The 40862-nt window shown below is 73.2% G+C and carries 28 protein-coding genes and 2 pseudogenes; 11 read left to right on the plus strand and 19 right to left on the minus strand.

All coding sequences use genetic code 11. The annotated features are described in order from the left end of the window. On the plus strand, positions 1-917 hold a 917-nt coding region (locus tag VR45_RS08995; protein WP_045939146.1), incomplete at its 5' end, for an N-acetylmuramoyl-L-alanine amidase. A gap of 124 nt (positions 918-1041) precedes the next feature. On the opposite strand, the gene VR45_RS09000 is transcribed toward VR45_RS08995, so the two are convergent. The 4 genes from VR45_RS09000 to VR45_RS09015 all read right to left on the minus strand — a co-directional run bounded on the left by VR45_RS09000 (position 1042) and on the right by VR45_RS09015 (position 6283). After that, a complete protein-coding gene (locus VR45_RS09000) occupies positions 1042-2073 on the minus strand; it encodes a hypothetical protein (RefSeq protein WP_107084141.1) in 1032 nt (343 codons plus the stop codon). A gap of 175 nt (positions 2074-2248) precedes the next feature. Then, complete coding sequence (locus VR45_RS09005; protein ID WP_045939147.1) at positions 2249-3919, minus strand: AMP-binding protein; 1671 nt, start codon at positions 3917-3919, stop codon at positions 2249-2251. Between the two features lie 113 nt (positions 3920-4032). Beyond that, positions 4033-4623 carry an isochorismatase family protein gene (locus VR45_RS09010; protein ID WP_045939148.1) on the minus strand — a complete coding sequence of 197 codons (591 nt, stop codon included), beginning with the start codon at positions 4621-4623 and terminating at the stop codon, positions 4033-4035. A 169-nt stretch (positions 4624-4792) separates the two neighbouring features. Next, positions 4793-6283: an MFS transporter gene (locus VR45_RS09015; RefSeq protein WP_045939149.1), complete on the minus strand. Its 1491-nt coding sequence runs from the start codon at positions 6281-6283 to the stop codon at positions 4793-4795. Positions 6284-6528: 245 nt separating this feature from the next. Between VR45_RS09015 and VR45_RS09020 the strand changes: the two genes are divergently transcribed. Both VR45_RS09020 and VR45_RS09025 read left to right on the plus strand, forming a co-directional pair. Beyond that, positions 6529-6984: a MarR family transcriptional regulator gene (locus VR45_RS09020; protein WP_045939150.1), complete on the plus strand. Its 456-nt coding sequence runs from the start codon at positions 6529-6531 to the stop codon at positions 6982-6984. A gap of 64 nt (positions 6985-7048) precedes the next feature. After that, on the plus strand, positions 7049-8119 hold the full coding sequence (locus VR45_RS09025; protein ID WP_045939151.1) for a TIGR03617 family F420-dependent LLM class oxidoreductase: 1071 nt from the start codon (positions 7049-7051) through the stop codon (positions 8117-8119). Positions 8120-8254: 135 nt separating this feature from the next. Here the strand turns inward: VR45_RS09025 and VR45_RS09030 are convergent, their stop codons facing one another. Further along, complete coding sequence (locus VR45_RS09030; RefSeq protein ID WP_045939164.1) at positions 8255-8959, minus strand: ScbR family autoregulator-binding transcription factor; 705 nt, start codon at positions 8957-8959, stop codon at positions 8255-8257. A 312-nt stretch (positions 8960-9271) separates the two neighbouring features. Then, positions 9272-9636 (minus strand): annotated as a pseudogene (locus tag VR45_RS09035) (RidA family protein). A gap of 164 nt (positions 9637-9800) precedes the next feature. On the opposite strand from VR45_RS09035, the gene VR45_RS43790 reads away from it, so the two are divergent. After that, positions 9801-10412, plus strand: a complete 612-nt coding sequence (locus tag VR45_RS43790) for an NlpC/P60 family protein (RefSeq protein WP_159394153.1) — start codon at positions 9801-9803, stop codon at positions 10410-10412. A gap of 81 nt (positions 10413-10493) precedes the next feature. On the opposite strand, the gene VR45_RS09045 is transcribed toward VR45_RS43790, so the two are convergent. After that, positions 10494-10991: a MarR family winged helix-turn-helix transcriptional regulator gene (locus tag VR45_RS09045; RefSeq protein WP_078896345.1), complete on the minus strand. Its 498-nt coding sequence runs from the start codon at positions 10989-10991 to the stop codon at positions 10494-10496. A 91-nt stretch (positions 10992-11082) separates the two neighbouring features. Here VR45_RS09045 and VR45_RS09050 point away from each other — a divergent pair, with 91 nt between their 5' ends. Further along, positions 11083-11493 carry a VOC family protein gene (locus VR45_RS09050; protein ID WP_045939152.1) on the plus strand — a complete coding sequence of 137 codons (411 nt, stop codon included), beginning with the start codon at positions 11083-11085 and terminating at the stop codon, positions 11491-11493. A 35-nt stretch (positions 11494-11528) separates the two neighbouring features. Here the strand turns inward: VR45_RS09050 and VR45_RS46765 are convergent, their stop codons facing one another. Together VR45_RS46765 and VR45_RS49995 are read right to left on the minus strand one after the other, a co-directional pair. Continuing rightward, entirely contained in the window at positions 11529-11888 is a 360-nt protein-coding gene (locus tag VR45_RS46765; protein WP_045939153.1) for a hypothetical protein, read from the minus strand. A 112-nt stretch (positions 11889-12000) separates the two neighbouring features. Continuing rightward, a complete protein-coding gene (locus VR45_RS49995; RefSeq protein WP_045939154.1) occupies positions 12001-19281 on the minus strand; it encodes an RHS repeat-associated core domain-containing protein in 7281 nt (2426 codons plus the stop codon). 373 nt (positions 19282-19654) lie between these two features. Here VR45_RS49995 and VR45_RS09065 point away from each other — a divergent pair, with 373 nt between their 5' ends. Then, positions 19655-23950 carry a LamG domain-containing protein gene (locus VR45_RS09065; protein WP_045939155.1) on the plus strand — a complete coding sequence of 1432 codons (4296 nt, stop codon included), beginning with the start codon at positions 19655-19657 and terminating at the stop codon, positions 23948-23950. 525 nt (positions 23951-24475) lie between these two features. On the opposite strand, the gene thrS is transcribed toward VR45_RS09065, so the two are convergent. Further along, entirely contained in the window at positions 24476-25774 is a 1299-nt protein-coding gene (gene thrS, locus VR45_RS09070) for a threonine--tRNA ligase (RefSeq protein WP_078896346.1), read from the minus strand. A 226-nt stretch (positions 25775-26000) separates the two neighbouring features. After that, complete coding sequence (locus VR45_RS09075) at positions 26001-26735, minus strand: leucine-rich repeat domain-containing protein (protein ID WP_045939156.1); 735 nt, start codon at positions 26733-26735, stop codon at positions 26001-26003. A gap of 162 nt (positions 26736-26897) precedes the next feature. On the opposite strand from VR45_RS09075, the gene VR45_RS09080 reads away from it, so the two are divergent. Further along, positions 26898-28562: a peptide-N4-asparagine amidase gene (locus VR45_RS09080; RefSeq protein WP_052708950.1), complete on the plus strand. Its 1665-nt coding sequence runs from the start codon at positions 26898-26900 to the stop codon at positions 28560-28562. Between the two features lie 106 nt (positions 28563-28668). Here VR45_RS09080 and VR45_RS09085 read toward each other — a convergent pair whose 3' ends face one another. From VR45_RS09085 to VR45_RS09100, 5 genes are all read right to left on the minus strand, one after another. Further along, complete coding sequence (locus VR45_RS09085) at positions 28669-30459, minus strand: hypothetical protein (protein WP_045939157.1); 1791 nt, start codon at positions 30457-30459, stop codon at positions 28669-28671. Between the two features lie 22 nt (positions 30460-30481). Continuing rightward, positions 30482-31546 carry a MoxR family ATPase gene (locus VR45_RS09090; RefSeq protein ID WP_045939158.1) on the minus strand — a complete coding sequence of 355 codons (1065 nt, stop codon included), beginning with the start codon at positions 31544-31546 and terminating at the stop codon, positions 30482-30484. Positions 31547-31739: 193 nt separating this feature from the next. Continuing rightward, positions 31740-33059 (minus strand): diaminopimelate decarboxylase, encoded by a 1320-nt coding sequence (gene lysA / locus VR45_RS09095; RefSeq protein ID WP_045939169.1) that lies wholly within the window; start codon positions 33057-33059, stop codon positions 31740-31742. 195 nt (positions 33060-33254) lie between these two features. After that, positions 33255-33461 (minus strand): hypothetical protein, encoded by a 207-nt coding sequence (locus VR45_RS42155; protein WP_052708951.1) that lies wholly within the window; start codon positions 33459-33461, stop codon positions 33255-33257. A gap of 143 nt (positions 33462-33604) precedes the next feature. Beyond that, the gene (locus tag VR45_RS09100; protein WP_045939159.1) at positions 33605-34525 is read right to left on the minus strand and encodes an SMP-30/gluconolactonase/LRE family protein; all 921 of its coding nucleotides are present in this window, start codon (positions 34523-34525) and stop codon (positions 33605-33607) included. Positions 34526-34616: 91 nt separating this feature from the next. On the opposite strand from VR45_RS09100, the gene VR45_RS09105 reads away from it, so the two are divergent. Then, positions 34617-35057 carry an Lrp/AsnC family transcriptional regulator gene (locus VR45_RS09105; RefSeq protein ID WP_045939170.1) on the plus strand — a complete coding sequence of 147 codons (441 nt, stop codon included), beginning with the start codon at positions 34617-34619 and terminating at the stop codon, positions 35055-35057. A gap of 105 nt (positions 35058-35162) precedes the next feature. On the opposite strand, the gene lpdA is transcribed toward VR45_RS09105, so the two are convergent. The 3 genes and pseudogenes from lpdA to VR45_RS50505 all read right to left on the minus strand — a co-directional run. Continuing rightward, positions 35163-36575, minus strand: coding sequence for a dihydrolipoyl dehydrogenase (lpdA, locus tag VR45_RS09110; RefSeq protein WP_045939160.1), 1413 nt, complete (start codon positions 36573-36575; stop codon positions 35163-35165). Positions 36576-36794: 219 nt separating this feature from the next. After that, positions 36795-37592: a M28 family peptidase gene (locus VR45_RS50500; protein ID WP_353612672.1), complete on the minus strand. Its 798-nt coding sequence runs from the start codon at positions 37590-37592 to the stop codon at positions 36795-36797. Continuing rightward, a pseudogene (locus tag VR45_RS50505) lies at positions 37523-37840 on the minus strand (PA domain-containing protein); the annotation flags it as partial. The gene VR45_RS50500 and the pseudogene VR45_RS50505, both read right to left, overlap by 70 nt. 725 nt (positions 37841-38565) lie before the next feature. Between VR45_RS50505 and VR45_RS09120 the strand changes: the two are divergent. The 3 genes from VR45_RS09120 to VR45_RS09130 all read left to right on the plus strand — a co-directional run bounded on the left by VR45_RS09120 (position 38566) and on the right by VR45_RS09130 (position 40856). Beyond that, a complete protein-coding gene (locus VR45_RS09120; protein WP_045939161.1) occupies positions 38566-38745 on the plus strand; it encodes an antitoxin in 180 nt (59 codons plus the stop codon). A 262-nt stretch (positions 38746-39007) separates the two neighbouring features. Further along, entirely contained in the window at positions 39008-39493 is a 486-nt protein-coding gene (locus VR45_RS09125) for a TrkA C-terminal domain-containing protein (RefSeq protein ID WP_045939162.1), read from the plus strand. Between the two features lie 7 nt (positions 39494-39500). Beyond that, positions 39501-40856 (plus strand): cation:proton antiporter, encoded by a 1356-nt coding sequence (locus tag VR45_RS09130; RefSeq protein WP_078896349.1) that lies wholly within the window; start codon positions 39501-39503, stop codon positions 40854-40856. Positions 40857-40862 lie beyond the last annotated feature (6 nt).

The raw sequence follows: 40862 nt of genomic DNA on the forward strand, positions 1-40862 counted from the left end.
TCCCGATCCAGTACGTCGGCGTCAGCTGGGACGGCCCCCGCCGCGGCGGCGCCATCCGGCTCCACCACGAGGAGACCGGCCCGGGCGCCTGGCAGCCGATCGTCACCGGTTGCGCGGGCGGCCCCGATGTCGCGGGCACCGCCGCGAAGGCCGCCCCGGTCTCGGCCGCGCTGGTCCCGGCCGGCGGGGCGGTCGGCTACGACCTGCGCCTGCCCGACGGCGCCACCAACCTGCGCTCCACCGCGCTGGACACCACCGCGGGCCCGGCCCGCACCACCACGCTCTCCCCGACCACGCCGGTCACCTTCTGCGGCGTCGAGTACCTGAGCCGCGCCGCCTGGGGCGCCGACGAGTCCAAGCGGTTCAAGAACGGCGTGGAGAACTCCCCCGCCAAGTACTACCCGCTGCAGACCCTGACGGTGCACCACACCGACACCGCGAACGCGGACCCGGACCCGGCCGCCACCGTGCGGGCGATCTACGAGTACCACGCGATCACCAACGACTGGGGCGACATCGGCTACCACTTCCTCATCGACGAGGCCGGCCGGATCTACGAGGGCCGCTGGTCCGGTGACGACGGCATCCCCGGGCACGACGCCAACGGCAACGCGGTGACCGCCTTCCACACCGCCGGCTTCAACTCGGGCAACCTCGGTGTCGCCCTGCTCGGCACCCTGGTCAACCAGGAGCCCACCGCCAAGGCCCGCCGCTCGCTCGCCCTGGTGCTCGCGCTGGCCGCCCGCACCCACGGGCTCGACCCGCAGGCGCACGTCACCTTCGTCAACCCGGTCAACGGGGTGACCAAGCCGGTCGACCTGATCAGCGGTCACCGCGACTGGCTGGCCACCGACTGCCCCGGCGGCATCATGTACGGCACCCTCCCCGCCCTGCGGGCCGAGGTCGCCGCGCTCTGAGTCCCGCTCCGGCGGGCGCAGCGCTCCGCCGGGCGCGACCGGTCACCGCCGTTCCGGGGCCTCGGGCACTCCCGACGCCCCGGAACGGGCCGGCCCGCGGGGACGGACCCGTGTCCGCCGCACCTCAGGGCGCCCCGAGCGACCGCCAGCCGGACCAGTCGCCCGGATCGGTCTCCCAGGTGTGCTGGACGCTGCCGTCGGCGAACCGCGCGAACACGTCCAGTCCTGCGTCGGCGTTCCGGGCCACGGCCGGGTCCCCGACCAGGGTGCCGCCGAGTGAGGCCCAGTGCGTCCAGCCCTGGCCGATCGGCCGCTGCGCGGTGTACTGGAGGGTCCCGTCGGTGCCCCGGGCGAAGAGTTCCAGCCGGCCGTCCCTGTTCCGGGCGGGCGCCGGAACGCCGGCCACCGAGCCGCCGAGCGACTCCCACTTGCCCGTCCAGCCGTTGCTGGCGGCGGTCTGCCAGACGTGCCAGACCGTGTTGTCGCTGAAGCGCACGAACAACTCCAGCCGCCCGTCGGCGTTCTGGACCACCGACGGGTCGTCGGCCACGCTGCCGCCGCCGAGCAGCCTGCCGACCTTCCAGCCGTTGATGAGCGGGCGCTGCCAGGCGTGCTCTATCTCGCCGCCACCGCCGTTGGTGAACACCTCCAGATGACCGTCGGCGTTCGGGGCCGGCGCGGGATCGCCCACCTCGTCGATCTCGATCGTCCCCCAGGAGGACCAGCCTCCCTCGGGCTCGGTCTGCCAGATGTGCTGGACCTCGTTCCCCGTGCTGTGGACGAAGACCTCCAGCCGTCCGTCGTCGTTCTGGGCGACCGAGGGGCTGCCCACCGTCCGACCGCCGAGCGACTCCCACCGCGACCAGCCGTGGTCGCCGCCGGGACCCTGGCGGATGTACCGGAGGTCGGCGTCGTCCCCGTTGTGGACGAAAACGTGGAGGCTGCCGCGGGCGCTCGGCGCCACCACCGGAACTCCCGTCAGTGTGCCGCCGAGCGACTCCCACCGCGACCAGTCCCGATCCCCGTCGGGGGTCACCTGCCAGATGTGGTGGAGGGCGCCGTCCGCCCCGCGGGCGAACACCTCCAACCGGCCGTCCGCGTTCGACCCGATCCACGAGTACGCGGTGGCGAAACCCGTTCCGACTGTCGTAACCATGAGACTCCCCTTCCCGGTGCGGCGACGCCGGCCACCGGAGGTCGAGCGGAGATCCGCGGGAAGCGCGTCGAGCGCAGTTCACCGACCTACAGGTTCGTCTACGATCCTATCCTCACCCGGCGCGCCCGTACAGCGACCCCGGGCAACCCTCCACCGGCCGGCCCGGCCGCCGCGCTCAGGCGTGCTCGACGTCCGCCGCGTCGGCCAGGCCCAGCAGTTCGACGGCCCGCTCCCGCATCTCCACCTTGCGGACCTTCCCGGTGACCGTCATCGGGAACTCCTCCACCAGGTGCACGTAGCGCGGCACCTTGTAGTGCGCGATCCGGCCCGCGCAGTACTCGCGCAGCGTCTCCGCGGTCAGCTCGGGCGCACCGGGCCGCGGCCGGATCCAGGCCATCAGCTCCTCGCCGTACTTGACGTCGGGGACGCCGACGACCTGGACGTCCAGGATGTCCGGGTGGGTGTGCAGGAACTCCTCGACCTCGCGCGGGTAGATGTTCTCGCCGCCCCTGATCACCATGTCCTTGAGCCGGCCGGTGATGTTGAGGTACCCCTCCTCGTCCATCACCGCGAGGTCGCCGGTGTGCATCCAGCCCTCGGCGTCGACCGCCTCCGCGGTGCGGTCCGGCTGGTCCCAGTAGCCGAGCATCACCGCGTAGCCCCGGGTGCGGAGTTCGCCGGGGGTACCGCGCGGCACGGTCAGGCCGGTCTCCGGATCGGCCACCGCGACCTCCAGGTGCGGGCCGACCCGGCCGACGGTGGACACCCGCCGCTCCAGCGGGTCCTCGGCCCGGGTCTGGGTGGAGACCGGGGAGGTCTCGGTCATGCCGTAGCAGATGGCGACGTCCCGCATGCCCATCCGGTCGACGACCTGCTTCATCACCTCGATCGGACACGGCGAGCCGGCCATGATCCCGGTGCGCAGACTGGACAGGTCGTGCTCGGCGAAACCCGGGTCGTTCAGCTCGGCGATGAACATGGTCGGCACGCCGTAGAGCGAGGTGCAGCGTTCGGCCGCCACCGCGCGCAGGGTGGCCACCGCGTCGAAGGCCGGGGCCGGGATCACCACGCAGGCCCCGTGCGCGAGCGCGGCCAGGTTCCCCATCACCATCCCGAAACAGTGGTAGAAGGGGACGGGCACGCAGATCCGGTCCGCTCCCGTGTAGCCGCACAACTCCCCGACGAAGTAGCCGTTGTTGAGGATGTTGTGGTGCGAGAGGGTGGCGCCCTTGGGGAAGCCGGTGGTGCCCGAGGTGTACTGGATGTTGATCGGATCGTGGGCGCCGAGTCCGGCGCCGACCGCCGCCAGTCGCTCCCGGTCGCCGCGCTCCCCCGCCGCCGCCAGCTCCCGCCATTCCGGCGAGCCGATCAGCAGCACGTCCCGCAGACCGGGACAGCGCGGGCCCGCCTCGGCGAGCATGGCCGCGTAGTCGGAGGTCCGGAAGCTCGGCGCGGCCACCACCGTGCGGATGCCCGCCTGCCGCAGCACGTACTCGACCTCGTGCGCGCGGTAGCCCGGGTTGACGGTCACCAGGATCGCGCCGATCCGGGCGGTGGCGTACTGGGTGAACACCCACTCGGGGCAGTTCGGCGCCCAGATGCCGACCCGGTCGCCGACCCCGACGCCGAGGCCCAGCAGGCCGAGCGCGATCCGGTCCACCTCCGCCGCCAGCTCCCGGTAGGTCCAGCGGCGCCCGCTCGGCAGGTCCACCAGCGCCTCCCGGTCGGGGAAAGCGGCCACCGCGCGGTCGAGTGCGACACCGATGGTGTGCTCCAGCAGCGGCACCGAGGTACTGCCGGCGCTGATGCTGGGGGCGGGGGCAGGCACGGGAGGGGGCGGGGTCATGGCAACGGCTCCAGGACTCGTCCGGGCACAGGGCGACCGAGTCTACGCAGACCACCACCCCCCGTCACCCGGTTCCGTCGGCCCCGTTGCGGCGGTGCGGCGACCGGCCAGGCTCAGGCCAGGACCACCGGGGTACCCGTCAGATCGACCCCGGCGGCGCGGAGTTCGCCCAGCGCCGTGGCGGTGGTGTCGGCGGCGACCCCCGCCGTGTAGTCGAGCAGGACGCGGACCGCGAAGCCCGCCTTCGCGCCGTCGAGCGCGGTGGCCCTGACGCAGTGGTCGGTGGCGATGCCGACGACGTCGACACCCTCCACGCCGCGGGCGCGCAGCCAGTCGGCCAGCGGGGTGCCGTCCGCGGCGAAGCCCTCGAAGCCGCTCTTCGACGCGGACCGGGCGCCCTTGAAGAACACCTCGTCGACCGCTCCTTCGGCCACGGCGGGGGCGAAATCGGGATGGAACTCGCCGCCCTCGCTGCCGACCACGCAGTGCACCGGGAAGGAGTCCCGGAAGTCCGGGTGGTCGGAGAAGTGCGGGCCCGGGTCGATGTGGTGGTCCCGGGTGGCGACCACGCAGCTGTACTCGCCGTCCGCGGTGCGGACCAGGTCGGCGATGGCGCCGGCCCGCCCGGCGCCGCCCTTCACCGGGACACTGCCGCCCTCACAGAAGTCCTTCTGCACATCGACCACGATCAGAGCCCGACCCATGGTGAAATCCCTTCCTCGGGGGGTGACTTGTCCCTCGGTATGGTCGCCCGCCCGAATCGGGGAGGACGGCGCACGCGCCGGGCACTCACCCGATCGGGTCCGCAGCGATCGGGTCCGCAGCTGATCGGGCCCGCACCTGATCGGGCAAGGCTCGCGGCCGCCCGGTCGGTCAGGCCGGGGTGCCGTCCTGGACCGGGGCGCTCCCGACGGTCCCGGCAGTCCCGGCGGACTCCTGGGCCGCGGCGGGCTCCTGGACGGCGCGGACCGGCGGCGCCGGGACGGTGGCGGCCACCGCCGCGGCGGCCAGCGCCACCCCGCAGCCGATCAGCAGGCCCACCCGGAAGCCGGTCTCGGAGGGCAGCACGTGCCCGCCCACGGTGGTGGTCAGCTGGGCGAGCACGACGCCCACCACGGCCGCGGAGACCGAGGTGCCGAGCGAGCGCATCAGGCTGTTGAAGCTGTTCGCCGAGGCCGTCTCGGAGAGCGGCACCGCACTCATGATCAGCGCCGGCATCGCGCCGTACGCGAGGCCCACACCGGCGTTGCAGATCAGCGTGACCACCAGCACGCCCCAGGTGGACCCGATCAGCAGCATCGACAGCCCGTACCCGGCCGAGATCGCCAGCGCACCGGCGACCAGCGTGAACTTGGGGCCGCGCGCCGCCGAGAGCCGGCCGCCGAGCGGCGAGACGACCATCATCATCAGGCCGGACGGCGCCATCCACAGCCCCATCGCGAGCATCGACTGGCCCAGCCCGTACCCGGTGGCCTCCGGCAGCTGGAGCAGCTGCGGGACGATCAGCGCCTGCGCGTACATGCCGAAGCCCACCAGGACGGACGCCGCGTTGGTCAGCAGCACCCTCGGCCGGGCCGTCACCCGCAGGTCGACCAGCGGCTCGGCGAGGCGCAGCTCCCAGGCGCCCCAGGCGAGCAGCAGGACCACCGCGGCCGCGAACAGACCGAGCGTCGTCCCGTCGGTCCAGCCCCAGTCACCGCCCTTGGAGACCGGCAGCAGCAGGCAGACCAGGCCGGCGCCGAGGCCGAGCGCCCCGACCGCGTCGAAGTGTCCACCGGCCGGGCGGGTGGTGGGCGCGGGCACCAGGAGGCGGATCATCGCCGCGACCGCCACGGTGAGGACGGCCGCGCCCCAGAACAGCGCCCGCCAGCTGGCGTACTGGGCGACGGCCGCCGAGATCGGCAGGCCGAGGCCGCCGCCGATGCCCATCGAGGCGCTCACCAGGGCGATCGCGGAACCGAGCCGCTCGGGCGGCAGTACGTCGCGCAGCAGGCTGATGCCGAGCGGCACCACGCCCATGCCCATGCCCTGGAGGCCGCGTCCGGCGATCATCGGCAGCACCGAGGAGGTCAGCGCGCAGATCACCGAGCCGAGCAGCAGCGGGACGCAGCACGCCAGCAGCATCCGCCGCTTGCCGAACAGGTCGCCGAGACGGCCGCTGATCGGCACGAACACGGCGGCGGAGAGCAGGGTGGCGGTGATCACCCAGGAGGCGTTCGAGGGGGAGGTGTCCAGGATCCTCGGCAGCTCGCCGATCAGCGGGGTGACCAGGGTCTGCATGATCGCGGCCACCGTACCGGTGAGGGCGAGGGTGGCGACGACTCCCCGGGTCCGGTCGGGGGCGGTGGTCTGTGGGGCGGCCATGAGCGGGGGCTCCTCGGTTCCGGTCGGCGGGCAGGGCGGGGCAGGTGCGGCGTGGTGCGGTGCGGCTTCGTGTGCTGCGGCATGGTCGTGCGGTGCGGCGCGGTCGTGCGCCGCGATGCACGTTCATATGCAGAGTACACATGATGTGTATCGTGCACATCACCGCGGCTGGGCGGCCGCCTGCCATACTGTGCGCAAACACCGCAGGTCAGCGCCCCGGAACCAGGGACGGGAAGGACGGCATCATGAGCGGGCCCACGGACGAGGTGGCGTTCGAGTACATGGTGCTCAGCCGGCACCACTACCTGAGCCCGGCCGGCGCCCGACCGGAGGGCAGCCGGCTCGATCGCAGCGCCTACATCCTGCTCAGCCGGATCCGGATGCAGGGCCCGATGTCGATCGGCGAACTCAGCGACGCCTTCGGACTGGACGCCTCCACCCTCAACCGGCAGACCGCCGCGATGACCCGGGCCGGGCTGGTCGAGCGGATCCCCGACCCGGACGGCGGGATGGCCCGCAAGTTCCGCACCACCGAGGAGGGCGAACGCCGCCTCGACGAGGACCGCGCCGCGCACGCCCACGCCCTCGACCTGGTGATGGCCGACTGGCCCGCCGAGGACGTCCGGACCTTCGCCGAGTTCCTGCGGCGCTTCAACACCGGCATCGAGCGCCTCGACGGCCGGCCCTGGCCCCGCGCCTGACCCACCGTCGCCCGGCACCCCGGCCCCGACGATGCCCGCCCGCCCCACCAGGAGCCCCGACCGCATGGACCGTCCGCAGGCCCCCGCCCTCCTCCTCGACGCCCTCGCCCCCGCGCACCCGGCCGGCATCCTCGACGCCGCCGAGCGGGCCGAACGACGGGGCGCGGACCGGCTGGTGGTCTCCGAGACCGCCTACGACCCCTTCCTGCAACTGGCCCGTGCCGCCGACCGCACCAGCTCCATCGAACTGGCCACCGGCGTGGCGGTCGCCCTCGCCCGCACCCCGATGACGCTCGCCTACCAGGCCTGGGGGCTGCACGCGGCCTCCGGCGGCCGGGCCGTGATCGGACTCGGCTCACAGGTCAAGCCGCACATCGAGAAGCGCTTCGGGATGCCCTGGGACCGGCCCGCCGCCCGGATGCGCGAGTACGTGCACGCGGTACGGGCGATCTGGCACAGCTGGCAGACCGGCGACCGCCTGCGCTTCCGGGGCGACTTCTACACCCACACGGTGATGACCCCGGTCTTCGCCCCCGACCCGATCCCGGCCGGGGTGCCGAGGATCCTGCTGGCGGGAGTCGGCCCGCTGATGGTGCGCACCGCCGGGGCGGTCGCCGACGGCTTCCTCAGCCACCCGTTCACCTCGGTCGACTACCTGACCCGGCAGGTGCTGCCGGCGCTGGCCGAGGAGCGCGGCGCGGCCGAGGCGGCGGGCGCAGCCTGGACCGGGCGGCCGTTCGAGATCGTCGGGAGCGTGCTCACCGCGACCGGACGCACCGAGGAGGAACTGCGGACCCACCGCGCGTCCGTCCGGGAGCGGCTCGCCTTCTACGCCTCCACACCCGCCTACCGCCCGGTGCTGGCCCAGCACGGGTGGGAGGACCTGCACGAGGAACTGCACCGGCTGTCGCTGCGCGGGCGGTGGCCGGAGATGGCGGCGCTGATCGACGACCGGGTCTTCGACACCTTCGCCGTCGCGGGCAGCGTCGAGGAGGCCGCCCGGGAGATCCACCGCCGCTACGCGGGCCTGGCGACCAGGGTCTCGGTCAGCCTGCCCGAGGACGCCGACCCGGACCTCGGCCTGGACGTCCTGGACGCGCTGCGCGCCCTGGACGGCCGCCCGGCACCGCACTGACGGAGCCGGGCGGCTACCCTCCGCAGTCGACCCGGAAGGGCGGTCCGGCCGGAAAACCGGACGCGCCGTATGGTTCGACCGCGCCACCCGCCCTACGGGTGAAGGGTCGTGACAGTGCCTCAGCCCGCGTCGACCTCAGCCCGCGTCGACCTCGGCGCCTTCCGGGCCGGCGTCGTCCGCCGCCTCGCGCGCCGCAGCCTCCCGCGCCGCCGTCATCTCGGCGTAGACCCGCGCACCCCGGTCCGGGGCCAGGTCCAGACAGGCCAGCACACCGGGGACGGCCACGCTCGGCATCAGGTGCCGGTACAGCGTCGAGACCCGGACGGCCAGGTCGGCGCGGCCGGTGAAGCGCTGCGACTGGAGCTGCACGCCGACCCAGGAGGCCGTCATCAGCCCGGCCGTGTCGGCCGGCACCACGTGCGGCAGCAGTTCGCCGCGCTCGCCCGCGTCGACCAGCAGCCGCTCCAGCCTGGAGATCCAGCCGGGCGCGGCGTCGATGCCCATCTGCTTGTCCGCACCCTGGTCCACCGAGAGCCGGACAGCCGCGCTGACCAGCGGATCGATGGGCACCAGATGCGTGACCACCATCCCGGTGTCCACGAACTCCTGGAGCTTGCAGGAGCGCTCCGGCACCGCCTCGGCCTCGAACTGCCCCTCGATCACCCCTTGCGCGAGCTCCCGCTTCGAGGCGAAGTGGAAGTAGACGGCGCCGCGCGTCACCCCGGCCCGGGCCACGACCTCCCCGATGGTCGCCCGCTCGTAACCGAACTCGTCGAACACCGAGGCCGCGGCCTCCAGAATCAGCCGCCGCGTCCGCAGCGCCCGTTCCTGTCGCGCCACCCCGACCACCCCCACCACACCCGCACCGAAACAAAACCAAACAGCCCGTATCTTACCCGGGGCGCGGGACCGCCCCGACGGCCGTACCGGCGAGGGCGCCCGCACACGGGCTGTCAGAGAATACCGACCGTGCGGTCCGCTCCGAACGCACACCCCGGCGCCGGCTCGCCCCCGCCCCGGTGCGGGGGCGTACTTCCGGGCGCGCCTCCCGGGCGTTCTCCGGGTGTGCTCCGGGTGAACTCCCGGGCGGCGACCGGCCGCAGAGGCCCGACCCCGCCCGGCCCGGCTTCACCCCTCCCGACCCCGCTCCGCTCACCCCGCCTCCGCCCGGTCGAGCACCGCGACCGCCTCGACCTCCACCAACTGGTCGTGGTACCCGAGCACGGAGACCCCCAGCAGAGTGCTCGGCACATCGTGCGCACCGAGGTACTCGCGGTAGACGTCCCAGACGGCCACCAGGTCGCTCTGCCGGGAGGAGGCCACGTACACCGTGGTGCGCACCAGGTCCGTGAGCGCGGCGCGTAGTCGCCCACGGCCACCGTGCGCCCCTCGGTGTCCAGCGGGCAGGCGCCGGCCAGCCAGAGCGAGCGGACCGGCACGTCGACGGCCGCCGCGTAGGCGTAGTCGACGGCCTGGGTGAGCCGGTGGTTGCGGATCAGCCTGACGGCGCTGCTCATGGGTGCCTCCCGGACGGTCGTTCGGTGTTGTCGGCACCATCGTTCGAAGCCGGGGACGGGACCGTCAATCGATTTACCGCGACACCCCGCTCGCCCCGGGCCCCGCCGGTCGGGAATTCACCTCTGCGGGTGATGGCGGCACGGGAGCCCGAACCGGGATCCTGGTGGTTCGCCGACGACCGAGGGGGCTGCCGTGCCGTTTCCGCACACCACCGGGGGCTGGGGCCGCCGCCGACTGCTGGGGGTCGCCCTGGGGGCCGGTCTGGCCCCGCTGGGGGCCGCCTCCGCCTCCGCCGCCGCCCGCCCCCGCGAGGAGGACCCGGGGCTCCCGCTCGGCCTCCGGGTCGCCACCGTGGCGACAGCGCAGATCGGCGTGCCGTACGCCTGGGGCGGCGGCGACCGGCTGGGGCGAGGAGAACGGCTACCTGAACGGGCAGTGCCTGGGCGAGAGCACGATCGGCTTCGACTGCAGCGGCCTGTCGCTGCACTGCTGGTACCGGGCCAGCGGCGGAGCGGTGGAGCTCGGCCACTACACGGTCGCCCAGTTCCACCGCTCCGCCCCGGTCGACCGGTCCGGACTGCTCCCCGGCGACCTGCTGTTCTTCTCCCGCCCGGACGCGCCGCTGCACCATGTGGGCCTCTGGGCCGGTGACGGCGCGATGATCCACGCGGAACGCACCGGCACCCTGGTGGCCCGGGTCGAGAACGTCCTCGACCTGCCGCGCTGGGCCGGCGAGTTCGCCGGCGCCCGCCGCCCCCTGCCGCTCGACCGCTGACCCGCCCGACCTGCTGACCCGCCGACCCGCCCGACCTGCCGACCGCCCGGCCTGCTGACCCGCCGACCGAGGCCGAGCGGGTCACGGGGTGCCCGGCAGCTCCGCGTGGATCCGAGCGAGCAGCTCGTGCAGGACGCGCCGTTCCGCCCCGCTCAGCGGGGCCAGCACCTCGTCCTGCACGGCCAGTGCCTCGGCGCGCAGTTCGGCGAGCAGCGCCCGGCCGGCCTCGGTGACGGTGACCGAGAGCCGACGGCGGTCCGCGGCGTCCCGGGTCCGTTCGACGTACCCGGCGAGGGCCAGTTGGTCGGCGACCTTGGCCATGTCACTGGCGTCGACCCCCAGCCGCCGCACGAGGTCCCGCTGCGCGTGGGGGCCGAAGTCGGCCAGCGCGGCGAGCACCGCCATGTCCCACAGCCGCAGCCCGCGCCGGGCGAGGCGTTCGGCGAGCCGCGAGCGGGCCGCCTTCCCGGTCCGGGACAGCAGGTAGGTGCTGAGGTCCAGCAGTGTCGGCGGGGTCGCCCGGACGGGTGACGGACCGTCGGCGGCGGGAGCGGTGGAGCCGGGTTCCTCTGAGGCCATGGGAGAAGTCTAGGGTGCGGCCCTATAGTGGGAACAGACCCACGATTTCAGAGCCGTAACGACCCCGCACCCGAGGCGAGGAACCCCGACCATGGACGCCCTGTACCACCGCCTGCTCGTCGCCGACTTCCCCGCCTGCTACGGCTTCTACCGGGCCGTACTGACCCCGCTGACGGGCGCCGCCCTGGTCAAGGGGAATCCCGACGGCCCCTACGCCACCTGGGACCTCGACGGTCAGGCCGTACTGTCGCTGTTCGACCGGAGCCTGCTGGCCGCCGCCGTCGGCACCGCCGCACTGCCCGCCGAACCGGCCGCCACCGCCCAGGACGGCACCATGCTGGTGTTCCGGGTCGAGGACGTCGGGCCGGCGTTCGACCTCTGTCTGCGGCACGGCGCCGACCCCGTCGTCGGCCCCACCGACCGCCCCGAGTGGGGGCCGGGGCTGCGCACCGCCCATCTGCGCGACCCGGAGGGCCGGTTGATCGAGCTTCAGTCGTACTGAGCCGCTCCGGCCACCGGTCCGGGCCGGGCGGGGGCTCAGCCGCGCGGGCGGCGCAGCATCTGCTGCGGCAGGCTGCCGGCGGTCCAGTAGCCGTCGAGGATGCGCAGCAGGCCCTCCGGGTCCCGCATCACCTCGGCGATCCGGTCGCCGTGGGCGTCGGCGAGGGGGTCGCGGTCGACCGTGCGGCGGTCGGCGGCGGTGAAGGAGGAGGCGTAGGCGTGGCAGGCGGGGCACCAGAGGTAGTTGATCATCGACGGGCCGCTCCGGCCGAACTCCTCGTGGTGGTAGGAGCGCAGGCCCGCGTGGTCGCAGACCGGGCAGATGCGCTCGGTCACCGGCAGGTCGAGCTGGTCGCGGAGTGCCTCGCGGTGGTTCTCGTCGTACGGCCGGGCCATCGGGCGGTAGTCCTCTCGGTAGTGCGGGTCCTGCGAGTGACAAGGTCGTGCGAGTGACACAGGTCGTGCGGGCGGCCCTACCGGTGAGCCGTGGGAACGGCTCGGTCTTGGGTCAGTCCTGTCCCGATATCCTCCGCCACATCATGATGCCGAAGTCTTCGGCGTCCTTCTCGGTCCCCGTGTCACCGTAGTTGCGCATCCGGTTCTGGTGGTGGGTCTCGTGGAAGAACGTGATCACGGCCTCCCGCATGTTCCGAAGGCCCTTGTTGGACATCTCGATGATCGGCAGTCCGTTGCGGCCGGTCTTGGGCTTCGCCGGGTACGGATAGCTCGTCCGGTACGTGTGCGGGCTGTTGCCGTAGTTGAGCTCGCCGGTGTTGCCGTCGATGATCCGTTCCTTGTGGACGACGTCGTACTTGTCCCACTCGGAGCGGTAGCCGGCCCGGGACAGGTACTGCTTCAGCCGACCAAGGCTCACGACCGGGCCGTCCGCGTACTCGTTGGGCTTCTTGTCGGGCTTGCTGCGGTAGGCGTTGCCGTCCTTGGTGCCCCCGTTGCCGGCGTCCGGGGTGGCCGCGGGCTCGTCGGCGCTCTTCGCACCGCTCTTGCCGCTGCCGCCCGGCTCCGTCCCGCCCTTGCCGGTGCCGGACTTCGGGGTGGACGGGGCGTCCCCGCCCTTGGGTGTGGTCGGCTCCGGATCGGCCTTGGTGGTGGTCGGCAGGTCGCCGGAGAGCAGCTTCTTCACGGCGCTGACCACGTCGTCACCGGACTCGACGGCGACCTTGACGGCCTTGACCGCCTTGACGCCGGCGCTGATCATCTTGACGGCCCCGTAGCCGTCGATCAGCAGTGAGCCGACCACGCCGGTCCACTGCCCGGCCACGTACGAGGTGGAGCTGGTGTCGACGCCGAACACGTTGGCGAGCGGGTGGTCGTCGACGTAGCCGGTGTGGCCCAGCCGGAACGGGGAGTCGTTGGAGTACCCCGTCATGTCGTTGAACACGTCGTTGTCGCCGTTGGCGATGTCGGCGAACGAGTTCCAGCCGTCGGAGAGCCAGTTGACGCTCCACTGCCACGGGTCACCGACGATGGAGTCGCCGACGCCGGTGAAGAAGCTGCCGACGTCGCCCCAGCTCCACCAGAGACCGTTGGGGTCGCTGCCGGAGGTGGGGTTGCCGGCCCCGTAGCCGTAGCCGCCCATCTGGTTGGGGTCGCCGGCCTCGAAGACCGGGTCCACCTGGAGGAAGCGGCCCTGCACCGGGTCGTACTGCCGGGCGCCGAGCAGGTCGAGGCCCGAGGTGGTGTCGGTCGGTCTGCCCAGGTAGCCCCGGTTGTCCGCCCAGCCGCCCGGCGCGGTGCCGCGCGGGTTGCCGTACGGGTCGAAGGCGCGCCGGGTGACGGCCAGGGTGGTGCCGTCCACCTGGAGTTGGGCGGTGCCCTGCGGGGTGGTGGGCTGGTAGCTGATCGTCCCCTTGCTGGAGCGGACCGTCACGGTGCCGTCGGGCGCACGGTAGTACCGCAGGCCGGTCACGGTCCTGGTGGCGGTGTCCAGGGTGAGCTGCTGGGTGCCGGAGAACAGGTAGAGCGTGGTGCCGGCCGGTCCGCGCTGGAGCAGCAGGCCGCCGTCCGCGTCGTACAGGTAGCCGGTCTGCTTGCCGTCGGTGGTGACCGTCGCGGTCCGGCCCTCGGCGTCGTAGCCGAAGGACTGGGTGGACGGACGGGCACCGGTGGTGGTCCGGGTCTCCACGTTCCCGGAGGCGTCGTAGCCGGGGGTCAGCACACTGGTCCCGGCGGTGGGGTTGCGGGTGGTGACGCTGGTGACCGCGGTCGGCTTCCTGGTCGGAGTGTTGCCGCCGCCGGGGTAGGCCAGGGTCTGCGTGGTGTCCTTCGCCGCGTTGCCGGTGACGTCGTGGCTCACCTGCTGGGTGCGGTCACCGAGCCGGTTGAACTGCCAGTCCAGCCAGTACGGGTCCGGGCCGCCGACGGTCGACGGCGTGGGGCGCGCGGTGTTGCACTGACCGACCTGGCCCGCCGTGGCGGCGGTCAGCCCCTTGGTGTCGGTCCAGGCGGTGACCAGCCGGTGCTGGGCGTCGTAGCCGAAGCACTGGGTGTCGACGGTCCGGTCGGTGCCGCCGCTGGAGCGGACATCGGAGACCGCGGTGACGTTGCCCGCCTGGTCGTAGCGGTAGGAGGTGTCGGAGATCGGGTTGGCGGTGTTGCTCTGCAGCGTGACCCGGTTGGTGGCCGGACGGCCCGTCGCCTGGTCGTAGGTCTGCGCGGTGCGCAGCTGCTTGGCCGGCGTGCCGAGGGTGGTCTGCAGCACCTGGCCGAGCGGGCTGTACTGGACCGTGGCGACGTACGGCCGGCTGGGCGAGCCCATGCTGACCAGGCCGCCCTCCAGGTTGTAGCCGTAGCCGACGGTCTCCGCCGGGAGCCCGCCGGCGGCGCCGTACTCGGACGAGGCCAGCAGGCCGACGGTGCTGGTGTACGAGGCCTTGGCGGTGTAGGTGCCCGCCAGCGCGCCCTCGCTCGACGGGATCACCGTGGTGGTCCCGGTCGGCTGGCCGACCGCGTTGTAGCCGTCGAACTTCTGCACGTAGGCACTGCCGGCCTTGCCGCCGACATAGCGGACGGACGCGACCGGCCGGCCCTTGCCCAGGCTGTCGTACGTCCACTCGGCCAGCAGCTTGGTCGGGTCGCCGGCAGTGTCGCCCGCGTACTCGGCGGTCCGGCGGCCCAGCCCGTCGTAGCTGAACGAGAGGCTCTGCTTGCGGGCGTCGGTGGTGCGGACCACCTGGCCGAGGTCGTCGTACCCGGTGCTGGAGTCCCCGGTGGACGGGTCGCTCTGGCCGGTCGTCCGACCCTGGAGGTCGTACGTGTAGGACCAGGTGTTGCCCACGGTGTCCTTGACCGTGGCGATCTGGCCGCGCGGCGTGTAGGTGTAGCGGGTGGTCAGGTCGGCGGCCGGGGTGGTGTTCGCCGTTCCGGTGGACCAGAGCTGGACGTTGGCGGCGTCGTAGACCGCGACGTTGTCGTCCGCCTGCACCTTGAGGTAGCCGCCCGCGTGTCCGGCCGTCCCGCTGGACCACAGGGTGGTCTTCCCGGTGGCGTCCAGGACCACGAGGTTGCCGTCCGCCTGCATCAGCGCGTAGGCGCCCGGGTGCCCGCCGGTGTTGGCGGACCAGAGGGTGCGGTTGTCCACCAGCGCGGTCAGCACGAGGTTGCCGTCGGCCTCCATGGCGAGCCGGACGCCCGCGGAGAGCACCGAGGTGCCCGAGGAGAGCCGGCTGCCGCCGTCGAGCTTGCGGTCCGGCGTGGTGTCGCGGACGGTGGTGGCGGTGGTCCGGCCGAGCGCGTCGGTGTAGGTGCTCTTCGCCTTGCCGCCCTGGGCCGGCGTGGTGTCGACCCGGTCGACGCCCCGGTAGGTCGAGGTGGACTTCCACAGCGTGCTGGCGAAGGACACCAGCGTGGTGGTCACCGGACGGCCCTGGCCGTCGAAGGCGGTGCGGGTCACCGACGGGCCGGTCCGGTTGGCCTCCGCCCACATGGTGGCGGACGGGGCGTTGGCGGCATCGGCGTAGGTGCCGATGCTGGAGACCGTCCAGCCGTGCGAGTCGTAGTAGGTGGAGGTGATCAGCCGGCCGGCCGAGTTGTCCGCCGGGGTGGACTGGGTCTGCCGGGGCTGCAGGGTGCCGTCGTAGATGGTGACGGAGGTGCTGTACGAGCCGTCCTCACGCAGGCCCTTGGTGGTCACCGAGGACGGCGTGGGGTTGTCGCCCGCGCCGTGCACGTCGTAGGCATACGTCCGGTCGGGGGTCTGGGTGGCCTTGTCGCGGCCGGGGGACCAGACCTTCTCGCGGCGGCCGAGCGCGTCGTACGTCGCGTCGGTGACCAGGTTGTTCACGTCCACCGCGTGGGTCACCGACCCGCGGCCCGGGGAGACCGTGCTGCTGGCCGCCCACTTCAGCGGGTTGCTGGTGCCGAGCTTGGTCGGCAGGACGCCCGACGGCGGGTCGTAGCTGCTGGTGGTGGTCCGGCCCGCCGCGTCCGTGCTGGCGGTGACCCGGCCGTACCGGTCGAAGGTCATCGCGCCGAGCACCTGGAACTGCGGCTTGCCGGCGGCGTCGTAGGAGGTGGCCGCCTCGGTCGCGGTGACGTTGCCGAGGGTGCGGCCGTTCTGGCCGAGCACGCCGAGCGTGCCGGGCCGCTCGACCGAGCCGTCGCCGTCGTAGTAGACCCGCTTGTGCGACAGCGTGGTGGTGCTGCCGGGCGCCGTGCTGCACGGGCCCGCGAGGCTGATCGTCTCCTTGGGATAGACCAGCATCATCGGGTTGTCCGACGGGGCGTCGGCGTACGTGGTGACGGTGCAGGTCCGCTGCTCGGGTGCCGAGAGGTCGCCCTCCTCGTCGGCCTTCCAGATCCGGCCGTAGCCGTCGAATGTGGTGCCGGTCCTGGTGGTCCGCCACTTGCCGTCCGACAGCAGCCCCATCGTCCGGGACGAGGTGGAGGTGATCCGGCGGGCGGTCGTGTCGGGCAGCGTGGAGAGCTTGTCCGGCGCCGGGTCCTCGGAGGTCCAGGCCTTGCGGGAGGCGCTGGCCGTGACGGTGGTGCCGGGCGGGGAGGTCAGCGTACGGGTGACGACGCTGCCGCCGGCCTGGCTGTGGCCCAGGGTCTGGTACGGGGTACCGGCCATCCAGGCGCTGTCGGTGATCTCCTCGTCCAGGACGTTCTTCACCTTGACGGTGCGCTTGGACCCGTCGGCCTTGTAGTCGCCGTCCATGCCCTGGAGGTAGGAGACGGTGCTCTGGGTGATCGGGTCCGGGGCCGCGCCCGTGGTGGTGGTGACGGTCCGGAAGCCGCGGAAGTCGTTCCACGTCCGGTGTTTGTCGTCGGTCAGCTCGGAGTCGTCCCGGTGCCAGGCGGCGCCGTCCGAGTAGGTGTAGCCGGTGACCTTGGCGGGCGAACCGGCCTTGGTCCGGTCACTGGAGGTGACCTGGGAGACCAGGGTCTTGTGGAACCAGTCCTCGATCGGCTCGACACCGCCCGGGGTGTTCCAGAACACCGGGTAGCAGGCCATGGTGTTGGCGTCGGCCGAGGCCGGCATGGTCTTCTTCTCGCGCGAGCACTCCGGTGCCCGGTAGGTGACCGCGACCGACTCACCGGTCTCGGTCTGCACGCTGGACATCCGCGGGTGGTACAGCGGCGGGGCGGCCGGGGTAAGGCCGTCGACCCGGTTGTCCATCTCGATGCCGACGAACTTGACCGGGTCGAGGCTGATCGGGCCGTCGCCGCCGGCGGAGGTGTCCTTGCCGGTGTGCACGATCTCCGAGAGCCACATCACCGACTGCAGCGAGCCGGTGGCCTTCGGGTCCTGGGTCTTGCCGGTGACCGGGTCGTAGGTTCCGCCCGCGTCCGAGAAGACCTGCTTCAGCTCGTAGGTGTCGACGTCCTGCCAGCCGGAGGACGTCCGGACCCTGGTGTCGACGCCCTTCAGCCGGTGGGTCTGCCAGAAGGTCGGACCGCTGATCAGGCAGACGCCCTCGGTGTCGCCCTCGTCCCCGATCTTGGTCTTCCAGTCGGAGGGGCAGTTCAGGTCGTACGGGGTGTCCGGCCAGTCCTTGGCGGTGTCCGAGGAGAGGTTGCCCTCCTTGCAGACGGTGTCCGAGGTGGTGCACCGCTGGGCCGTGCGGAAGACGACCTCGGCGGCCGGCTCGCGGCCCGCCCGGGCGTCCGCCAGCTGGTAGCCGTACGAGATCCGGGTGAGGTGGCCGCCCCGGACGTACTTGGTGAGGGTGCCGCCCTTCTCGTCCTTGTCCTCGTCGGGGACCTGGCCGAAGCCCATGTTGTAGTAGTTGGACTCGGTCGACCAGTCGTAGCGCTGCACGTTGCCGTGCGGGTCGACCACGAAGTCCAGGTTGAACCGGTAGCCCACCGGCCGGTCGCACCGGGAGTCGTCGCCCTGGTCCGAACTGTGGCACGGGTCGCCCGACTTGGGATGGTAGACCGGGATGCCCCAGGCGCTGTCGGTGGCGTCGTCCGCGGTGCCGCCGGGCGCGTGGTTGAGGCCCAGGTAGTAGGCGGTGCCGTCGGTCGTGGTGACCTTGAAGTACTCGCCCTGCCAGAGGCCGTTGGTCGCGCCGCTCAGCCGCTCGATCCGGGTGCCGTCGTCCGACAGCAGGTGGTAGAGGCCGTCGGAGTCCTTCACCAGCTGGCCGCTGTGGCTGCCGAGCGAGAGGGTGGCGTTCCAGCCGGCCCAGCAGGAGTCGCCGGAGTCCTTGATGCCCTGGTCCTTGCAGCTCTTGTAGGAGCGCTCGATGAAGCCGGGGCTGTAGGACCAGCCGTCACCGATCCAGGACGACTGGGAGTTGCGGGCCGAGGTCTCGCCGTCCACCGACTGCGAGTCGTAGGACAGGCTGACCGCCGGAGCCTCGCCCCCCAGGGAGGGCGGCACCGTCACCGGGTAGTGGTAGGTGAAGGCACCCGAGGCGGAGGCGGACCAGGCGCCCGAGGCGGACAGCGAGGTCGCGCCGAAGTCGCCCTGGGACCCGCTGGTGCCGGCCACGGCGGCCACCGCGACGCCGGCGGAGGACTGCGCGGCGGCGGTCGCGGCGGACGGTGCGGCGAAGACGCTGCCCGCCTTCGCGGCACCGGTCCCGGCGCCGGTGGCGGCGAGCGCGACCGTGCCGCTCAGTTTCCGGTTGACCGGGTCGTTGACCGCCTCGACGGGCGTGCGGGTGCGGCAGGCGGCGAGCTGCGGCGTGGTGAGCGCGCACGCGGGCATCGCCACCAGCTGCAGCCGGGAGGCCCAACCGCCGCCGTACGCCTGCTCGATGGCGCCGTAGTCCAGGGACACCGCGACGTTGCCGGTCTCCGTCCGGGCGTCGGCCCGGTCCAGACCGACCAGCAGGCCGTCCACGCCGGCCTTCTTGGCCTGGCCCCGGTCGGCGAGCTTCACCCGGACCGAGGAGACCGGGCTGACCGGGGCGACCGACGGCGCGAGCGCCTTGGCCCGGGCGCCGAGGGCGGTGGGCGCGGCGGGCGAGACCGAGACCGGCAGGTCGCCGGCCTTCGCCCCGCCGGCCGGCGCCGCCAGGCTGCGCGCTGCCGGGACCTTCCCCAGGTCGACGGTGGCGGTCCCGGCGGCCGGCCATCGCACGGGTTTCACCACGTGCGGGACCAACTCGCGGGCCCCCGGCGGGATCGCCGGGGAGACCGCGCCCCCGGGCCGGCTGTCGGCCGGGCCCCCGGGGACCTTGGGCAGGTCGGGGAGCGGGTCCGCCTCCCAGACCTTGTCCGTGTACTGATATCCGCCGACGATGGAGTCGGCCACGGCGAGCGGTGTCACCAAGGAGAGGACCGCGGCCGTCGCGACCGCGACGGTCCCCCGTTTCATCCAGGCCCGTTTCCGGACACCGCTGACTCCGCGCGTTCCTGCGCGCATGTTCAATCCCCCAGAGAACAAAAAACAGCCGGTGCCTGACGGACCACCAGCTGACGGCTCATTCGGCCGTTCGGAACCGTATTGCCATGGTCAAGCCAAGGCAATACCCTTCCCCAGCGGTCACTCCGACCTCTTTCGTCACACGGGCCCCAAGAAGCCTCCACAAGTGACACCAGGGCGAGCAAAGACCGCAAATCCGACACGTGGCGGGGGGCCACGGGGCGACCGCCGTGTGAGGAGAGTCACAGCGGCGCCCGGGGCAGCCCGCCTCCGGTCCCTGAAAGGGCGATCCATGGGGGAGCACCTCCGCGCCCGGAGAAATCCGGTGCGCTCACTGACACGCCGTCTGGCGCTGTCGGCCGCGGTCACCGGCCTGCTGCTCGGCAGTGCCGGTCCCGCGCTGGCGGACGACCCGGCCGCCGGCGCCGCGGGCCCGACCGGCGCGACCACCCCGGCGGCCTCACCGCTGGCGGCCGCCAGGGCCGAGGCCGCCCGGACCGGCGCGCCGGTCACCGTCGACAGTCTGACCACCGAGACCGCGCAGACCGTCGCCAACGCCGACGGCACCTTCAGCGTCACCACCCACCTGCAGCCCGCCCGGGTGCGCAAGGACGGTCACTGGAAGGACGTCGACGCCGCCCTCACCAGGAACGGCGACGGCACCCTCTCCCCCGCGGCCACCCCCTCCGGGCTGACCCTCTCCGGCGGGGGCGGCGGACCGCTGGCCACCCTCACCGACACCGAGGGACGCAAGCTCTCCTACACCCTGCCCTTCCCGCTCCCCGCCCCGGTGGTGACCGGCAGCACCGCGCGGTACAACGGCGTCCTGCCGGGCGTCGACCTCAAGGTCACCAGCACCGACCAGGGCGGCTTCCACGAGGTGCTGATCGTCCACGACGCCGCGGCGGCCGCCGACCCGGCGCTCGCCGCGCTCAAGTTGACCACCCGGGTCAGCGGGGGCCTGTCGCTGACGGCCGACCAGGACGGCCGGGTGGCGGTCACCGCCGCCGACGGCAGCGCGGTGTTCCGCTCGCCGACCCCGCTGATGTGGGACTCCGCCACGACGCCCGGCCCGGCCTCCGCGCCGGCCGTGCCCGCCGCACCGGCGTCCAAGCCGCTCGCCGGGCCGCAGGCCGCGTCGCGCGCCGACGCCCCCGCGGGCAACCTCCCCACCGACCCCGGACCCACCGGCACCGAACCCGCCACGGCCTCCACCCCTGAGCAGCCGGGCAGCTCCGCTCAGGTCAAGCGGATCGCGGTGACCCAGCAGGCCGACACCCTGACCCTGGTGCCGGACGCCGGGCTGCTGGGCGGCGCCGACACCGTCTGGCCGCTGTACATCGACCCGTACACCAGCCCCGTCACCAGCAAGAAGAGCCACTTCATCACCGTCAAGGAGGGCTGTGCGGGCCAGAGCCCCTACGACGACGCCCAGGACAACGGCGAGGGCGTCGGCTACCAGCGCTGGCAGGACTGCTTCGGCCTCAACCGCGCCTACTTCGAGCTGAACATCGCCAATCTCGACAAGAAGATGGTGATCTCCAAGTCGGTCGTCCACCTGACCTCGACCTACGGGGCCTCGTTCGACTGCGACAACGAGAGCGACATCCGGCTCGCGACGGTGACCGGGATCAGCGGGTCCACCACCTGGACCCACCAGCCCACCGTCACCGGTGACGGCTACATCGGCGGCACCCAGAAGGTCAAGAGCTCCAACATCAGCCAGAAGTGCGGCAACCACGCGCTCAGCTTCGACGTCACCGGGCAGATCCGGAAGCTCTCGGGCGTCAAGGACAGCTGGACCTTCGGCCTCTGGGGCAACGAGTCCAAGTCGACCGGCAACAACGACTTCGTCCGCTTCGCCAACAACCCTTACCTGACCACGGTGTTCGACATCGCCCCCGAGGTCCCGGACGGCCTGGGCACCACCCCGGCCACCCGCGCCCCCGCGAGCAACGGCTGCGGCGGCGCGGCGGACGGCTGGATCGGCCAGTCCGGCCTGGCCGGGGACGCCTCCGACATCACCCTCGACGCACACCTCAACACCGAGATGAGCGGGGTCAACCTCCGCTCCCGGTACGAGATCTGGGACACCAAGACCGCGGCCGCCGACGGCGGCTCGACCGACCGGGGCGCCCCGGTCAGCGGCTGGGTCAGCGACGGCGGCACCACCCGGGTCAACATCGGCTTCAAGGTCGCCGACGGCCACCAGTACGGCTGGCACGTCAAGGCCGAGGACGGCACCCTGGCGAGCGGCTGGTCCCCCAACTGCTACTTCAAGGTCGACCTGAGCGCGCCCAGCATCCCCTCCTTCACCGACTCGCCGGTCTTCCCGCCGCTCGGCGGCGACAAGGCGCCCACCGGCCACGCCGGTGACACCGGCGTCAGGATCGCGGTGACGGCCAACGACCCGACGCCCACCGGCTGCACCCGGGGAAGCTGCGTCAGCAGCGGCATCGACCGCTTCGAGTACGCGCTGGACACCAACATCCCGGCCAACGGCGCCGCCTCGGTCAACGCCGTGGCCACCACCGGCGGCAGCGCCGGCGCCGAGGTCCCGATCGTGCTGAGCGCCGCCCAGTGGGGCGCGCACACGCTGTTCGTCCGGGCCGTGGACAACGCCGGCAACACCCAGGGCACCGTCGGCCAGTACAGCTTCTTCGCCCCCTGGAACCCCGCCGCCAAGGTGACCGCGGGTGACCTCGACGGCGACGCGGTGCCCGACCTGGTCGCCCCGACCACCGACGGCGACCTCGTCCTGGTCCGCGGCAACGCCGACCCGGCCGGTCCTCCGGTCAGCGCCTCCACCAAGGCCCAGAGCCCGGACGGCACCGGGTGGGACAACTACCTGATCGCCCACCGCGGCACCGCCACCGGCACCAACGTCGACGACCTGTTCGCCTACTCCAAGACGACCCACGAGCTGTACCTCTACCAGAACGACGCGGTGACGCCCGGCGGTGCGACAGGGCGCTTCACGCTCACCCAGAACGTGGTGCCCCTCCGGAACTCGGGCTCCTGCCCGGCCAAGGGCTCGGACGGCACCTGGAACAACGTCACCCAGATCCTCGCCCCCGGCAAGCTCGCCCAGTTCGCCGACGCCCCCGACCTGATCACCGTCGACAAGGGCGAACTCTGGTACTTCCCCGGGACGTTCCAGGCCGGCTGCAACCTCGCGGCCGGTGTGCGGATCGGCACCGGCGACTGGTCCCGCACCACCCTGGTCGCCCCCGGCTCGGTGGGCGGCGTGCCGACCCTGTGGGCCCGTGACGACGCCACCGGCGCGGTCAGCAGCTTCCCGCTCACCTTCGACGGCGGTGTGCCGACCACCCGGATCGCCGCACCGGGCCACGCCCCGCTGGTCTCCGGCATCCTCGACACCGCCGGCAAGAACCTCTGCCTGGACATCGCCGGCGGCAAGACCGTCAACGGCACCGCGGCCTGGATGTACACCTGCAACGGCACCGACGCGCAGCAGTTCACGCTCGGCGCCGACGGCAGCGTCCACGCCCTCGGCAAGTGCCTGGACGTGAAGGGCGGCGACACCGGCAACGGCACGCCGGTCCAGCTCTACCAGTGCAACAACTCCGGCGCCCAGCAGTGGGCCCCGGGCCCCTACCCGGGCACCCTGAAGAACACGCAGTCCGGCCGCTGCCTGGCCGACCCGGCGGGCAACCGCAACCCGCGCACCCAGACGATCATCTGGGACTGCCTGAACATCGCCGACCAGAAGTGGGCCGCCACCACCGGCAACGTGCTGCCCACCGCGCAGAAGGTGCTGCCGCTCGGCGTCGGCGAGCGGGACCACCCGACCGTCGCCTCCCCGGGCGACGTGCAGGGCACCGGGTTCCCCGCGCTCTACGCCGGCTCCCGCTCCGGCCGACTGACCGAGTACCCGGGCGCCGCGCCGACCGGCGGCCTCGCCGCCGTCGGGGCCCCGGTCGGCATCGGCAACGTCCGTCAGCCCTCCGCCTGGTGGAAGCTCGACACCACCGCGGACAGCATCCGCCCGAGCGGTGGCCTCACCCTCACCGGCGGCGCGGCCCTCGGCACCGACCCGGCGCGCGGCGGGGTCCTGACCCTCAACGGCTCCACCGGGTACGCCGTGACCGCAGGTCCGGCGGTGGACACCGGCCGCAGCTACACGGTGTCGGCCTGGGTGAAGCTCACCAGCCTCACCGACAACTCCACCTTCGTGTCGCAGTCCGGCACCAACGCCAACGCCCTCCAGCTGTACTACTCCAGCGGGGCCCACGCGTTCGCCTTCGGACACGCCCACACGGACGACACCGCCGGCGCCTTCACCAGCGCCTACGGACCCACCACCGGCGCGCTGGCACCGAAGACCGACACCTGGTACCACCTGGTGGGCGTCTACGACGCGGACTCCGCGGACCTGCGCCTCTACGTCAACGGCGAGGCCGCGGCCACCGCCGACTACGCGGGCACCGTCTGGAACGCGACCGGCCCGCTGCAGCTCGGCCGCCGCCTCTACAAGGGCGCCTACGGGGAGTACGCCGCCGGCCGGATCGCCGACGTCCAGCTCTACCCCGAGGCGCTCACCGCCATCGGCGTCGCCTCCCTCGACGGCAAGCGGCCCGTCCCGACCCGGCTGAGCTGACCCCCGCCCCGGCCACCGCGGCCCGTCCGCCCCGCACCGGGGCGGACGGGCCGCAGTCGTTCGCGGGTGCCGCCGGCCGGGGGCGCGGGCCGGCGGAACCGCCGTGATCCGAGAGGCGCGCCCTACCGCGGGGCGTCCAGGTGGTAGAGCGCCGAGCAGGTCCGGCCGTGCAGCGGGACGACCTGGCGGGCGGCGACCGGGTGTGGCCGACCGCGGCCGTGCAGTACCGGGAGTCCGGGACCGGCAGCGGACGCAGCGTGACGCCGGTGGCGGGGGCGGCGACCGCCACCCCGCCGAGGGCCAGCCCGGCCGTCAGGGCGGCGAGGACGATTCGGCGGGCGAGGCGCATGGGGTACCTCCGGAGGAGCGCGAACGATGGACGGCGGCCGGGGACGATGGCCGCCGCCCCCATTCGAACGGCGGGTGCGCCGGGCGGCCCGGCCGACACACCGCGCGCGCCGCTAGTCGTATGTGTACGACTGCGCCCGACGCGATCCGACCGCGACCGCCCGGCATCGTCCGGCGTCATTCGGACGGCTCGTCCCACAGCTCCTGGGTGCACGCGCCGACGAGCGCGCGGATCCGGGCCAGCGCCTCCCCCGCCGGCAGTGGCTCCGGCCGCCGGCCGTCCCGCAGGCGCAGGGCGAGCAGGTCGTTCGCCGCCTCGCGCGGGCCGAGGACCGCCTGGTACGGGACCAGCCGGGCCTCCCGGATCCGCGCGCCCAGGCTGCCGCGCTCGGGCCCGGCGACCTCGGCCCGCAGCCCGAGGTCGAGACAGCGCTCGCGCAGCCGCTCGGCCCGTGCCCGCTCGCCCTCGGTCAGCGGCAGCAGCACCAGCTGGGTCGGGGCCAGCCAGGCCGGGAAGGCCCCGCCGTACAGCTCGATCAGATGGGCGACCACCCGCTCCACGCTGCCGATGACGCTGCGGTGCACCATCACCGGGCGGTGCTTCGCCCCGTCCGGTCCGATGTACTGGAGGCCGAACCGCTCCGGCTGGTGGAAGTCGATCTGCACGGTGGAGAGGGTGGACTCGCGCCCGGCCGCGTCGGCGATCTGGACATCGATCTTCGGCCCGTAGAACGCGGCCTCGCCCGCCACCGCCTCGAACGGCACGCCGGAGCGCGACAGCACCTCGGTCAGCAGCGCGGTGGCCCGTTCCCAGAGCGCCGGGTCCGCCACGTACTTGCCGCCCTCGCCCGGCAGCGAGAGCCGGTGGCGGACCGGCCGGATGCCGAGCGCACGGTGGGCCTCGCCGATCAGCTCCAGCGCGGCCACCGCCTCGTCCGCGGCCTGGTCGGGGGTGCAGAAGACGTGCGCGTCGTTCAGCTGGATCGCCCGCACCCTGGTCAGCCCGCCGAGCACGCCGGAGAGTTCGGAGCGGTACATGCCACCGAGTTCGGCGATCCGCAGCGGCAGTTCGCGGTGGCTGCGGGGCCGTGAGCGGTAGATCAGGGCGTGGTGCGGGCAGAGGCTGGGCCGCAGCACGACCTGCTCGGAGCCGAGGTCCATCGGCGGGAACATGTCGTCCCGGTAGTGCTGCCAGTGGCCGGAGATCTCGTACAGCTCGCGTTTGCCGAGAACGGGCGAGTACACATGGCGGTATCCGGCGCGCCGCTCGCGGTCGCGGACGAATTCCTCCAGGGTGTGCCGGATCGCGGCGCCGTCGGGCAGCCAGTACGGGAGGCCGGAGCCGATCAGCGGATCGGTGTCGAAGAGTCCGAGCGCGCGGCCCAACCGGCGGTGGTCGCCCTCCGGTCCGGCGCTGCGGCCGGGAGCGGGAGCAGCGTCGGGGACGGCGTCGGGGGCGATCGGGTGGCTGTTCATGGGGGTCTCCACTCTGCGGTGCGGGCGAGTGGACCGGTACGGCGAAGCCCCGGGGCACTCGCCCCGGGGCTTCGGACCAAATCAGCAGTCAGCGCGCCGGGACTCTCTCCGGCGTCGTCGTGAGGACGGCTGCAGCGCGCTTCATACCGTCCACGCTAGCAGCCGAACGCCACGGTGGGCGAACGGTTTCCGTCCGACCGGGGCGGGCCGCTCGACCGCTCGGGGCTCAGCGCAGGACCTCGCAACCGCGTGCCGCCAGGGCGGCGAGCAGCGCCGGCGCCGGTTCGACCGGGTTCCAGCGCAGGTCCAGCTTCTCCAGCGCGGGCAGCCCCGCCGCCCCGTCCGCGAGCCACTCCGGCAACGCGGTGATCCGGTTGCCGCGCAGGTCCAGTCGGCGCAGCCGGGGCAGACCGGCCAGGGCCGGGGGCACCTCGGTGAGCGCGTTCTCGCGGAGTTCGAGTTCACGCAGTTCGGCGAGCCCGGCGAAGGAGTCCGGCAGACCGGTCAACGCGTTGCCGCGCAGCCAGAGTTCGCGCAGCGCGCGCAGGCCGCCGAGCGAGTCCGGCAGCGCGGTGAGCAGGTTGTGCTGGGCGCGCAGCTCGACCAGGCCGGTCATCGCGCCGATCCCGGACGGGAGTTCGGCGATCCGGTTCTCGCCGACGTTGAGGTAGCGGAGCGCCGTGAGCCGGCCGAGGGCCGCCGGGAGTCGGGTGAGCGCGTTGTCGTGCAGGTAGAGGAAGTCGGTGAGGCCGGCGAGGTCGCCGAGCTCCTCCGGGACGGCGGAGATCCGGTTGTGCCCGAGGTCGAGGGTCCGCACCCGGTGCAGCCGGCCGATCCGGGGCGGGACTTCGGTGATGCCGGTGTCCGCGAGGATGAGGACCGTCAGATCGGTGCGGTCCCACACCTCCTCGGGCACGGTGCCGAGGTGCTGCCGCCAGAGGTTGAGGATGATGTCGGTCACCCGGCCATCCTGCCGCGCGGGCGACACCGGGGCACTCCTCACCCCCGGACGCGAACCGCTTGACGCTTGCATGCCATGCTCGGGAGGATGCCGGAACCGTCCGACGAGCTACGCGCCGACCGTCCTCGCCCCACCCTCCGGTCGGCCGGGAGAGGGCCCCCCTTGGCCGTCCATCCACTGATCCGACGCGCCGGCCGACTGGCCGGCGCCGTCCTCCTCGCCCTCGCCGGGGCACTGACGGCCGCCGGACCGGCGCACGCCGACTTCGGCACCGACTACCACGACCCGTTCACCGCGGCGAAGCCGCTCACCCGGCCCGACACCCGCTCCTGCAGCGTCGAAGTGATGCACGACCAGCCGTTCCGCAACGGCTACGGGAGCCCGCCGGACACGCCGTACACCACCACCGTCACCCCGCCCGCCGACTGCGCCGGCCCCTGGTCCGCGGTCGTGCTCGACCTGCACGGGCAGGTCGCCGGGCGGCAGTTCGACCGGCTGTTCACCGTCCGGGTCGGCGGCGTGCAGGTCCTGCTCTCCTCCACCCCCGAACCGTCCAAGGACGGCATCGAGTGGGCACTAGAACGCGATGTCACCCGCTACGCGCCGCTGTTCGCCGCCGGGCCGCAGCCCTTCGCGCTCGACCTCGCCAACGTCACGGACGACACCTACACCGGTGTGTTCCGGATCTCCGCGAGCCTGACCTTCTACACCGCCTCCGCCCGCTGGCCCGCCGCCAGGACCGCCGACCGGCTGCTCACCACCGGACCCTTCGGACTCGACCGGGCCACGCCGAGCACCGGCACCGACCTCACCTTCCCGCCCAACCTGGAGCGCCTGACCGCCGAGGTGTACGCGCGCGGCGGCGGCGCCTGCGAGGAGTTCGCCTACGCCTCCGCCCCCGAGGAGTTCGCCCGTGCCAACCCTGGGACCGGCGCCTGCGGCCAGGGCCCGTTCCGCGAGCTGCGGCTCAGCGTGGACGGACGGGTGGTCGGCGCGGTCTGGCCCTACCCCGTGATCTACACCGGCGGCTGGGACCCGCTGCTGTGGCGGCCCACGCCTGGCATCTTCGCCTTCGACCTGCCCGCCTACCGGCTGGACCTCACCCCGTACGCCGGGCTGCTGGTGGACGGCCGCCCGCACCGGGTCGCGATCGCCGTCAACGCCGCCGAGGCCCGCAGCAACGACCTCTGGACCGGCCAGGTCAACCTCTTCGCCGAGGTCGACCACGGCGCCGCCCGCACCACCGGGCAGCTGACCGACTACCGGGTCGCCCCGGAGGCCGCGACCACCACCACCCTCAGCGACCACGGCGGCGGCAGCGGCGACTGGACGGTCACCGCCGCCCGGCACGACCTCGCCCGGGGCTGGCTGCAGACCTCGCACGGCCGGGTCACCACCGAGGTCCGCGACGACCTGGTGTTCGGCTCCACCCAGCGCTTCCGCGCGAACGGCAACGATCTGACCCTGCACAACCGCACCGACCTCACCCGGGCCACCGCCACCTGGGGCTCCGGGCCCCGGCGCACCAGCACGGTCCACGAGAGCCAGCCGCTCGACGTCACCTACCGGTACACCGAGGACGCGGCCGGCAACACCGACCAGACCACCGCCATGGACCTCGGCCAGCACCGCGAGGCGACCACGGCGACCGGCGCCCGGGTGACCGGACGCAGCACCGTCGACCACACCCTGCGTCCGACCGCCCACCGCCACGACGGCGACACCACCGTCCGCACCGGCACCGCCACCGAGGACTACCGCAGCACCGGCCCGGACGGCCCCTACCACCGCACCGTCACCACCGTGGACGGCTGGCCGGTCGGCTGACCCTCCGTCCGCACCGGGGCGGAGCGGCGCACCGGCCCGGGCGCCGTACTGGCCAGCACGGCGTACCGGCCCGGTGCGGCTGACCGGTCTTCCGGACGAGGCACGCTCAGCTCATCCGGAAGACCGGTCCGCGCGCGGTGAACGGCAGTGCGGCGCCGCGGGGGATCAGGAAGGCGTGCTCCCGGCGCAGCCGCAGCACGTCGCACTCGCCGTCGGTGATCACGAGGACGGGTGCCCCGGGAGGGAAGTCCTCGGCCCGTTCCAGCAGGTCGATGCCCGGCTGGAGGACGGTGCCGCCGCGCCCGTGCACCCGCAGCCGCCCGGCGATCTCCTCCACCGGGAGGTACCCGGCGTCGTGCGCGGCGGCGTCGCAGTGCACCACCCGCGCCGCCGGCACGTCCCGGGCGGCGGCGTAGGAGGCGATCGCGCCGAGCGCCTTGCCGAGCAGCGTCCGGTCCATCGAGGCGGAGGTGTCCAGGACGACCCCGAAGGTGCAGCGCGGCACCTCCTCCTCCGGGTGGTGGCGGCCCGCCCGGGGGATGTCCGGCGTGGCGGACTGGCGGCGCGCGGGCCGGGCGTAGCTGCGCACCGGTTCCGGCCGGGGCACGAACTCGTCGAACCAGCGCGCCAGTAGCGCGTCCCACGGGAGCGGCGGGTGGGCGAGTGCGCGGATCTCCTCGACCAACCCGGCCGGGAGCAGGCCGCGTTCGCGCCCGTGCAGCTCGAAGCCCTGCTGGAGGCCGCGCCGGTAGAAGTCGTCGAGGTCCACGAAGTCCCGGGGCGGTCCCAGCCGTTCGCCGAGGACGTCCGGGCGGTTCTTCCCCGCCAGGGTGGCGAGGCGGCGGATCCGGCGCCGGTCGCGGACGATCCGGTCGTACACCTCCTCGGCCGACAGCCCCTTCAACTGCGGGTCGTGCAGCAGCCCGTCCGGCATCTCGCCGACGCCCATCTCCAGCAGCCAGCCGTTGATGACGTAGTCGGCGGCGACGTTGAACAGGAACGGGTCCCGGCCGCCGCGGCGCTCGCCGTGCCGCAGGGCGGCGTGCAGGATCTCGTGGCCGAGGACGAACCGCCACTCCTCGTCGGAGTAGTGGCGCAGCGGGTTGACGTAGATCTCCCCGGCCTCGGTGTCGACGGCGGCGACGGCGATGTCGTGGGCCCGGGCCAGTTCGGCGTCGGCCACCACGGTGAGGCCGGCCGCGACGACGCCGAGCAGCGGGTACGAGGAGACGAACCAGTTGAGCGCCCTGCTCCAGGGCCGCTCGGGCAGGCGTTCGCCGGTCTCGGCGTCGATCCGGCCGCCGGCCCGGTCCATGGCGGCGGACATGGTGCGGGTGAGCGCGACCGCGAACTCCACCGACCAGTCCTCGGGCTGGCCGTGGCCGCGCCACTCCAGCAGCAGTTGGTCGCGCTCGGCGGTCCCGGCCGTCCCGGCGACCGCGGGCGCGGGCAGGCCGTCGCGGCGCCACCGGGCGGCCAACTCCTCCTCACCGCCGCTCGGGTACTCCTGCGGGAGGACGACCGGGGCGCGGCCGACCGGGAAGGTGGCGAGGAAGCGGTTGACCACCGCGCAGCGGGCGGCGGCCTCGAAGGCGTCGGGCGGGGTCCGGGTGCCGCGGGCACCCGGGAGGTGGCCGAGGCCCAGGTGCAGCAGACTGTGCGCGAGTACCCAGGCCCACTCCTCGGGTTCGGCCCGGCGGCGCGGATTGACGTGCAGGGTGCCGTTGGAGTCGGCCACCGCCCAGCCGTCCGGCGGAGCGGTGTCGCAGTCCTCGGTGCGGCAGATGTCGGCGCGCAGGGCGGCGAGGGCCGGATTGCGGCGGAGCAGCCGGACGCCCTCCGCGAAGGCCTCGGTGCCCGGGTCCTGCTCCCTGCGGTCGGTCCGGGTGCGCTTCACCGGCGGGCCCCGGCGGCGCGCTTCACCGGCGGGCCTCGACCAGCCGGGGCATGTCCCGGGCGGCCTCGATCAGGAACCAGGGGGGCAGCACCGGGTTGCCGTCCGAACCGTCGGCGATCACCGTCCGGGCGACCTCCACCGAGATCTCGGCCAGCTGCACCAGCAGCGACTTGGCCCGGAACGCGGTCTGCCGCTGCGCCCCGGAGGCGTGCTCCTTCTGGGCGGGCAGTTCCTTGACCAGTCGGCCGCGGAAGGCGTCGGCCAGGTAGTAGAGCAGGTCGCGGTCCTCCACCCGGTGCGGCCAGCGGGCGTCGCCCTTGAGGATCGCCTCCAGGCCGTAGGAGTTGCGGACGATCTTGGCGTAGCCGCAGAAGGCGATCGCGTGCTGCGCGGTGAGCAGCCCGTGGGCGACGACCTTGAGCGTCCCCTCGTCCAGGGTGGGCCCGAAGGAGTGCAGCGCGTCCGAGAGCATGTGCCAGGCGCGCGGGGTGGAGAACGGCTCCTCGGTCTTGGGCGGCGCGGACCACAGGTGGTCGGGCCGGTCGGTGAGGTGGTCGACGATCCAGGGGTGGATGCCGGCACCGCCCGCCCAGCGCAGCCAGTCCTCGGCGCTGGCCCGGAGATGGACATGGACCATGCGGTTGACCAGTGCGGACGCCATCGGGCGGGCGAGCGCGCCGTCGGTGGCCCGGTTTCCGGCGCCGATCACGATCGAGCCCGGCGGCAGCTCGTAGGAACCGATCCGGCGGTCCAGGATCAGTGAGTAGAAGGCCTTCTGGACGTCCGGCGACGCCGCGTTGAGCTCGTCCAGGAACAGGCAGTAGGGCTCGTCACGGGCGATCTGCTCGGGCGGGCAGAACCGGGAGCGGCCCTCGGGGGTGAGCTGCGGGACGCCGATCAGGTCCTCCGGGGCGAGCTGGGTGCCGACCAGGCTCACGCACTCCAGACCGAGCGCCTCGGCGAACTCCCTGACCAGGGAGGACTTCCCGATCCCCGGGGCGCCCCAGAGGAAGACCGGGCGGACGGTGGCCAGGCCGAGCAGCAGTTCGGGGATCTGGGCGGGCGAGACGCTGACTGCTCCCTGCACGGGGCTCCTTCGCGGCGACGGTGCGTGACCGGCCCAGTGTGCGGCGGGAATCGGCCCGGGCGCACCTGGATTTCCGGGCCCGGGAGGCGGATTCACTCCCGGGCCCGGAGTGCCGGGCGGCCGTCGACGGTCGGCCGTCGACCCGGTCAGCCGCAACAGGGCCGGCCGTCGACAGGGCCGGCCGTCGACAGGGTCAGCGGCCGACCTCGCGGGCGCGGAGGTCCTCGACGGTCTCCCGTCGGATCAGCAGGCGCAGCCGCCCGTCCCGCACGGCGGCGACCGGCGGCCGGCCGACCAGGTTGTAGCCGGAGGCCATCGAGAGCTGGTAGGCACCGGCGGCCGGAACGGCCAGGAGGTCCCCCGGGCGCAGGTCGGCCGGCAGCGTGGCGCCGTGCACCAGGACGTCACCGGCCTCGCAGTGCCGGCCGACCACGTCGAAGGTCGCGGTCGGACCGTCGGTGGGGCGCCCGACCGTCCGCACCTGGTAGGCGGAGCCGTAGAGGGCGGGGCGCGGGTTGTCGCTCATGCCGCCGTCCACGGCCGCGAAGGCCCGCCCGTCCGTACCGCGCTTGACCGACAGGACACGGTAGAGCGCCACCCCGGCCGGAGCCGCGATCGCCCGGCCTGGCTCGACCAGCAGCCTGGGGACGGCGAGGCCGTGTTCGGCGCACTGGGCGGCGAGCCGGGCGGTGAGCTCGGCGGCGAAGCGGTCCGGGTCCAGCTCCGCGTCCCCGGCGAGGTAGCGGACGCCGTACCCGCCGCCGAGGTCGAGTTCGGGCAGTTCGACGCCGTGCCGGTCGCGGATCTCGGCCAGGAGTCCGACCAGCCGGTCGACGGCGGCGAGGTAGGGTCCGGCCTCGGTGATCTGGGAACCCAGGTGGCAGTGCAGGCCGGTGAGCCGCAGGCCGGGCTGGCCGAGGATCCGGGCGACCGCGTCGGCGGCGTCCCCGCCGTCGATCCGGAAGCCGAACTTCTGCCCGTCGACGCCGGTCCGCACCGCGCGGTGGTGCCCGGCGGCCACCCCGGGCAGGACCCGGACCAGCACCCGCTGCGGGGCGTCCGCGACGGCCAGGGCGGCCAGCCGGGGGATCTCGGCGGCGCCGTCGACCACGATCCGGCCGACCCGCAGGCGGCGGGCGAGGCGCAGTTCCTCGGGGGTCTTGGCGTTGCCGTGCAGCAGGATGCGCTCGGGCGGGAAGCCCGCGGCCGCGGCCAGGCGGAGCTCGCCCGCCGAGCAGACGTCGAGGCCGAGGCCCTCGTCGGCGGCCCAGTCCACCACCGCGCTGCACAGGAAGGCCTTGGCGGCGTAGAAGACCTCGGCCGTCGGCAGGGCGTGGCGGAAGGCCCGGGCGCGGGAGCGGAACTCCTGCTCGTCGAGGACGTAGAGCGGGGTGCCGAAGCGGTCGGCGGCCTCGGCCAGCCCGACGCCGCCGATCAGCAGGTCCCCGTTCGGGCCGGGGAGGGCGGAGGCGGGCCACGGGCTGCCGAGCGGGCCGGGGTCGGCGGCGGGCAGGGTCCGGGCGGGCCCGGAAGACCGAGCGGGCTGAGCGGACTGAGGAGACTGAGGGGACCGAGCGGATCGGGGGGATTCGGGGCCCGGGGAGGACGGGGGCGTGCGCAGGGTGGTCGTCACACGATGCTCCTGGTCGGAACAGGTCTGGAGGGGAAGGACGGGTCGGCGGCGCGCGGTGGGCCGGCCGACGGGTGGTCAGTCCTCGTAGTACATCGCGTGGCGGCAGTGCGCGGAGCTCGCCCGGCGCTCCTCGGGTTCGCGCTCCGCCGCCGTCGTGGCGGCCGTGCCGGACCGGGGGTCGAAGACGGTGCCGTGCAGCAGTCGGCGCAGCAGGGCCTCCTCGGCGGCACCGGACAGCCGGCGGTTGCGGGGGTCGTCGGAGATCACCTGGAACTCGGTCATGGCGGGTCGTCGTCCTTCCGGTCGCGGCGGGGGCCTCGGTCGGTCCCGCTCGCAGATCCAGGACGGGGGCGACGGGCCGAGGAGGGCGACGGCCCCGGGGCGCCGCGGAACGTCGCACCGGGGCCGTCGCACCGGGGGCCGCGTCAGGCGTGGCGGGGGACCCGGTGGGTGCCGGTCATCGAGGTCACCAGCGAGTACAGCGAGGTGGTGGCGGTGATGAAGAGGCGGTTGTGCTTGGGGCCGCCGAAGGTGAGGTTGGAGACGGGTTCGGGGACGAGGATGCGGCCGATGAGGGTGCCGTCCTCGGCGTAGCAGTGGATGCCGTTCTCGAACGCCGCCGCCCAGAGCCGGCCGTCGCGGTCGAAGCGGATGTTGTCGAAGCGGCAACCCTTGCCCTCGATGTGGACGCCGCCCCCGGCCAGGGTGCCGTCCTCGCGGATGTCGAAGACCCGGATGTGCCCGGCGCGGCTGTCGGAGACGTAGAGGCGCTGCTCGTCGTGGGAGAGCAGGACCCCGTTGGGGCCGCGGAAGCCGTCGGCGGCGAGCTGGACCTCACCGCTGTCCGGGTCGATCCGGTAGAGGTTGCAGGCGCCGATCTCGCTCTCGGCGACATGGCCCTCGTAGTCGCTGGTGATGCCGAAGTCCGGGTCGGAGAACCAGATCGCGCCGTCCGAGCGGACCACCGCGTCGTTGGGCGAGTTGAGCCGCTTGCCCCGGTAGTGGCTGGCCAGGACGGTGACCGTGCCGTCGTGCTCGGTGCGGGTCACCTGGCGGTTGCCCTGCTCACAGGTGATCAGGCGGCCCTCGCGGTCGAGGGTGTTGCCGTTGCTGTGCCCGGCCACCGACCGCCGGACGCCGACCGTCCCGGTGGCCTCGTCCCAGCGCAGGATCCGGTCGTTGGGGATGTCGCTCCAGATCAGCTGCCGCCAGGCGGGCACGTAGAGCGGGCCCTCGGCCCAGCGGCAGTCCCCGTGGAGCTGCTCGAGCCGGGTGTCCCCGTAGGTGCAGGGGCGGAAGCGGTCGTCCAGGATCTCGTACAACCCGAACTCAATCTGACCAGACATCATTCATGTCCTATCGCAAACGGCCGAACGTGGTTCCGATGATCATGAGTATGACAGAACCAGGTATGGTTCTGCCATGGCGATCGAAAACCTGGACGACACCGACCGGGCCCTGGTGGCGTTGCTCCAGCAGGACGCGGGCCAGGCCTACGCGGCACTCGGCCGCGCCGTGGGGCTCTCCACCGCCGCCGCCCACGAGCGGGTGCGCAAGCTGCGCGAGCGCGGCGTCCTCCGCCGCACGACGGTGGAGGTCGACCCGAAGGCGCTCGGCCTCGGGGTACTGGCCTTCGTGATGGTCGACTCGTCCGCGTGGATGGGCGATTCGGCCGGGGCGTTCGCCGCGATCCCCGAGATCGAGGAGGCCCACATCATCGCCGGCGCCGCGTCGGTGCTGGTCAAGGTGCGGACGCCGACGACCGAGCAGCTCCAGGACGTGCTGCGCCGGCTCTACGCGATCGAGGGCGTCAACGGGACCCAGGCCACCGTGGTGCTGGAGTCCTTCTTCGAGCGGCCGCCGTCACCGACGCTCTGACCGCCGCGGGAGAGTCGCACCGCGGCGGGAACCCCGCAGGAAACACGACGGGTCCGTCCGGCGGGGTGATCCCCGCCGGACGGACCCGGCCGCGCTACGGGCTGATCACATGTTGATCATGTGACCGGCCAGCCCGTGGATCGCCTCCTTGACCGCCTCGCCCAGCGTCGGGTGCGCGTGCACGTTGCGGGCGACCTCGTGCACGGTGAGGTCCCACTGCTGGGCCAGCGTCAGCTCCGGCAGCAGCTCGGTGACCTCGGGGCCGATCAGGTGGGCGCCGAGCAGCTCGCCGTGGGTGCCGTCGCTGATGACCTTGACGAAGCCGATCGGGTGGCCGAGGCCGTGCGCCTTGCCGTTGGCGGTGAACGGGAACTTGGCGACCTTGACGTCGTGACCCAGCTCGCGGGCCTGCGCCTCGGTGTAGCCGAAGCTCGCGATCTGCGGCTGGCAGTAGGTCGCGCGCGGGATCATCGCGAAGTCCAGCTCCATGGTCTCCACGTCGGCGATGGTCTCGGCGGCGATCACGGCCATCGACTCGGCGGCGTGCGCCAGCATCAGCTTGGCGGTGACGTCACCGATCGCGAAGATGTGCGGGACGTTGGTCCGGCCCCGGCCGTCGACCGCGATCGCGCCTCGCTCGGTGAGCTTGACGCCGGTGTTCTCCAGGCCGTAGCCGTGGACGCGCGGCGCGAAGCCGATCGCCTGGAGGACCTTGTCCGCCTCCAGGACCTGCTGCTGCCCGTCCTTGGCGGTGACGGTGACCTTGACCTTGGCGGCCGGGTCCTTGTCGTCGATCGAGTCCACCCGGGTCGAGGTGAGCACCTGGATCCCGAGCTTGCGGTACTGCTTGGCCAGCTCGGCGGAGACCTCCGCGTCCTCCAGCGGCACCATCCGGTCGAGGAACTCCACGATGGTGACCTGCACACCGTAGTTGTGCAGCACATAGGCGAACTCGACGCCGATCGCGCCGGCACCCGCGATGACGATGCTGCCCGGCAGGTCCTCGGTGAGGATCTGCTCCTCGTAGGTCACCACGCGGTCGCTCAGGCTGGTGCCGGGCAGCAACCGGGTGCTGGCACCGGCGGCGATGATGCAGTGGTCGAAGGTGACGAGCTCGAAGCCGCCGCCGTTCAGGGCCACCTGGAGGGTGCGGTCGTCGACGAAGGTGCCGCGGCCGTCGTACTCCGTGATGCCGTTCTTCTTCATCAGGTAGTGGACGCCCTTGACGCGGCCGTCGGCGACGGTGCGGCTGCGCTTGAACGCCTCGCTGTAGTCGAAGGTGACCTTCCCCTCGACCTTGATGCCGAAGGTCTTGGCCTCCTTGGTGAAGATGTGCGCGAGTTCCGCGTTGCGCAGCAGGGCCTTGGAGGGGATGCAGCCGACGTTCAGGCAGACCCCGCCCCAGTACTTCGACTCCACGACGGCGGTCTTCAGGCCGAGCTGGGTGGCGCGGACGGCCGCGGTGTACCCGCCGGGACCGGCCCCGAGAACGACGACGTCGTAGTGCGTACTGCTCATGGTGCTGATTCCTCCGAGGGTGTCACGGTGTCGTGCGCTCGCCGTCCATGGTGTCAGGCCACCGCTCCGCGCACCCGGCGGACCCCCGATCGCCCGGCACCGGCGCGCATCCTGGCGGGATTCCGGCGGGATTCCGACAGGCGTGCGGCCCCGCCCCCGAGGAACGCGGGGGCGGGGCCGGAGGCGGGGTCAGCCCTGATCAGCCGTGCTCAGGGCTGCTCAGGCCGCGACCTCGTGGGCGTGGCTCTCCTGGAGGCCGCCGCCGCTGCCCACCTGGCCCTCGGTCTGCTTCGGCGCGACGGGCGCGGTCAGCGAGGAGAGGTCCCAGGCGTAGCGGCCGACGGCGTTGGCGATGGCGTCGATGTTGAGGTCGAAGGCGGCGAGGTCCAGGTTCTCCAGGTCGTCGCAGGCCTTGTGGTAGCACTTGTCGAACGCGACCCCGGCGGTGCCGCCGTACCTGGCCGCCTGGTCGGCGCTCTTGATCACCTCGGCGCCGGTGTCGGTGCCGCCGGCCGGGATGCCCGCCTCGATGAACGGCCCGTAGTCGGAGCGGCCGGTGAAGTCGGTGCCCTCGTGCGGGACGCTCCAGTCGTCGAAGAAGTCCGTGATCAGGCGCTCGATCTGGGCGGAGCCCGCCGGGCCGGGGCCCGAGCCGACGTGGTCGGAGTCGTCGCCGTCGTAGACGAACTGGGCCGAGTTGGGCGAGGCGATCATGTCGAAGTTGAGGTAGAGCCGGATCTTCTTCTTGTCGGCCTCGGAGAGCGAGTCCACGTACGCCTCGGAGCCCTTGAGGCCGAACTCCTCGGCGGACCACCAGGCGAACCGCACCTTGTTCTTGACCGGCCGGGTGCCGAGGTTCTTGGCGACCTCGAGGATGCCGGCCGAACCCGAGCGATGCCGGCCGAACCCGAGCCATTGTCGTTGATGCCGGGCCCCTCGACCACCGAGTCGAGGTGGGAGCCGACCACGACGGTGTTGTTCGGGTCCCCGCCGGGAGTCTCGGCCAGCACGTTCCAGGTCTTGCGCTTCTCCATGAAGGTGCGCAGGTCCAGGCTGACGGTGACCGGCCCGGCGGCGGCCTTGGCGGCGAGGGCCTCGCCGGCCGCCTTGCTGGTGCTGCCGACCGGGAGCCGCCCGGCGTCCGGCTCCCCCAGCGTGCCGCTGAGCTCGGCGTCGGTGTTGTTGTACACGACGGCGGCGGCCGCGCCCGCGGCCGCCGCGGCCGCCTGCTTGACCGCGAAGCTGCAGCCGCCGCGCTTGATCAGCGCGACCTTGCCGGTGAAGGCGCCGACCGCGTAGTCGGACGCCTCCGTAGTCGGACGCCTCGCAGCCGGTGGTGTCGTCCACCGGGACGACCGCGAGCGGGGCGGTGATGCCCCCCGCCGGGCCGCTGAGGGAGTACGTCATGGCCTTCAGCGGCACCGTCTCGGCCTGCGGGGAGACGACGGCGAACTTCTCGGAGAGGGCCTGGAAGAAGGTGTACTCGAACTCCTGCTTGGAGACCTTCAGCCCGGCCCGGCGGGCCTGGTCGTAGACGTACTGGGCGGACTGCTCGTGGCCCCGGGCGCCGGCCACCCGGGTGCCGCCGTTGCGGTCGGCGAACCGCTGGAAAGCCTCCAGGGTCCCGAAGGCGTCGTCGGCGTCGCTGCCCGCGATCAGCCGGGCGGCCAGCTTCGCGCCGTTGCGGGCCGGGTCCGCGTCGGCGGCGGCGCTGCCGGTGCCGACCAGCAGCAGCGGGGTCACCAGCGCCGCGACCGCCAGCGCGGCGCCCGCCGTCCTGCGGGTGGGGGCGGCCTTGGAGCGGGGTGCGGTGGCCGGGCGACCGGTCCGAGCGTTCAACGTGAGTCCTTCCGACGGTCTGTGGGTCTCCCGATTTGACATGCTCCGGGACGTCTTGCCAACCCCGGCGCGAAAGCTGACCGGATGCGGACACCCCGGTCTGCGGCGATGCTGGAGGAGGTGGGGCCGTCTCTTCCGGGAGTGTGACCAGATGTCCATGTTGGATAAGCTCAAGGGCCTGCTCAAGGGCCATGAGGACCAGGCCGAGAGGGGCGTGGACAAGGCCGGCGACATGATCGACGAACGGACGCAGAGCAAGTACAGCGGCCACGTCGACACGGCGCAGGACAAGATCAAGGACCAGCTGCGGGACGACCGGCCGCCGCAGTAGGCCCACCGCGTCGGACCCCCCGAGCTCCAGAACCCGCGGACCGTCACGCAGTCGCCCGGTCCGTGCCAGGCCCGTGCCCGCGCCCTCCGGCGCCCCGCACGGGCCTGGCCACATTTTCGGACTTTACATACTCATTACTATTGATCCGGTTGCGCGTTCGCGTCCCGTACGCGGTCAGGCGCCGGTGTTCCCCTGCCCCGGCGCGCCCGTGTCCGTGTCCGCGCACACCGAGGGAACCCCCCCTGACGAGAGGACAGCCGCCGTGTCGATCGCCCGTGTCCGGACCACTCCGCTGCCCGGTGTCGGTGTCCAGTACGACCTCACCACCCGAGAACAGCGGCACCTGTCGGTGATCGCGCACCGCGACGGCTCACGCAGCCTCAACGTCTACCGCTCGGACGACCCCGACGCCTGCTCGCAGGCGTTCCGACTGACGGCCGAGGAGTCCGCCGCCCTGGTCGACGCCCTGACGCCGACCCACCACAGCCCGGCCCTGCTGCACACCACCGACCTCGGCCTGGTCGCCGAGCGGCTCCCGGTCGACGGCACCTCGTACTGGAACGGGCGACTGCTCGGCGAGACCCGGATGCGCACCGAGACCGGCGCCTCGATCGTCGCCGTACTGCGGCGCACCGGCGCCGTCCCCTCGCCCGCGCCGGACTTCCGGCTGGCCGGCGGAGACACGCTCATCGTGATCGGCACCCGCGAGGGTGTGGACGCGGCGGCGGCGATCCTGGAGCGGGGGTGATCGGGGGGTGCACACCGCCACCGTCTTCATCGAGCTCGGCTCGGTCATCCTCGTCCTCGGTCTGCTCGGCCGGATCGCCGGCCGGTACGGCTTCTCCCCGATCCCGCTCTACCTGCTCGGCGGCCTCGCCTTCGGCACCGGCGGGCTGCTGCCGCTGAGCGCCAGCGAGGAGTTCGTGGCGACCGGCGCCGAGATCGGCGTCGTCCTGCTGCTGCTGATGCTGGGTCTGGAGTACACCGCCGCCGACCTGGTCACCAATCTGAAGGCCCAGTACCCGGCCGGCGCGGTCGACTTCCTGCTCAACGCGATACCCGGCGCGGTCGCCGCGCTGCTGCTCGGCTGGGGCCCGGTGGCGGCCGTGGTGCTGGCCGGCGTCACCTGGATCTCCTCCTCGGGCGTCATCGCCAAGGTGCTCGGCGACCTCGGCCGGCTGGGCAACCGGGAGACCCCGGTGATCCTCAGCATCCTGGTGCTGGAGGACCTCGCGATGGCGGTCTACCTGCCGATCCTCACCGCCCTGCTGGCCGGGGCCGGGCTGGTCGCCGGCTCGATCACCCTCGCCATCGCGCTCGCCACGGCGGGAGCGGTGCTGTTCGTCGCGCTCCGCTACGGCCGGCTGATCTCCCGTTTCGTCTCGCACGACGACCCGGAGAAGCTGCTGCTGGTGGTGCTGGGGCTGACGCTGCTGGTCGCCGGCATCGCGCAGCAGCTCCAGGTGTCGGCGGCGGTCGGCGCGTTCCTGGTCGGCATCGCACTCTCCGGCGAGGCCGCCGAGGGCGCGCACACCCTGCTGAGCCCGCTGCGCGACCTCTTCGCGGCGGTGTTCTTCGTGTTCTTCGGTCTCAGCACCGATCCGACCAGCATCCCGCCGGTGCTGCTGCCGGCACTGCTGCTGGCCGCCGTCACCGCCGTCACCAAGGTCGCCACCGGCTACTGGGCGGCCCGGCGGGCGGGGATCGCCACCCGCGGACGGTGGCGGGCCGGCGGGGCGCTGGTCTCCCGGGGCGAGTTCTCGATCGTCATCGCCGGGCTGGCCGTGACGGCCGGCATCGAGCCCGGGCTCGGGCCGCTGGCCACGGCGTACGTGCTGATCCTGGTGGTCACCGGGCCGCTGGCCGCGCGGTACACCCAGCCCGCCGTGGAGCGGCTGGGCGCGGTGGTCGCGCGGCGGCGGGGCGCGTGGGTGCCGGAGGCGCGGGCGGGCGGGGCTGCGGGCGGTCCGGTCGCGGGCGGGGTGGCTGCTGAGGCGGTGTTGCCCGTGCAGGGTCCGGGGGTGGAGCCGGTGGAGGACTCGCCGGACGCCGAGGACGCGCTGGAACCCGGCCCCGGCCCCGGTCAGGCTCTGGACGGGCTGTCACGCTGACCCGGG

This window comes from Streptomyces sp. NRRL S-495, assembly GCF_000966955.1.
GTDB classification, from domain to species: Bacteria; Actinomycetota; Actinomycetes; order Streptomycetales; family Streptomycetaceae; genus Kitasatospora; species Kitasatospora purpeofusca.

Bases quoted from the DNA above. Each gene is read 5' to 3' on its own strand.
- VR45_RS49995 (WP_045939154.1), bottom strand. From the start codon at position 19,281: ATGAAACGGGGGACCGTCGCGGTCGCGACGGCCGCGGTCCTCTCCTTG.
- VR45_RS09100 (WP_045939159.1), bottom strand. From the start codon at position 34,525: ATGTCTGGTCAGATTGAGTTCGGGTTGTACGAGATCCTGGACGACCGC.
- VR45_RS09005 (WP_045939147.1), bottom strand. From the start codon at position 3,919: ATGACCCCGCCCCCTCCCGTGCCTGCCCCCGCCCCCAGCATCAGCGCC.
- lpdA (WP_045939160.1), bottom strand. From the start codon at position 36,575: ATGAGCAGTACGCACTACGACGTCGTCGTTCTCGGGGCCGGTCCCGGC.
- VR45_RS09045 (WP_078896345.1), bottom strand. From the start codon at position 10,991: ATGGCCTCAGAGGAACCCGGCTCCACCGCTCCCGCCGCCGACGGTCCG.
- VR45_RS46765 (WP_045939153.1), bottom strand. From the start codon at position 11,888: ATGGCCCGGCCGTACGACGAGAACCACCGCGAGGCACTCCGCGACCAG.
- VR45_RS09000 (WP_107084141.1), bottom strand. From the start codon at position 2,073: ATGGTTACGACAGTCGGAACGGGTTTCGCCACCGCGTACTCGTGGATC.
- VR45_RS09015 (WP_045939149.1), bottom strand. From the start codon at position 6,283: ATGGCCGCCCCACAGACCACCGCCCCCGACCGGACCCGGGGAGTCGTC.
- VR45_RS09120 (WP_045939161.1), top strand. From the start codon at position 38,566: ATGTCCATGTTGGATAAGCTCAAGGGCCTGCTCAAGGGCCATGAGGAC.
- thrS (WP_078896346.1), bottom strand. From the start codon at position 25,774: ATGAACAGCCACCCGATCGCCCCCGACGCCGTCCCCGACGCTGCTCCC.
- VR45_RS09020 (WP_045939150.1), top strand. From the start codon at position 6,529: ATGAGCGGGCCCACGGACGAGGTGGCGTTCGAGTACATGGTGCTCAGC.
- VR45_RS42155 (WP_052708951.1), bottom strand. From the start codon at position 33,461: ATGACCGAGTTCCAGGTGATCTCCGACGACCCCCGCAACCGCCGGCTG.
- VR45_RS09050 (WP_045939152.1), top strand. From the start codon at position 11,083: ATGGACGCCCTGTACCACCGCCTGCTCGTCGCCGACTTCCCCGCCTGC.
- VR45_RS09025 (WP_045939151.1), top strand. From the start codon at position 7,049: ATGGACCGTCCGCAGGCCCCCGCCCTCCTCCTCGACGCCCTCGCCCCC.
- VR45_RS09010 (WP_045939148.1), bottom strand. From the start codon at position 4,623: ATGGGTCGGGCTCTGATCGTGGTCGATGTGCAGAAGGACTTCTGTGAG.